Here is a 57420-nt window from a genome sequence, read left to right as displayed (position 1 = left end):
AAGCTGAATGCCGCGCCGGTGTTGTAGGCCAGGGTCCAGCTGAAATAATCGGGAATCACCACGATTTGCTGGTACATCTTCAACGAGCCTTCGAAGTAGAACTTGCTGGCCTGGTCGATGACCAGGACCAGCAAGCTCAACCAGAGCCAGCTCAGCCGTCCGAAACGGCCAGCAGCGTTAGGCATAATGACGAACCTCGCCCGCACCGCTGATGTTGTCGACGCAACGACCGCAGATTTCCGGATGCTCCGGGTTCACGCCGACGTCTTCACGGCAGTGCCAGCAACGGGCGCACTTGGCGAAGGCCGACTTGACGATTTTCAGCTTCAGGCCGCTGACTTCGGTGACTACCGCGTCCGCAGGTGCCTGAACAAAAGGCGCCACGCTGGCGGTCGAGGTGATCAGCACGAAGCGCAGTTCGTTGCTCAGCTTGGCCAGGTCGGCGCTCAGCGCCTCTTCGGCGAACAGCGTCACTTCGGCTTGCAGGTTGCCACCGACGGCCTTGGCCGCGCGCTGGATTTCCATTTCCTTGTTGACCGCGACCTTCACCGCCATGATCCGCTCCCAGTAGGCGCGGCCCAGTTCGACGTTGTCCGGCAGTTCGGTCAGGCCTTCGTACCAGGTGTTGAGCATCACCGATTCGTTGCGCTCGCCCGGCAGGTATTCCCACAGCTCGTCGGCGGTGAAGGCGAGGATCGGCGCGATCCAGCGCACCAGCGCTTCGGAGATGTGGTACAGCGCGGTTTGCGCCGAACGGCGCGCCTTGCTGTTGGCGCCAGTGGTGTACTGACGGTCCTTGATGATGTCGAGGTAGAAACCACCCAGCTCTTGCACGCAGAAGTTGTGGATCTTGGAGTAGACGTTCCAGAAGCGGTATTCGCCGTAGTGCTCTTGCAACTCGCGTTGCAGCAGCAGGGTGCGGTCCACGGCCCAACGGTCCAGGGCGAGCATTTCCTCGGCCGGCAGGATGTCGGTGGCCGGGTTGAAACCGGTCAGGTTGGAGAGCAGGAAGCGCGCGGTGTTACGGATGCGCCGGTAGGCGTCCGCACTGCGTTGCAGAATCTGCTCGGAAACCGCCATTTCACCCGAGTAATCGGTGGAAGCCACCCACAGCCGCATGATGTCGGCGCCCAGGGTGTCGTTGACCTTTTGCGGCGCGATCACGTTGCCCAGCGACTTGGACATCTTGCGACCGGACTCATCGACGGTGAAACCGTGGGTCAGCAGCTCGCGGTACGGCGCATGGTTGTCGATGGCGCAACCAGTCAGCAAGGACGAGTGGAACCAGCCACGGTGTTGGTCCGAACCTTCCAGGTACAAGTCGGCGCGCGGGCCGGTCTCGTGGCCCATCGGGTGCGAACCGCGCAGGACGTGCCAGTGCGTGGTGCCCGAATCGAACCAGACGTCCAAGGTGTCGCTGATCTTGTCGTACAGCGGCGCCTCGTCACCCAGCAGTTCGGCAGCGTCCATCTTGAACCACGCTTCGATGCCTTCGACTTCAACACGCTTGGCGACTTCTTCCATCAGCTCGGCAGTGCGCGGGTGCAGCTCGCCGCTTTCCTTGTTCAGGAAGAACGGGATCGGCACGCCCCAGTTGCGCTGACGGGAGATGCACCAGTCTGGACGGTTGGCGATCATCGAGTGCAGACGTGCCTGGCCCCAGGCCGGGACGAACTGAGTCTCTTCGATGGCTTTCAGTGCGCGCTTGCGCAGGGTGTCGCCGCTGACAGGCTCTTTATCCATGCCGATGAACCACTGCGCGGTGGCGCGGTAGATCAGCGGGGTCTTGTGACGCCAGCAGTGCATGTAGCTGTGTTCGATGATGGTGGTGTGCAGCAGCGCACCGACTTCGGTCAGTTTGTCGACGATGGCCGGGTTGGCTTTCCAGATGAACTGGCCGCCGAAGAACTCCAGCGATGTCACGTAGACGCCGTTGCTCTGTACCGGGTTGAGGATGTCGTCGTTGACCATGCCGTACTTCTTGCAGGTCACGAAGTCGTCCACGCCATAGGCCGGGGCGGAGTGAACCACGCCGGTGCCAGCGCCCAGCTCAACGTAATCGGCCAGGTAAACCGGCGACAGGCGATCGTAGAACGGGTGACGGAAGTTGATCAGTTCCAGTTCTTTACCGGTGGTGGTCGCGATGACCGAGCCTTCCAGGCTGTAGCGGGCCAGGCACGACTCGACCAGCTCTTCAGCCAGCACCAGCAGTTTGTCGCCGACGTCGACCAGGGCGTAGTTGAATTCCGGGTGAACGTTCAGCGCCTGGTTGGCCGGGATGGTCCACGGGGTGGTGGTCCAGATCACGATCGAGGCAGGTTTGGCCAGGGACGCCAGACCGAAAGCGGCAGCCAGCTTGGCTTCGTCGGCAATCGGGAAGGCCACGTCGATAGTCGAGGACTTTTTGTTTTCGTACTCGACTTCCGCTTCAGCCAGGGCTGAACCGCAGTCGAAGCACCAGTTCACGGGTTTCAGGCCCTTGAACACGAAACCGCCCTTGACGATTTCGGCGAGCGCGCGGATTTCACCGGCCTCGTTCTTGAAGTCCATGGTCTTGTACGGGTTGGCGAAGTCGCCCAACACGCCCAGACGGATGAATTCGGATTTTTGCCCTTCGATCTGCTCGGTGGCGTAGGCGCGGCACAGTTCGCGGGTCTTGTCCGCGCCCAGGTTTTTGCCGTGGGTCACTTCGACTTTGTGTTCGATCGGCAGACCGTGGCAATCCCAGCCCGGAACATAAGGCGCGTCGAAACCCGACAGGGTTTTCGAGCGGATGATCATGTCCTTGAGAATCTTGTTCAGCGCATGACCGATGTGAATCGTGCCGTTGGCGTAAGGAGGACCATCATGAAGTACGAACTTCGGACGATCCTTGCCAATTTCGCGCAACTTACCGTACAGGCCAATGCTGTCCCAGCGCTGCAGAATCTGCGGTTCGCGCTGAGGCAGGCCGGCCTTCATTGGGAAGGCGGTGTCCGGAAGGTTTAGCGTGGCTTTATAGTCGGTCATTTAAGGCTCTTCATTAGCGATTGGCGCTAGGTGCGACAGGGCACGGGCGGCGGCAACATCCGCATTGATCGCCGTCTTAAGCGCCTCCAGAGAGGCGAAACGCTGCTCTTCACGCAGCTTGTGGTGGAAAACCACCGTCAAACGCCGGTCATACAGATCGCCGGCAAAATCTAAAAGGTGCACTTCGAGGTGGGCTTTGCCATCACCTTGTACCGTGGGCCGCACGCCAATGTTGGCGACGCCGGGCCAGGTCTTGCCGTCGATATCGACGTTGACCAGGTACACTCCGGTCAAGGGCACGCGACGACGCTTGAGTTGAATGTTGGCGGTGGGCGTACCCAGTTGGCGCGCCAGCTTCTGGCCATGCAGGACCCGCCCGGTGATCTGGAACGGACGCCCGAGCAGCCGCTCGGCCAAGGCAAAATCGGCAGCGGCCAGGGCATTGCGGACCTGCGTGCTGCTGACGCGAATGCCGTCCAGCTCGACGGTTTGCGCCGCTTCAACGGTAAAGCCCTGAACGATGCCAGCCTGCTGCAGGAAATCGAAATCCCCTACCCGGTCACAGCCGAACCGGAAGTCGTCACCGACCTCCAGGTGCTGGACGCCGAGACCGTCGACCAGAATGGCATCGACGAATTCACTGGCACTGAGCTTGCTCAGCCGGTGGTTGAAGGCCAGGCACAGGACCCGGTCGACACCTTCGTCGGCCAGCAGCTGCAGTTTGTCCCGCAGCCGGGCCAGACGGGCCGGGGCCGTGTCCGGGGCGAAGAACTCTCGCGGCTGTGGTTCGAAAATCACCACGCAGCTGGGCACGCCCAACTCGATAGCGCGCTCACGCAGCCTCGCCAGGATAGCCTGGTGGCCACGGTGAACACCGTCAAAGTTGCCAATAGTGGCGACACAGCCCCGATGCTGGGGGCGCAGGTTGTGGAGGCCTCGAACCAGCTGCATAACGCGCTTCTTGCTCATAAAGTGGTCGATTATAACCACACCCGGCGGCCGACGACAGGCAACACCGTAACCCAAAGTAATCGAGCCGACAAAACTGCCGGTTCGCCCATGTTTATCGAGGCCCAAGCCTCAGCTCAGCGCCTTGCGATTGAAGTCGCGCAAACGAAAGCCCATCAACAGCAGCATGCCGAAATAACTGATCACCCCGGCAGCGACCAACGCGCCCAGGCGCAGGAACCGCTCCAGCATATGCCCCTGATCCCAGGCCGGCATGAAGTGCATCCCGGCCAGCAGCACAGCAGACATCACCAACACCGCAATCACAAGCTTCAGACCGAATTTGGCCCAACCCGGTTGCGGTTGATACATCTGCTGCTTGCGCAGCTGATAGAACAATAGCCCGGCGTTGATGCAGGCACCGATGCTGATGGCCAGGGCCAGACCGGCGTGAGCCAGCGGGCCGATGAGCACGAGGTTGAATAGCTGAGTAACAATCAGGGTGAAAATCGCGATTTTTACCGGAGTGCGGATGTTTTGTTGCGCATAAAAGCCCGGCGCCAGCACTTTGATCACGATAATTCCGAGTAAACCGACTGAATAAGCGATCAACGCCCGCTGTGTCATGGAGGCATCAAACGCGCTGAATTGGCCGTACTGGAACAGCGAAACGGTCAGCGGCTCGGCCAGAATCCCCAGTGCCAGAGAACACGGCAACACCAGCACGAAGCACAGACGCAGGCCCCAATCGAGGATTCGCGAATATTCGTGGCGATCTTTGCTGGCGTAGGTCTTGGCCAGGGTCGGCAGCAGAATGGTGCCCAACGCTACGCCCAGTACGCCGGACGGCAACTCCATCAAACGGTCGGCGTAATACATCCACGACACGGAGCCGGCGACCAGGAACGAGGCGAAGATGGTGTTGATGATCAGGGAAATCTGGCTCACTGACACGCCGAGAATCGCCGGTAACATCTGCTTCATCACCCGCCAGACACCGCTGTCACGCAGATTCAGGCGTGGCAGCACGAGCATGCCGATCTTTTTCAGGTGGGGCAGCTGATAGAGCAACTGCGCCAGGCCACCCACCAGTACCGCCCAACCCAAGGCCATGACGGGAGGGTCGAAGTATGGCGTGAGGAATACCGAAAAGACGATCATGCTGACGTTGAGCAACGTCGGCACGAAAGCCGGCACCGAGAATCGGTTGTACGTATTGAGGACCGCACCGGCCAATGAAGACAGGGAGATCAGCAATATATAAGGAAAAGTCACGCGCAACAGATCGGTCGTCAGCTCGAATTTTTCCGGGGTATCGGTAAAACCCGGCGCAGTTGCCCAGATGACCCACGGCGCGGCGAGTATGCCCAGCGCGGTGACCAGGGCCAGTACCAGCGTCAGCAGGCCAGACACGTAAGCGATGAACGTTCGCGTCGCCTCCTCGCCCTTCTGGCTCTTGTATTCAGCAAGAATCGGCACGAATGCCTGGGAAAAGGCACCCTCGGCGAAGATTCTTCGCAGCAGATTGGGCAGTTTGAAGGCGATAAAGAAGGCGTCCGTCGCCATCCCGGCGCCAAATGTGCGTGCGATGAGGGTGTCACGAACGAACCCCAGAATCCGGGAAAGCATCGTGATAGAGCTGACGGCGGCCAACGATTTGAGCAGATTCATTGAAAGAGTTTGTGCCTGTCGATAAACAGCAGGCGAACAAAGCGCCTACTTATGCGATACTCCGCGCCGCAGCAGCACAGAGCCAAAGCTCGCGAGTTTACAGGTCAAGCGCCGGAAATAAATATCCCGCCTCTTTATACCTACCACTTAGCGGAACGTCTCAACCGCCCTTGACAAGACATCAACTCATCGGCATGATTCGCGGCCTATTTTGTTTGCTATTTCCTAAAAAGTCTTTCGAGGAGCTCGACGGTGGCCAACACACCTTCCGCCAAAAAACGTGCAAAACAGGCTGAGAAGCGTCGCAGCCACAACGCCAGCCTGCGTTCCATGGTTCGTACCTACATCAAGAATGTAGTTAAGGCCATCGACGCAAAAGACGCTGAAAAAGCTCAAGCAGCTTACGTTCTGGCTGTGCCAGTTATCGACCGTATGGCCGATAAAGGCATCATCCACAAGAACAAGGCAGCTCGTCATAAGAGCCGCCTGAACGGTCACGTCAAGGCTCTGAACCTTGCTGTAGCCGCATAAGCGATAAGCTTGTTGAAAAACCGACCTCAGGGTCGGTTTTTTATTGCCTGCGACTTGGTAAACGCCGCGCAAAAAAAATGTGGGAGTGGGTCTGCTCGCGATAGCGGTGCAACACTCAACATTGATGCCGACTGTTACACCGCTATCGCGAGCAGGCTCACTCCCACATTTCGATTTGCGCCAGCTTATTGGGCGTGCGTCCACGGCAGGATCGGGATCGCCGTCACCGCATTCTGCGGGCTGCCTTCGATCAAGCGATCGCTGTAGACCAGATACACCAGCGTATTGCGCTTCTTGTCGAGGAAGCGCACCACCTGCATGGTCTTGAACACCAGCGACGTGCGCTCCTTGAACACCTCATCGCCATCCTTCAGCTCACCCTTGAAGCTGATCGGACCTACCTGACGGCACGCGATAGACGCTTCAGCGCGATCTTCCGCCAAACCCAGCCCACCTTTCACACCGCCCGTCTTGGCCCGCGAGAGATAGCAAGTCACACCCTCGACCTTCGGATCATCAAACGCCTCGACGACGATACGGTCGTTCGGGCCGACGAACTTGAACACCGTCGACACTTGGCCAATCTCCTCAGCCGAAGCCAGCAGCGGCATTGCCAACAGCAGACCCAACAATCCTTTTGCCACACGCATTCAAATATTCCTTCAGACCAGAATCAGGTTATCGCGGTGAACCAGTTCCGGCTCCGCCATGTAACCCAACAGACCGACAATCGCCTCAGACGACTGACCGATGATTTTTTGTGCTTCCAGCGCGCTGTAGTTGGCCAGGCCACGGGCAATTTCACGACCGTCCGGCGCCACGCACACCACCATTTCACCGCGCCGGAAACTGCCTTGAACCAGTTTGACGCCAACCGGCAGCAAACTTTTGTTGCCTTGGGACAGCGCGGTCACTGCACCCGCATCCAGCACCAGGGTGCCACGGGTTTGCAGGTGACCGGCCAGCCATTGCTTGCGCGCCGCCAGCATGCCGCGCTCAGGCGACAACAAGGTGCCGATGCGCTCGCCCGCCTTCAGGCGATCCAGCACACGTTCAATGCGCCCACCGACGATGATGGTGTGCGCACCGGAACGCGCCGCCAGGCGTGCAGCACGTAATTTGGTCTGCATACCGCCACGACCCAACGCACCACCGGTACCGCCAGCGACGGCGTCCAGCGCCGGATCATCGGCGCGCGCCTCGTAAATCAGGTTGGCGTCGGGGTTGTTGCGCGGATCGGCGTCGAACATGCCGTCGCGATCGGTAAGGATCACCAGCAAGTCCGCCTCGACCAGATTGGCCACCAGCGCCGCCAGGGTGTCGTTGTCGCCGAAGCGGATCTCGTCGGTGACCACGGTGTCGTTTTCGTTGATCACCGGGATCACTTTCAGCTCGACCAACGCACGCAGGGTGCTGCGGGCATTCAGGTAACGCTTGCGGTCAGACAAGTCATCGTGCGTCAGGAGAATCTGCGCGGTATGCCGGCCATGCTCGGCAAAGCTCGACTCCCAGGCTTGCACCAGGCCCATCTGACCGATGGCGGCAGCGGCCTGCAGCTCGTGCATTGCACTGGGTCGCACGGTCCAGCCCAGGCGACTCATACCCGCCGCTACTGCCCCAGAGGACACCAGCACCAGTTCGACGCCCGCCTCATGCAAAGCCACCATCTGCTCGACCCAGACACTCATTGCCGCGCGATCCAGGCCCTTGCCGTCAGCCGTCAGCAAAGCGCTGCCGATCTTCACGACCCAACGCTGCGCACCTGTCACCTTGCTCCGCATCATCTTCAACCTTAGCTTGAGGGCAGCGCGACCCAGCGCCGCCCGTAACGTTATTCGTGACTACCGATTTCCAGATACTAAAACGCCGCTCGATTGAGCGGCGCTTAAGTTTACTGCAACGAATCAGTCACGCACGTAAATGATTTCCGGACCGTCTTCGTCATCCACATCTTCTTCGTCCCAGTCATCGTCGCCGATGTCATGGACCGACTTCACGCCGCTGCGACGCAGGGCACGCTGGTCATCCAGCGCTTGCAACTGGGCACGGGCTTCGTCTTCGATGCGCTGATCGAGCTCGGCCAGCTCTTCCTTGTAAACCGGGTCGTTAGCCAGACGGTCAGCACGATCTTCCATGTAACGCATGATGTCGTGGCACAGACGCTCGGTGCCCAGCTTGGAGATGGCGGAGATCACATAGACCGGACCGGTCCACTCCAGGCGATCAACGATTTCCTTGACGCGAGCGTCATGCTCTTCTTCAAGGATCTGGTCGCACTTGTTCAGCACCAACCAGCGATCACGCTCAGCCAGGGACGGACTGAACTTGGTCAGCTCGCTGACGATCACTTCAGCAGCATCCGGAGCGCTGGCGTCATCCAGCGGCGCCATATCCACGAGGTGCAACAGCAAACGGGTACGCGACAAGTGCTTGAGGAAGCGAATCCCCAGGCCAGCGCCATCGGAAGCACCTTCGATCAGGCCCGGAATGTCCGCGACCACGAAGCTCTTCCAGCGATCGACGCTGACCACACCCAGGTTCGGCACCAGCGTGGTGAACGGGTAGTCGGCGACTTTCGGCTTGGCGGCCGATACGGAGCGAATGAAGGTACTTTTACCGGCGTTCGGCAAACCCAGCAGACCGACGTCAGCCAATACTTTCATTTCCAGCTTGAGATCACGCGCCTCGCCCGGTTTACCCGGAGTGGTCTGGCGCGGAGCACGGTTGGTACTGGATTTGAAACGGGTGTTACCCAGACCGTGCCAGCCGCCATGAGCCACCAGCAGTTTCTGGCCAGCCTTGGTCAGGTCGCCGATCACTTCCTGAGTGGCGGAGTCGATGACGGTGGTGCCAACCGGAACACGCAGCACCAGCTCTTCACCTTTCTTGCCGGTGCAGTCGGTGCTGCCGCCGTTGGAACCGCGCTCGGCATCGAAGTGCCGGGTGTAACGGTAGTCCACCAGGGTATTGAGGTTTTCGTCGGCGATCATGTAGACCGAGCCGCCATCACCACCATCACCGCCGTTCGGGCCGCCGTTTTCAATGAATTTCTCGCGACGGAAGCTCATGCAACCGTTGCCGCCGTCACCGGCCTTTACTCGAATCGATACTTCGTCAACAAACTTCATAACAAAACGCCTCTCGTCATACGGACGAGCCGAAAAAATCTAGACATAAGACTCTTGCAAAAATGAGCGCAGCGACCTCAATCAACGACCGCAAATCCAGCGCTGGAGCCCATCACAAACAGCTTTGCAAGAGACTCACCCCACAAACGAAAAAGCCCCGTCGCGAGACAGGGCTTTTCCAGCAACTACGCAATTATGCCGCGACGACTTCAGTCTTCGGGACAATGCTCACGTAACGGCGGTTGAAAGCGCCTTTTACTTCGAACTTGATCACGCCGTCGATTTTAGCGAACAGAGTGTGATCTTTACCCATGCCAACACCGTAACCGGCGTGGAATTGGGTGCCGCGCTGACGCACGATGATGTTGCCCGGAATGATAACCTGGCCGCCATACATCTTCACGCCAAGGCGTTTGGCTTCTGAGTCGCGACCGTTACGGGTACTACCACCAGCTTTTTTGTGTGCCATGAGTCAATTCTCCTAGTGAGGAATTAGGCTGAAATTAAGCCTGAATACCGGTGATTTTGATCTCGGTGTACCACTGGCGGTGGCCCATACGCTTCATGTGGTGCTTACGACGACGGAACTTGATGATGCGGACTTTATCGTGACGACCTTGGGAGATCACTTCAGCCACAACGGTAGCGCCAGCAACAACTGGAGCGCCGATGTTCACGTCATCGCCATTGGCGACCAACAGAACGCGATCAAAAGTAACGGATTCGCCGGTAGCGATTTCCAGTTTTTCGATCTTCAGGTATTCACCTGGGGCGACCTTGTATTGCTTGCCACCAGTAACAATTACTGCGTACGACATGGTATTTCTCCGATAATCCTGCTCACCCAGCTCTTTATAAGAAGAGGTATTGGCTGGCATGGCTGCATAAGGCTGGAAGGCCTGTTTGCAATTGCGTAAGGCAGGTGCTGCCCAGGAAGTTCAGGGTGCGCGATTGTACGCAAGCTGCCGGGGCGATGCAAGAGGCCGTCCATCGTACCTTGACACCCGCCGACGTGGGTCCTAGCATGCCGCGCAACCCTTCTGGAGCAACTGTCGCTGATGCAACCCCAAGCTTTCTACCGCGCGGTGGCGGACGATTTTAGCGCCGTCGACGGCATCATCAAGAAGCAGCTGACTTCCCGAGTGCCGCTGGTATCGAAAATCGGCGATTACATTACCTCGGCTGGCGGTAAACGCCTGCGTCCCCTATTAGTGTTGCTGTGTGGCAAGGCTCTGGGTCGCGAAGGCGATGACCTGCGCCTGCTGGCCGCGACCATCGAGTTCCTGCACACCGCCACGCTGCTGCACGACGACGTGGTCGACATGTCCGGCATGCGCCGTGGCCGCTCGACCGCCAACGCCATGTGGGGCAACGCGCCAAGCGTGCTGGTGGGCGACTTCCTGTATTCGCGTTCCTTCGAAATGATGGTCGAACTGGGCTCCATGCCGGTGATGAAGATCCTTTCGCAAGCCACGCGCATCATCGCCGAAGGCGAAGTGTTGCAGCTGTCCAAAGTGCGCGATGCCAGCACCACCGAAGAAACCTACATGGAAGTCATCCGCGGCAAAACCGCGATGCTCTTCGAAGCCTCGACCCACAGTGCGGCAGCCCTCGCTGGTGCCACACCGGAACAGAGCGAAGCGCTACGCACCTTCGGCGATCATCTGGGCGTGGCCTTCCAACTCGTCGACGACCTGCTGGACTACCGTGGCGACGCGGAAACCCTGGGCAAGAACGTCGGTGACGACCTGGCCGAAGGCAAGCCGACCCTGCCGCTGATCTACACCATGCGCGAAGGCACGCCGGAGCAGGCTGCACTGGTGCGCAAGGCGATCCAGAAAGGCGGTATCGAAGACCTGGAAAGCATCCGCGAAGCCGTGGAAGCGTCCGGTTCGCTGGATTACACCGCGCAACTGGCCCGCGATTACGTAGCCCGTGCAATCAAATGCCTCGACGCGCTGCCCGCCAGCCAATACCGCGATGCATTGGTTGAGCTCAGTGAGTTTGCGGTCGCACGCACGCACTAACTGCACCGTAATACCCTGTGGGAGCGAGCCTGCTCGCGAAAGCAATCTGTCAGTCGAATGCTGACTGGCACACCGCTTTCGCGAGCTGGCTCGCTCCCACAGTTTTTGGCGTCGCCCCCTCCCAGCTAAAACCCTATATAATGTGCGCTTTTTAGCGATCCTGAATCCAAGGAGCTTTAGTGAGCACGTTGCCACCCTGCCCAAAATGCAATTCCGAATACACCTACGAAGACGGCGCTCAGCTGATCTGCCCCGAGTGCGCCCACGAGTGGTCCGCCAGCGGCGAAGCCGAAGCGGCGTCCGATGACACCGTGAAAAAAGATTCGGTCGGCAACGTCCTGCAGGACGGCGACACCATCACCGTGATCAAGGACCTGAAGGTCAAAGGCACGTCGCTGGTGGTCAAGGTCGGCACCAAGGTCAAGAACATCCGCCTGTGCGATGGCGATCACGACATCGACTGCAAGATCGACGGCATCGGCCCGATGAAGCTCAAGTCCGAGTTCGTCAGAAAAGTCTGATTCTGTTGTCTTCCATCCCGCGCCCTGCGTGGGATGGTGCTTCACCCGCCCCGCCTCTCCCCACATATCCTCGCAATAGCCAAACGCCAGCCGTTTTGACCTTACGCAATCTTTACCCGGAAAAAATCACAAACCGCCAATAGGTCCTTGCTATTTGATGAATAAGAATTATTCTCATTGAAACCCATCAATGGAGATGAGACCCATGACTTATTTGATCGATGCCTGGCTGGACCGCCCACACCCCTACCTCAGGATCCTGCATCGGGAAACCGGGGAAGTCTGTGCAGTGCTTGAAGAAGAAGCCTTGAACGAGCTGCAGGATCAGGGTGATCTGGACGTCAACGGCTTGAGTTCCTGCGAGCCGGTGGTGCTCAAGGAACTGGTGCGCAATCTGTTTCTGTTCTGCTACGCCCGGGCGTTGCGCCCGACGAGCGATCTGAACCACAAGATCGAAGTATGAGTAGCACTACAAACCCCGTAGAAGCGAGGCTTGCCTGCGAACCTGACAACTCGGTTCTGACTTGAAACCGAGGTGATGCATTCGCGAGCAAGCTTCACTCCTACAGAATCAAGAGCTTACAGAACGTCGAGCAGTTCGACGTCGAATACCAGAACGCTGTGCGGCGGAATGCTGCCAACGCCTTGAGCGCCGTAAGCCAGTTCGCTCGGCACGTACAGGCGCCATTTGCTACCGGCATTCATCAGTTGCAGGGCTTCGGTCCAGCCAGCGATCACGCCGCCAACCGGGAATTCTGCAGGCTGGCCACGATCGTAGGAGCTGTCGAACACAGTGCCGTCGATCAGGGTGCCGTGGTAGTGAGTGCGCACTTGATCTTCACGGGTTGGCTTGGCGCCTTCACCTTGAGTCAGCACTTCGAATTGCAGGCCCGAGGCCAGGGTGGTGATGCCGTCACGCTTGGCGTTTTCAGCCAGGAAAGCCAGGCCTTCGCCAGCGGCCGCTTCGGCTTTTGCAGCTGCTTCGGCCTGCATGATTTCGCGGATCACCTTGAAGCTGGCGGACATTTCTTCCTGACCTACACGGCTAGGCTTACCGGCGAACGCGTCGGTCAGGCCAGCCAGGATCGCGTCCAGGTTAACGCCCGGTGGCGGGTTGTCGCGCAGTTGGTCGCCCAGCTGACGGCCAATGCCGTAGCTGACGCGGGTTTCGTCGGTGGACAGATTTACTTCGGACATGACACTGCTCCGCTGTGCGGACGGCCCGGGAACTTGCCGTGCGTGCACAGCGCGTCCCGGAGCGCCCGGAACCAAAAGGGCCAGCAGACTAGCACAGATGCCGTTGCGCTGATCAGGGGGTCATTGCTACCAGCGAGAACTGAAGGCGATCGGCACCTTCAGGCCCTCTTCTGCATTGGCACCGAGTCCGCACATTTCATCATGGACCGACGTGTGCACAAGGTTGAAAGGCAAGGTGGGGAGTCGGTGCAGCACTTGACGCGCATGCTCCACCGAACGCAGGTGGAGCATATGGTCATGGGCATCACTTAACGGATACGCCGCCCCATGCATGCGCGCCTCCAGCAGGTAGATCCCGCCTTCCATAGAAATCAGGTTCAGCTCATCGACTTTCCCTGCGATGGCATATGCACGTAATTCAACAAGGTTCATGAATGCACCTCATACGGTGTCAAGCCAATATCAATACATGCATAGGCTTCGGCACCTCAAAGTACAAGCCACAAACGACACCGCCCGTCTGTTTGCACCTGACTGTAGGAGCGAGGCTTGCCCGCGAAGGCGGTGTGACGGGCAACAACTGTATCGACTGACACAGCCCCTTCGCGGGCAAGCCTCGCTCCTACAGGGCTTTGTGAGCGTCAGTGCTTGGTCAGCTTATCCAGATAACCCATGGCAAACGCCGACACGACGAACGTCATGTGAATAATCACGTACCACTTCAAATGCTCGGGATCGACGTTCTTGGCGTCCATGAAGATCCGCAGCAGGTGGATCGACGAAATCGCCACGATGGAGGCCGCCACTTTCATCTTCAGCGAAGACGAATCCATGGTGCCCAGCCAGTTGAGCTTTTCCTTGCTGTCGTCGATGTCCAGCTGGGAAACGAAGTTCTCGTAACCGGAGATCATCACCATCACCAGCAAGCCACCCACCAGTGCCATGTCGATCAGCGACAGCAGCACCAGGATCAGGTCCGACTCGGCCATCGAGAATACGTTGGGAATGACGTGGAAAACTTCCTGGAAGAATTTCAGCGCCAGCGCCAGTAGCCCAAGGGACAGACCGAAGTAGATCGGTGCCAGCAGCCAGCGGGAGGCATACATTGCATTTTCGATAAAGCGTTCCATTGAATCTCACACGTGATGTTGAAAATGGCCGCAAGTATACCAGCCCCCTGTCTATACCCTGAAGCAGCCAGAAACCTTCGGCAAATCCGCGACCTGCGCGTGTGCCACAAAGTTTTTCTGCTAGTGTCCAGACTATTGACAGCTCAGCGACATCGGACAGGAAGACTGGAAATGGATGTGCGATTACCAATAACGAGTGCCGGCATTTGCCTGGCTCTGCTGCTGGGCGGCTGCTCACCCAGCGATGAGAAGCGCCAGACTAGCCTCGAGGAAAAGACCGCGCAGTTCGAGAAGTCTCTGGATGCGATTGAGGATCCAAAGCTCAGGGATGCCGTTGCCGAACTCGGCGGTTCACTGCTGTTGCTCGAGCGTGCGCAACTCAAGCTCGACAGCAAACCCGTGGAAACCGAATACGGCGAAGACGTTCTCGCCGTGCTCAAGCACTACCCCACGCCTCAGGCTTTGGTCGACACCTACATCAACGGCCTGTTCGTGCTGCACAAGGATTCCAGTTCCGACTACCTGACCGACCTGCAACCGGTGTTCCCTTTCAACTTCAACATTCCGGCAGCGTTTCTCTTTCCCCATGGCCTGGAATGGCAGTCGGTGACCTTGAGCAACAAGCGCGTCATCGCGTTCCAGCCGGAATGGTCGGAAACCGATCCCGGCATTCAACTGAGCCCCTCCAGTTCCAACCTGACCAATCCGGATGATCTGACGGTGACCTATCCGTTCATCGACGGTCTGGACATGGACAACAAGAACCAGCCCCAACCGGTGAGCCTGCAAGGCAAGGTCGAGGTCATCGCCCCGCGCCGGCTCTACACCTTCGACCTGACGAAAAAAGACGTTGGCCAGACCCGCACCAACGACAACCTCAGCGTCACCTTGCTGAAACTGGGCAACAACTACGCCGAAATCGAATTCAACAACAGCGCACCACTGGCTCCTGAAGTCAGCGAAACACCGTTGAATCCGCTGATCGTCCAGGCCAGGGACATCACCGGGCAATTCCTCTCGCGATCGGGTTCGATCAACGAAACCGCTGCGCAAATTGCCTTCTATCAAAAACAACTGGCGAAAATTCAGCAGCAGAAAGCCTGGAGCGAGACTTTCGAAAAGCAGATCGACGAAGAACAGCGCACCTTCGAGGCGCAGCAGAAGAATCATTACACCAAAGTGTATTTCAACGGTCCGGTCGAAACCGTTGAAGTGAGCGTTCTGGATTTCTCGGCCGTCACGGTGACCCACAAGGACCTGAACCTGCCGGTGCGCCGCTTTGACTCACACACCACGGCAAAAACCATCCAGCCACTGACCCTACCGGTGGTGGCGTATGACGATCAGGCCCCGACCTGGCTCAAGGGCGCGACATTGAGTGAGGAACAGCTGAAGAAGGGCATCATCGTCAGTCAGTCGGTGGATGACCCCAGCGCCGCACGCATTGAATTCGACCACCCCAGAAGCTTCAATGACGAGATGCTCGGTACATCGTTCAGCGCTGGCGATAGCCCGGTCACGTTCTTTACGGAGGATGGCAGTGGCAAGCGCGATGGGCCGATCGAGCTGCCGCTTGAGGCTTACGAGGTCGATCCGCTACGTGGCGCCATCACCTATGACTTGAACCTGTTTCCGGAAACACCGGCCTATGCAGTGGGCTCCATGCCGCTGTTTCTGGCGACGGTGGCCAAACAAACGCTCGACGCCCATACGTTGCCCAAAGGCCTGGAACTCAAAGGCAATGCCTTGGTGGTTGATTTGAAGCTGTTTCCTGCCCAGGAGTGGCGTTTTTTCGCCAAGGACGACTCTGGAAACTATCTGAAAGAAATCCTTTCGGTCACTCACGACGCGAGCGCAGAAGGCCCGGCGCTATTTGCCGTGCATTACTTCTATGGCCAGCCAACTCGTCTGGAAACCTATCAGCGAACCGACCTCACCACGGTGCAATATGGTTTCGAGGTCAAACTGGCCAAGGCGGATTTGAGCCACCTTGATCAATAACCGGTTTCAGTGGCCGCGCCGAACTCAGCCATTGAGGTTGCGGCAACGGCCCCCGTTGATTTCCCGCAGCTGGGCTTGCAGGTGCAGGCACCAGATTTGTGGGTCATCGGCCAGTTCGTAGCCATGCAGCGTCAGGCTTTCAACAATCGTGTCGAGGATGGACTCCGCCACGAAAGGCCCATGAAACGGTCCCTGCGCCTTGATGGCGGAAGGTTGTTCGCCGGCCATTCCGGCGGCGAAGAGCAAGGTCCACATGCCCGTATCCCCCGCCAACGGACGGATGGCACACTCGATACGGGTCACAAGGCCCAGGCATTGACGGGTGAGGCAGAGGTTGCGCGACATGGCGGCGACCCTCGGTAGATCCGGTGTTCAGCCCCCACGGGAAGGCTGTCTCGATCCAGTGATTACTGTCGATATCCTTGAGCTGAGAATAGAAGAAAAGTCTGACTAGCACGTCAAGTCAGACCAGAAGGCGCCGAATGGTCATTGTGTGAATATTGACGTCAGAGTGATGGCACTTTCTTGAAGTGGACACATCCCAAATGTGGGACTGATCCTGCCCGCGATAGCGAACTTTCAGCCAACACATGTGTTGGATGAAAGTGCCACATCGCGAGCAGGCTCACTCCCACTGTGGATCGGGGTGATCCTCAGATCGGTCAGGCCGGTTTGGCCTCCACCAGGGCTTCCAGCGCCGCTTCTTTCTCGGCTTCCTTGAGGTCTTCTTCGCTAATCATTTCCGCGATCACGCGCAAGCGTTCCACCACCCGTGCGTTAACGCTGCCTTCGGGGAACTGGCCATCGGCATCCGGTGCACCGGCAGGCTCTCCGACCAACAGGCTCAACGCCTCGTCAGCCTGGCGCACGGCGTAGACATGGAACTGCCCCGCACGCACCGCCGAGAGCACCTTCTCGTCGAGCATCAGCGTGGCGACGTTGGCGTGAGGAATGATCGCCCCCTGCTCACCGGTCAGCCCACGGGCTTCGCAGAGTCGGAAGAAGCCTTCGATCTTCTCGTTGACCCCGCCTACCGCCTGCACTTCACCGAACTGGTTGATCGAGCCGGTGATCGCAAAGCATTGCTTGAGCGGCGTTTTCGACAGGGCCGAAATCAGCGTGCACGCCTCGCCCAGCGACGCACTGTCGCCATCGACGTAACCGTAGGACTGCTCCAGCGCGATACTCGCGGAAATCGCCAGCGGGAATTCCTGGGCGTAACGACTGCCCAGATACCCGGTGAGGATCATCACGCCCTTGGAGTGGATCGGCTGGCCGAGGTTGACCTCGCGCTCGATGTCGACGATGCCGCTGCCGCCCGGGTAGACCGTGGCGGAAATCCGCGCCGGCACACCGAACGCCGAGTCGCCGACTTCCAGCACGGTCAGCCCGTTGCACTTGCCGACGGCGGCGCCGTCCGTGTCGATCAGGATGATCCCGGCGAGCATGTCATCGAGAATCCGCGCAGAGACCCGCCCGGTACGGGTGGCCTTGGCCTTTAGCGCCCGTTCGATATGCCCGGCATCGGTCATCTCGTCCCCCGCCAGGTGACGAATGAAGTCCGCCTCGCTGACCAGCTGGAACAGATCACCGATGCGCGCCGACAAACGCCCCTGGTGTTCGGCCAGGCGCGCGCTGTAAGTCGCCAGGCGCGCCACGGCATCGGCCGTCAGCGGCGCCATGCCTTCTTCCGAGGTGCGGGTTTTGAGCAACTGGGCGAACTGCTCCAGGCTCTCGTCGACCATCGGGATGTCTTCGTCGAAATCCACCAGGACGCGGAACATCTCCTGGAAGTCCGGATCGAGGTCTTGCAGCGTGTAATACAGCTGACGCGCACCGATGATGACGACTTTGACCTGCAACGGAATGTGTTGCGGCGTCAGGGTCACGGTGGCCAGGCGGCCCAGCTCACCAAGCGGCGATTCCATCTTCAGCTTGCGCGATTGCAGGGCGCGCTTGAGCGCATCCCACACGAACGGCTCGCTGAGCATTTTTTCCGCTTCAAGGATCAGAAAACCGCCGTTGGCCCGGTGCAATGCGCCCGGCCGCAGTTGCCGATAGGTCGTGTACATCGCGCCCTGATCGGTGCTGTATTCAATGCGGCCAAACAGGTTTTCGTAAGTCGGGTGCGGCTCGAAGACCACCGGCGCACCGCCGCTGGACGAATGACCGACCACCAGGCTCGGGGCGTATTGCTCTTCCAGCAATTTGCGGGCGACGGCGTCGGTCTTGCTGTCGTCCACCAGTTGCTCGACCACGGTCTTGAGCAGGTAGACCTGCATGGCTTGCAGGTAACCGCAAACGGCGGCGTTCTCGGCGTATTTCTCCGACAACGGCGACAGCAACGGCTGCAAGGCCAACGTGATGGTTTCTTCGTTGAGGTGGCGCAGCTGATTGCTCGACTCGCGCTTCCATTGCGGCAGGCTGGCGAGCTCTTCGTTCAGTCGCTCCTCCAGACCGGAAATATCGTCGTGGAAACGCTCGCGATCGGCTTCCGGCAACTGGGCGAATTCCGCTTCGTCCAGGGCCTTGCCTTCGCTCATGGGCGTGAACGCGATGTTGCTGGCGTCGCGGTAAAGCGCGACCTCCTTCTCCAGCGCCAGGCGCTCGATCACGTCCAGTGCCTTGTCGTAGCGCTGGTTGAAGGCGCGGTCGATGGCGCTTTTTTTCTGCTGGTAGGACGGGTGCTCGAACACTGCCGGAAAAGTCGCCAGCAGGTTGTCGATCAAGCCGTTGATGTCACCGATGAAGGCGCCAGCAGTGCCCGATGGCAATTCCAGTGCACGAGGCTCGCGAGGCTCATCGAAATTATTGACGTAGACCCAGTCGGCCGGGGTCTGCAGGCGCTTGCCTTCGGCTTTCAGGTAGCGTTTGACGAACGAAAACCGGCCGGTGCCGGGCTCACCCATGACAAATACGTTGTAACCGGGGCGTGGCATGGCCACGCCGAACTGCAAGGCTTCGACCGCACGTTCCTGGCCAAGCACACCGCGAAAGGGCTCCAAATCATTGGTGGTAGAGAAGCTGAACTGTTCAGCGGAAAACGGACGGGTCAGCGCTTCAGGCGCTAGACGCAAGCTGGCAGCAACAGGATCAGGCATCGGGCTTCCTTACATCAGGCGGGGCAGATAGCGGCATTCTGGCGCTGCCCATACCTCACTTGCAAGGCGCGCCTCCAGCCAAAGCATAGACAAACCGTCATCTCCAGGCCGGCCGGGGACAAATCAATGATTTCAACGAATGTTTTGCAAAAAATCACGGAACCCCAGGAACGTGCCTAAACTCCAAACTGCGCGGCTGGATTAATAACTGGCCCACTGGCGCCGGATTGGGCCAGACCCCTTGTCCATTGGTATGCACATAAAGAGAACAAAGCTATGAAACGGATTCTTCTCGGTACTCTCTTCACCGCTGTATCCATCAACGCCATGGCCCAAGCGCCAGGCGGCCCGGATTGCGGTTGGGGCAACATGCTGTTCGAAGGTCAGCGTGGCACCCCGGCTCACTTCCTGGCATCCACCACCAACGGCACTTCCGGTAACGCAACGTTCGGTATGACTTCTGGTACCAACGGTTGCTCGACTAATGCGTCGCTGACTTATGGCGGCAAATCCTGGTTTGCCATGAATGGCATGATGAACGAGCTGTCCGAAGACATGGCCAAAGGTAACGGCGAAGCGCTGACGACCTATGCCGTGGTACTGGGCGTGGCGCCGGAAGACCGTGCGCACTTCGCCGCTGTGACTCACCAGCACTTCCAGCAGATCTTCAGCAAGGCTGACGTGACCGCTGACGACGTGCATACCAACACCCTGGCCGTTCTGAAGAACGATCCACGTCTGGCCAAGTACGCTACTCAAGCTTAAGCTCGACCCACCCGCTCCTTTCGGGGGGCGGGTTTTATTTTTTGGACCTGTCCCCCTTGGGTCTTTATTTTTTTTCGACTTAAGTTGCTCACTATGCTCAAACGCCTTGCCTGGCTGGCGCTCTGTGTCTGCGCCCCGCTGTCCGCCGCGCCACATGTCGACAATCAACGTTTGCAGCAACTGGCCAACGACCCTTTCTGGATTTCCCTGGGCCATTACGAAACCGCCAAGCTGGGCGGCTGGCGCAGCTATGTCAGCGACAAAAAGTTCTTTCTCGCACCCGACGGTAACGAACACCCCGACCGCGAACTGGCGGCCACCGTGCAGGCGCTGTACGCCCCGGCCAGTGCGGGCGAACAACATGCCCAATGTGTGTACCCGGCGCGCACCCGCTGGTTGAAAGCGCAGCTCAACCTGACTGATTTGCCGGCGCTCGATTGCACTGAGTTCAAGCAATGGTTCAAGGATGTCTCGCCCCATAGCGCGGTGATGATTTTCCCGGCGGCTTACCTGAACAGTCCGTCATCGATGTTCGGCCATACCTTGCTGCGCATCGACCAGGCCGATGTGCAGAGTGATCACACCGCGCTGCTCAGTTACGCGATCAACTTCGGCGCCTACATCGAAGGTTCGGATAACAGCATCCTCTACGCCTGGAAAGGCTTGATGGGCGGCTATCCGGGGCTGTTCGCGCTGGTGCCGTATCAGGAAAAACTCTCGGAATACCGCAGCCTCGAAAACCGGGACCTGTGGGAGTACCGGCTGAACCTGACGCAGGCAGAAACCGAGCGCATGGTCGAGCACGTCTGGGAGTTGAAGCAGATCCAGTTCGACTATTTCTTTTTCGACGAAAACTGCTCCTATCGCCTGCTTGAGCTGCTGCAGGTGGCGCGGCCAAGCCTGCGCCTGACCGAACAGTTCCCACTGACGGCCATTCCGACCGATACCGTCAAAGCGGTGAAAGAAGCCGGGCTGGTGGAATCCATTCAGTATCGTCCGTCCCGTGAACGGGAACTGCTGAGCCGCGCCGAGCCGTTGACTGACGAAGAACAGGAGTGGGTGCTGAAAGTCAGCGCCGACCAAAAGCAATTGCAGACACCGGCGTTCAAGGCTCAACCGCGCGACCGCCAGGCGCTGATCATCGATGCGTCTTACCGCCTCGAACGCTATCGCGCCAACGGTCAGGAGCGCGACCCTGAGAGGGCGCAACGCAGTTTCGAACTGCTGCGGGCGATCAACCAGAACCCCGCCCCTGAGCTGGACATCCCGAGGCCCGGCCTGCCCGAGGACGGTCATGAATCCCGCACCTGGCAGGCCGGCATCGGCACCCGGGGCGACAAGGCCTTTGGCGAATATGGCCTGCGCATGGCGTATCACGACCTCAACGATAACGCCGAGAGCTTCCCGCTCGGTGCGCAAATCGAAATCCTGCAGATGAAACTGCGCCAGTACGAAGGCAATGACTGGCAGTTCCAGCAACTGGACCTGGCGACCATTCGCTCCCTGACGCCGCGCAATGAGTTGTTGAAGCCATTATCGTGGCAAGTCACGGGCGGCCTGGAACGCGTGCCAGGCAAGCATGACGATGAAACGCTGGTCAGCCACGTCAACGGTGGTGGTGGCGGCACCTGGCAGTTGGGTGAAGACATGCTCGGCTTTGCACTGGGCACCGTGCGTGTCGAACACAACAACGACTTCGCGGGCTTTATCGCACCGGCGGCAGGTTTCAATAGCGGTCTGCTGTGGAAAAACCCACTGGGCAACTTCAGCCTGGAAACCAAGGGCGATTTCTTCACCAACGGCGAGGTGCGCCGCAGTGTGAGCCTCAACCAGCAGTGGGAACTGTCGCGCAACCTGGGCCTGCGCCTGAGTGCCCAGCGCGAATTCAGCCACCTCGCCTCGCCCGAGAACGAAGTGATGCTTGAGGTGAAGTGGTATCACTATTGACCTGACACCCCACCGTCCCTGTGGGGTGGCCAACAGATTAATCACACGCCTTTCACAACTGCCTCACGAATCCACTCCTAGACTTCACCCATAGGCCGTCCAACGGCACGGGAGTCGGAGATGTGGCGTTGCGCAGGTGTGCTGGGATTGTTGATGTTGATCGCGGGTTGCCAGACGACCCACGAGGATTTGATCGCCAAGGGTTATCCACCGGCGTTCGCCGATGGTTTCGATGACGGTTGCAGCAGTGGCCGACAAGCTGCCGGGGCAATCACCGGGGAATTTCGCAAGAACGTCCCGCGTTATCTCAAGGACAAGCAGTACGCCGAAGGCTGGAACGACGGTTTTCGCCAGTGCCAGGCCATGCGCGAAAGCGAGGATCGCGAGGACTATCGCAGCCACCACTGGGACGACCGCGACAAAGCCTGGCAGCAACAAAAGGACCAGGACGCCGCCCGTGCCTATCGCTCGCAATGAGTCGCGGACAGACATCCATCGAAACTAAAAGCCTGCAACCATGGCCCAAACCCTATAACGGGAGAAAACCATGAGTCGCGCTTTCGTCAATGAAGATAACGCCGCCGCGCAAGCCGATCAGCCGGTCGAACGGCAAGTCAGCACACAGCCCAATTACGTCACGCCCGCCGGGCTGGCGCAGCTTCAGGCGAAAGTCGCCGAAGTGCAAAACCTGCTCAATGGACAGAGTGCGAGAGGCGAACTCGCAGACAAACAGCGCCAGGCCGATCTGGAACGTGACTGGCGATATTTCAATCAACGCCTGCAAAGCGCTCAGTTAGTCGTACCGGCCTCCTCGACCGATAAAGTCCAGATTGGCGCGTGGGTAACGTTTGCCGATGAACAGGGCCACGAACAGCGCGTGCAGTTGGTGGGTGAGGATCAGGCGGATGCGGCGAGTGGGCTGATCAACTGGGGCTCGCCGCTGGGGCGGGCGTTGTTGGGCGCGCAGGTCGGGGATGAAGTGGTGTGGAAGCGGCCGGTGGGGGATTTGATGATTGAGGTGTTGAGCATAGAGATCGAGTGATCGTCAGGCCGTCATCGCTAGCAGGCTAGCTGCCACAGTGGATTTGTGCCGCTCACATATCCCCTGTGGGAGCCAGCCTGCTGGCGATGGCCGCGCCGCGGTGTCACTGAAACCCATAAAAAAACGGAGCCCCGAAGGCTCCGTTTTTTCATGCGACCCGCCCGATATCAGGCCAGTTTCTTGTGCCGTACACGATGCGGCTGGGAAGCCGCTTCGCCGAGGCGTTTCTTGCGATCGGCTTCGTACTCGGTGTAGTTACCTTCGAAGAACACCGCTTGCGAGTCGTCTTCGTAAGCCAGGATGTGCGTCGCGACGCGGTCAAGGAACCACCGATCGTGAGAGATCACAATGGCGGCGCCCGGGAAGTCCAGCAGGGCTTCTTCCAGGGAACGCAGGGTTTCAACGTCGAGGTCGTTGGACGGTTCGTCGAGCAGCAGGACGTTGCCGCCCTCTTTCAAGGTCAGGGCCAGGTGCAAGCGACCGCGCTCACCACCGGACAGGTCCTTGACGAACTTCTGCTGGTCGCCACCCTTGAAGTTGAAGCGACCGACGTAGGTGCGCGACGGGATCTCGTAGTTGCCGATGCGGATCTGATCGGAACCGTCGGAGATTTGCTGGAACACCGTCTTGCTGCCGTCCAGGTCTTCGCGGCTCTGATCGACGCACGCCAGTTGCACGGTTTCGCCGACTTCGATGCTGCCCGAATCCGGCGTTTCCTTGCCCATCAGCATGCGGAACAGGGTCGACTTACCGGCACCGTTACCGCCGATCACGCCAACGATGGCGCCTTTTGGCATGGAGAACGACAGGTTGTCGATCAACACGCGATCGCCGTAACCCTTGGAAACGTTCTTGAACTCGATGACCTTGTCACCCAGGCGTGGACCGGCCGGGATGTAGATCTCGTTGGTTTCGCTGCGCTTCTGGAATTCCTGCGACTGCATTTCTTCGAAGCGTTGCAGACGAGCCTTGGATTTGGACTGGCGGGCCTTGGCGCCTTTGCGCACCCACTCCAGTTCTTCCTTCATGGCTTTTTCGTGAGCCGACTGCTGCTTGGATTCGGCAGCCAGACGGTCGGACTTGGCTTCCAGCCAACCCGAATAGTTGCCCTCGTAAGGGATACCGGCGCCGCGGTCGAGCTCGAGGATCCAGCCGGCGACGTTGTCCAGGAAGTACCGGTCGTGCGTGATCGCGACTACGGTGCCCGGGAAGTCGTGCAGGAAGTGCTCCAGCCAGGCGACGGAATCGGCGTCCAGGTGGTTGGTCGGTTCGTCGAGCAGCAGCATGTCCGGAGCAGACAGCAGCAGGCGGCACAGGGCCACGCGACGCTTCTCACCACCGGAGAGGAATTCGATCTTGGCATCCCAGGCCGGCAGACGCAGCGCATCGGCGGCGACTTCCAGCTGGCGATCCAGGTTGTGACCGTCGCTGGCTTGCAGGATGGCTTCGAGCTTGGCCTGTTCGGCGGCCAGTTTGTCGAAGTCGGCATCTTCATCAGCGTAAGCGGCGTAGACCTCGTCCAGGCGAGCCTGGGCGTTCTTGATCACGCTGACCGCTTCCTCGACTACTTCACGCACGGTCTTGGTCGGGTCCAGGATCGGCTCTTGTGGCAGGTAGCCGATGTTCAGGTCCGGCATCGGACGCGCTTCGCCCTCGAACTCGGTGTCGACGCCCGCCATGATTTTCAACAGCGTGGACTTACCCGAACCGTTGAGGCCGAGCACGCCGATCTTGGCGCCGGGGAAGAAGGACAGCGAAATATTTTTCAGGATTTCCCGCTTCGGCGGAACAACTTTGCCCAGCCGATGCATGGTGAAGACGTATTGAGCCATGGAGAACCTTGGGTCAGTGACAGATGAATGATTGGAGCGCAGGCGATGCCTGGCCAGACTGTGCGCGTCGTCAGATTGATAATGTATCAATGCATGAGCGCTGAAAAAGTCTGAGTCTAGGAGCTGGAACGCTCCCGCGTAACCGGCAAAGCTACCTGAATGACAGATGGCAGTCCAGCCGGCAGGGGCTGGCACTTCGCCACAACACAAGGCATGCTAGCCGCCCTCCGGGCGTCCGGCTTATAGTGCACGTCGCGCCAGTCCAGCCAAACCGCAGGATTACAGTTTGTCCAATGTCTCTCCGCCTTCGTCCGTGAGCGCACCTCATCCTGCGCCCGGCGCGCCCCTGCGCGGATCCTTGAAGGGTGCGCTGGCGACACTCGTGCTGTTGTTGCTCGCCTTGCTGTTCTGGCAGCTGCTGGATCAGCTGCGCGAAACACAGAAGCACCAGCGGCAATACACCATCGACTACACCGCCGATCTGGCCGCGCAAGTCAGCCTGAACATGGCGCTCAACGCCCAGATTGCACTGAACCTGCTACCGATCGTCGAACAACCGCAAAGTGCCGACGAACAGCAGGCGCTACTGCGCAAACTGCAACAATCGCTGCCTGACCTGCGCAGCCTGGCGCTACTCAGTCCTTCCGGCAAAGTCCTCAGTGACAGCGCCGCCGACGCCCAGGATGCCGATTACCTGGGTGAACTGGTCCGGCGCAGCCGCGCCCAGGCCCACTATTTCAGCAATGCCGACGACGGTTCAGTGGTGCATCTGCTGCTGCATCAAGCCAGCGGCAGCAGTCGTGGCTACTGGGCCCTGCGCCTGACACCGACGTTTTTCTCGTCACTGACCAAACAAAACGAAGCCGGCATCCGTCCGCTGTGGCTGGTGGAAAACCGGGTCAATCACCAGATCATCAGCCGCGATGAAGCGTCGCCTTCGGTCAAACCGAGCGCGTTATCCCCCGACGATCTGGCCAAAAGTGTGCTGACAGTGCCCCTGAGCAGCAGCGACTGGCAACTGCGCGGACTGTTCGATCGCCAGCAAGTGCTCGAACAACTGTTGCCGGCATTCATCGGCAAATGCCTGCTGGGCCTGGCCTTCTCCCTGCTGCCGTTCATCGTGTTGCTGAACATTCGCCGCCGTCAGCGCCAGTTGCATGAAGGCCGTCGCCGCTATCACGATATTTTCGAAGGCACGGGTGTTGCCCTGTGCGTACTGGACGTCTCCGGGCTCAAGACCTTCTTCGACAAAGCCCAACTGCACAGCAGCGAGCAACTCAAGGCGTGGCTCGACATACCGGAGCAACGCCAGCAACTGCTCCAGGAACTGCGCATCACCGAGGTCAACCAGGTCGCCCTGCAATTGCTCAACGTCAACTCCTGCGCTCAGGCCTGGAAACTGTTGATTGACGGTTGCCCGCTGGACGGCACCGCCATCGGCCACCAAGTGATCGAAACGGTGTTCAACCAGCAGAGACAGCTCGAGCTGGAAATCAAACTCCAGGACCTCAATGGCCGCGACCAGCACCTGTGGCTGGTGCTGCGCCTGCCGGAAGATTACGCCGACTATAAAGCGGTGATCCTGAGCATCACCGACATTACCAGCCGTAAACTCATCGAGCTGTCGCTGCTGGAACGCGAAGGGTTCTGGTCCGATGTGGTGCGCACTGTGCCGGACCACCTGTACGTGCAGGACGTGATCAGCCAGCGGATGATTTTCAGTAACCACCACCTGGGCCAGACCCTCGGTTACAACCGTACCGAGTTGCACCAGATGGGCGAGTACTTCTGGGAAATCCTCCTGCACCCCGAAGATGCCGATGACTACCACCGCTCCCGCCAAGCCCAGCGCCACGGGGGTTACACCCAGTTGCTGCAATGCCAGTTGCGGTTCCGTCATCGCGACGGCAAGTGGCGGCGTTTCGACATTCGCGAACAGGCACTGGCGCGGGACAAACACGATCAAGTCACGCGGATCATCGGCGTGGCCAAGGACATCACCGAACAGATCGAAGCCAGTGAATCCCTGCGTGATAGCGAGCAGCGCTACCGGATGCTCGCCGAAAGCATCAGCGACGTGATTTTCTCCACCGACAGCAAAATGGCACTCAATTACGTCAGCCCGTCGGTGCATGCCGTGCTGGGCTACGACGCCGAGTGGATCTTCCAGAACGGCTGGCAATCGACCATCGCCAACCCGCAGCAACTGACCGGTATTTACGGCCTGATGGATCGGGTCAGCAAAGCGCTGGATAAACCCGAGCAACTGGCGCTGCTGCGCACTCAGGTGCAGACCCAACTGTTCCTGTTCGATTGCCTGCGGGCCGACGGGCGCAAGATCCCGATCGAGCTACGGCTGGTGCTGGTCTGGGACGAACACGGGGCCTTCGAAGGCGTACTCGGCGTCGGACGCGACATCAGCCAGCAACGCCGGGCCGAAAAAGACCTGCGCATGGCGGCCACGGTTTTCGAACATTCGACGTCGGCGATCCTGATCACCGACCCGGCCGGCTACATCGTCCAGGCCAACGAAGCGTTCAGTCGCGTCAGCGGTTATGCCGTGGAGCAGGTGCTGGACCAGCTGCCAAACATGCTGACCGTCGACGAGCAGCAGGAAGCCCATCTGCGTTATGTGCTCAAACAACTGCATCAGAACAGCACCTGGGAAGGCGAAGTCTGGCTCAAGCGGCGCAACGGCGAGCATTACCCGGCCTGGGTCGGCATCACGGCGGTGCTCGACGATGAAGGTGACCTGGCCAGTTACGTGTGCTTCTTCAGCGACATCAGCGAGCGCAAGGCCAGTGAGCAGCGGATTCACCGTCTCGCCTACTACGACGCCCTGACTCACCTGCCCAACCGCACGCTGTTCCAGGACCGCCTGCACACCGCGCTGCAATCGGCCGAGCGGCAGAAGTCCTGGGTCGTGCTGATGTTCCTCGACCTCGACCGTTTCAAGCCGATCAACGACTCTCTCGGCCACGCCGCCGGCGACCGCATGCTCAAGGAAATGGCCACGCGACTGCTCGGTTGCGTCGATGATGACGACACCGTGGCGCGCATGGGCGGCGATGAATTCACCTTGTTGCTGCAACCGCGGGCCAACCGTGAAGTCGCCTTGAACCGGGCGATCCATGTCGCCGAGCAGATCCTCGCCAGCCTGGTGAAACCGTTCGTGCTGGAAGGCCGCGAGTTCTTCGTCACCGCCAGTATCGGCATCGCGCTGAGCCCGCAGGATGGCAACGAACTCAGTCAGCTGATGAAAAACGCCGACACCGCGATGTACCACGCCAAGGAGCGCGGCAAGAACAACTTCCAGTTCTATCAGGCGGACATGAACGCCAGCGCCCTGGAGCGCCTGGAGCTGGAAAGCGACTTGCGCCATGCCCTGGAACAAGACGAATTCGTTCTGTACTACCAGCCGCAGTTCAGCGGCGACGGCAAACGCCTGACCGGCGCCGAAGCGCTGCTGCGCTGGCGTCATCCACGTCGCGGCCTGGTGCCGCCGGGGGATTTCATTCCGGTGCTCGAAGAGCTCGGGCTAGTGGTGGATGTCGGTGACTGGGTGATCAGCGAAGCCTGCCGTCAGCTCAAGACCTGGCATCAGGCCAAGGTGCGGGTGCCGAAGGTATCGGTGAACATTTCGGCCCGGCAATTCTCCGACGGCCAACTCGGGACGCGGATTGCCACCATCCTCAAGGAGACCGGCCTGCCGCCGGCGTGCCTGGAGCTGGAGCTGACCGAGAGTATCCTGATGCGCGAAGTCAGCGAAGCGATGCAGATCCTCGCCGGATTGAAAAACCTCGGCCTGAGTATTGCGGTCGATGACTTCGGCACCGGGTATTCCTCGCTCAACTACCTCAAGCAATTCCCGATCGACGTGCTGAAAATCGACCGCACCTTCGTAGATGGCCTGCCGTCGGGTGAACAGGATGCGCAGATTGCCCGGGCGATCATTGCGATGGCCCACAGCCTGAATCTGGCGGTGATCGCCGAAGGTGTGGAAACCCACGAGCAGCTCGATTTCCTGCGTGAGCATGGTTGCGATGAGGTTCAGGGGTATCTGTTCGGCCGGCCGATGCCGGCGAGCCGGTTTGAGGCGCAGTTCAGCAATGATGCGCTCTTCATGTTTGATTGATTGGAGCCAACAGCTCCAATCAATCAAACATGAAGAAAGCTGGAAGCTTCAAGTGGCAAGCTTCAAGCAGTGACCGGTCCGCTTTTGACTTGCCGCTTGAGGCTTATAGCCAGAAGCTGAATTCCTTTCGTCTGCGACATGATGTCCTTTCATATGCCATCTAAAAGCGGTTGAGTTAGAATGCCCCCCTTTTCTGCCCCGATCCTTGAGGACCGCCATGTTCAGCCGTGATTTGACTATTGCCAAGTACGACGCCGATCTTTTTGCCGCCATGGAGCAAGAAGCTCAGCGCCAGGAAGAACACATCGAGCTGATCGCTTCGGAAAACTACACCAGCCCAGCGGTGATGGAAGCTCAAGGCTCGGTACTGACCAACAAGTACGCCGAAGGCTACCCGGGCAAGCGCTACTACGGTGGTTGCGAGTTCGTCGACGTGGTTGAGCAACTGGCCATCGACCGCGCCAAAGAACTGTTCGGCGCCGATTACGCCAACGTTCAGCCACACGCCGGTTCCCAAGCCAACAGCGCCGTGTACCTGGCACTGCTGCAAGCGGGCGACACCATCCTGGGCATGAGCCTGGCCCACGGCGGTCACCTGACCCACGGCGCCAGCGTTTCCTCCTCCGGCAAGCTGTACAACGCCGTTCAATACGGCATCGACGCCAACGGCCTGATCGACTACGACGAAGTCGAGCGTCTGGCGGTTGAGCACAAGCCAAAAATGATCGTGGCCGGTTTCTCTGCCTACTCGCAGATCCTCGACTTCCCGCGTTTCCGCGAAATCGCTGACAAAGTCGGTGCCTACCTGTTCGTCGACATGGCCCACGTGGCCGGTCTGGTCGCCGCTGGCGTCTACCCGAACCCGGTTCCGTTCGCTGACGTCGTGACCACCACAACGCACAAGACCCTGCGCGGTCCACGTGGCGGCCTGATCCTGGCTCGCGCCAACGCCGACATCGAGAAGAAGCTGAACTCCGCGGTATTCCCGGGCGCCCAGGGTGGCCCGCTGGAGCACGTGATCGCCGCCAAAGCGATCTGCTTCAAGGAAGCGCTGCAGCCTGAGTTCAAGACCTACCAGCAACAAGTGGTGAAAAACGCCCAGGCCATGGCCGAAGTGTTTATCGAACGTGGTTTCGATGTGGTTTCCGGCGGGACCAAGAACCACCTGTTCCTGCTGTCGCTGATCAAGCAGGAAATCTCCGGTAAAGACGCCGACGCCGCTCTGGGCAAAGCGTTCATCACCGTGAACAAGAACTCCGTGCCAAACGACCCACGCTCCCCGTTCGTCACCTCCGGCCTGCGCTTCGGTACTCCGGCTGTGACCACTCGCGGCTTCAAGGAAGCAGAGTGCAAAGAACTGGCCGGCTGGATCTGCGACATCCTGGCTGACCTGAACAACGAAGCGGTGATCGACGCCGTTCGTGAGAAGGTCAAGGCCATCTGCAAGAAGCTGCCGGTGTACGGCGCTTAATTGCGGCGCTAAACCGCAGCCATAAAAACCGGCCACGTGATGGCCGGTTTTTTTTCGCCCTGGATTTGTAGGAGCCGGCACCACTGGTCAGACCGGTCATGCCAATTATGCAATTTCCGCTTGCGATCACCCAAAAACAGCGCCTAGACTGCGCCTGCACTGGACATACCGGTAAGACCACAATAATTAAGTCCTGAATCTGATGCGCTCACTCAAGCGCACGGCAGCCAGGACACCGACCAGGATTCCTCCCATGCTCAGATGGTGCTCGCGTTCAATCTTCCTCCAAGTGGTTCTCGGACTGGTGCTCGGCATCGTCTGCGGGCTGACCCTTCCTGAATACTCCGCCCAGCTCAAACCGCTCGGCGATGGCTTCATCAAACTGATCAAGATGCTCATCGGCCTGATTGTGTTCTGCGTAGTGGTCAGCGGCATCAGCGGTGCCGGCGACTTGAAGAAGGTCGGACGCATCGGCCTGAAATCGGTGATCTACTTCGAAATCCTGACCACCATCGCCCTGGTGATTGGTCTGGTGTTCGCATTCACCACCGGCATCGGCAGCGGCGCGAACATTCATCTGGATCAGCTTTCCGCTGCCGACATGGGCGACATCGCCCAGCGCGGCCAGCACATGCAAACCACCTCCCAGTTCTTGATGAACCTGATCCCCACCTCGGTCATCGGCGCCTTCGCGGAGAACAACATCCTGCAAGTCCTGCTGTTTTCAGTGCTGTTCGGCAGTGCGCTGAACCTGGTGGGCGAAGCAGCGTCGGGTATTTCCCGGCTGATCAATGAGCTGAGCCACGTAATCTTCCGCATCATGGGCATGATCGTGCGCCTGGCGCCGATCGGCGTGTTCGGCGCCATCGCCTTCACCACCAGCAAATATGGCCTGGATTCCCTGCAACACCTGGGCAGCCTGGTCGGCCTGTTTTACCTGACCTGCGTGGCGTTTGTGACATTGATTCTCGGCCTGGTGATGCGCCTTTCGGGCCTGAAGATGTGGCCGTTGCTCAAGTACCTGCGCGAAGAACTGCTGATCGTCATGGGCACCGCTTCGTCCGACGCCGTGCTGCCACAAATCATGCGCAAGCTTGAGCACCTGGGCATCGGCAGTTCGACGGTGGGGTTGGTGATTCCGACGGGGTACTCGTTCAACCTCGACGGGTTCTCGATCTACCTGACCCTCGCCATCGTCTTCATCGCCAACGCCACCGGCACGCCGCTGGCCATGACCGACTTGCTGACGATTCTGCTGGTCTCGCTGATTACCTCAAAAGGGGCCCACGGGATTCCCGGTTCGGCGCTGGTGATTCTGGCAGCGACACTCACGGCGATCCCGGCGATTCCGGTGGTCGGCCTGGTATTGGTGCTCGCGGTGGACTGGTTCATGGGCATCGGCCGGGCGCTGACCAACCTGATCGGCAACTGCGTCGCCACCGTGGCCATCGCCCGCTGGGAGAAGGACATCGATATTCAACGGGCGAACAAAGTGCTTTCCGGTCAGGTGGGGTATACCTTCCAGCCGAGAAAACCCGTCGCCCCGGCACATCAGCAGGAATTCTGAATAAACGCCGTGCCTGTCTTCGGGCAGGCACGGTCAACAACCGTTTTGGATGCTCATGGAGCGAACAGTGATTACCTCGTCGACCGTTGTGAACTCAGTCGTAGAAAAACTCCGGGCCGCTTTGGCCCGTGGTCAGTGGCGCTCCGGCGAAATGCTGCCTGGGCAGCGTGAGCTGGCCGAACAACTGGGCATCAGCCGCCCGAGCCTGCGTGAAGCGGTGATCGTGCTGGAAACCCTTGGCCTGGTGCGCTCGATGCCCGGCAAAGGCGTGGTGGTGCTGGACGCCCATCTCAGCGACAGCCAAAGCCACGACAGCGCGGTCGCCGGCGCCAGCCTGGAAGATGTCTTGCAACTGCGCTACACCCTCGAGCCGTTCATCGTCGGCCTGGTCGCGCAGTCGATCAGCAGCAAGGAGGTCGGGCAACTGCGCCTGACCTTGATGGACATGCGCGAAGCGCTGGAGGCCAACGACAGCGAGGCCGGGGTGAACGCCTACATCGCGTTCCACGAAGAACTGTTCACGCTGACCTCGAACCCGATTTTCCAGAGCGTGGTGCAGCAGACCAGCAATGCCCTCAAGCAAAGCGCCGAGGTGCTGCGCAACTCCCCCGAGCATCTGGCTGAGCGCCTTGAGGAGAACGAAGCCGTGGTGCGCGCGATTCGCAGCAAAAACAGCGCCCAGGCCAGTGCCGAGATGCGTCGGCACATCCTTCGGGAAGGCCAGCGGATGGGCATTGAACTGAATATTCCAGACGACAACTTCGGCAGTTAAAACTTCTTCGAACCGGAGACAGGCCATGAACAGCTTCGCTTCACCGCAAACACTCACTGCCCTGCCCCTTCCACCGCGGGCGGAAGATCTCTATTCGCGGATCTTCGACGCCATTCTCGAACAGCGCCTCAATGCGTCCAGCCGCTTTACCGAAGAAAGCCTGGCGCGGATGTTCAGCGTTCGACGCAGTGACATTCGTGGCGTGCTGACGCGTCTGTCTCATCAGCAAATCATCGTCCTTCGGGCGAACCATCGGCCCCGCGTTGCCACGCTCGATGCAGAACAGACTCGGCAGACGCTGCATGCCCGACGACTGACCGAGACCACCTTGGTGCGGCTGGTCTGCCGACAACCTCGTGCGCAACCCTTGAACCGCCTGCATGCCCTGCTTGAACGCGAACGCCACTGTACAGAGCGCGGCCCGGCGATCCGGTTGTCTGGGGAGTTTCATTTGCTGTTGGCGGAAATGGCGGGAAATGCACCATTGGCGCATTTTCTTGGCAGCCTGGTGCCGCTGACTTCATTGGCGATTGCGCAGTTTGATACGCAGATGGAGGCCCCTTGCGCGTGGCATAAGGACATCATCAATGCGCTGGAGCGTGGGGATGCGGTGACTGCCGAGGCTTTGCTAAACCGCCACCTCGATATTCTTGAACAGATGTTGCTAGATCCGGTACCCATCCCTGGCAAAAATCGTGTTGCCGGTTAGATCGCCTTCACGGGCAAGCCTCGCGCCTACAAGGGCTACGCAGAACCTGTAGGAACGAGGCTTGCCCGCGAAGGCGTCATCACCGATGAACACACTCTTTCAATCCGCCGCCACCCGCGCAAACCCCTCACGGATTTTCTCTTCCGGCAAATCATCGGCAATGAACACGATCACGCTTTCGCGCGCCTCGTCCTCTGCCCAATCCGTGTCCCAGTCGAATCCGTAAAGCTTCAACACGCCCTGAAACACCATGCGACGCGGCTCGCCAACGATGTTCAGTACACCCTTGTAGCGCAGCAATTGCTTGCCATGGTCTTCCAGCAGCTCGTTCATGAACTCGCTGAGCTTGTCGATATCCAGCGGCTTGTCGGTGCGCAGCACCAGGCTGGAGATCCGGTCGATGGAGGGCGCCTTGGTCACCGGACGCAGGCTGACGCCGCCGAGGTCGGCATTCAGGTTGAAACCGCGCACGTCGAGCAATTCGGCCAGGTCGATCTTGCCGTGTTCGACCACTCGAATCGGCGCGCGACGGTTGATGCGGGTCAGACGCTCACTCAACGCGGTAAACGTCGACTCGTCCACCAGATCGCGCTTGCTCACCAGCAAGCGGTCGGCAAAACCGATTTGCGCCTGGGCGATGGTTTGCGTCAGGTGAGTGTCGGCGTGCGCCGCGTCTACCAGGGTGATGATGCCGTCGAGGATGTAACGCTCGCGCAGCTCTTCATCGATGAAAAAGGTTTGCGCCACTGGCGCCGGGTCGGCCAGTCCGGTGCATTCGATCACCAGACGGTCAAAGGCGATTTCGCCGCTGTCCAGGCGTTCGAGCAGCAGGTACAAGGCCTTGGTCAGGTCGGTGTGGATGGTGCAGCAGACGCAGCCGTTGGACAGCGTCATCACTTGCACCGGTTCATCGCCCAACAACTGGGTGTCGATACCGGCGTCACTGAATTCGTTCTCGATCACCGCGATTTTCAAGCCGTGCTCGGCTTTGAGCAGGTGGCGCAGCAGCGTGGTTTTACCGGCGCCGAGGAAGCCGCTGAGGATGGTTACCGGGATGGGAGAGGACAACTGGAATCTCCTGTTTCACAAAATTAAAAAGCAACACAAAACAAATGTGGGAGCTAGCCTGCCAGCGATGGCGGACTGTCAATCAACAGTGATGTTGAATGTTCAGCCGCCATCGCTAGCAGGCTAGCTCCCACAAGGATTGCTGTTAACCCGACAACCGGGTCAACAGCACTTCGGCCCACCCTTGCCACCGTAACGAGCCTCTTGGCGTTCCCGGAAGAACATCTCGTAGCTCATCATCGGTTTGTCCGGGTGTTTGGTTTGCATATGCTCGACGTAGTTGTCGTAGTCGGGCATGCCGACCATCAGGCGCGCGGCCTGACCGAGGTATTTACCGAGGCGACTCAGGTCATTGAACATGGTGCAATCCTCGATTACGCATCCGGCACCGCCTGGAACGGTGCTTCTTTATCCGTGCGTCCTTTGCTGCCCCAGGCGGAGATACCGACCTTGAGCGCATAGAACAGGATGCTGAAGACCACGAACAGGAACAGCGCCGTCAGCGTTGCGTTGGTGTAAGCGTTGAAGATCACGTGCTGCATCTGAGTGATGTCCTTGGCCGGGGCGAGGATCTGACCGTTGGCCAGCGCATCGCTGTATTTTTTCGCCAGCGACAGGAAGCCGATCGCCGGGTTGGCGTCGAACAGCTTGATGAAACCGGCGGTGGTGGTGCAGATCAGCAGCCACACCGCTGGCAGCATGGTCACCCAGACGTAACGCTGGCGTTTCATTTTGATCAGCACAACGGTGCCGAGCATCAGCGCGATACCGGCCAGCATCTGGTTGGAGATACCGAACAACGGCCACAAGGTGTTGATGCCGCCCAGTGGATCTATGACGCCCTGGTACAACAACCAGCCCCACATCGCCACACAACCAGCGGTCGCGATCAGGTTGGCGGTCCAGGACTCGGTGCGTTTCAGCGCCGGCACGAAGGAACCGAGCAAGTCCTGCAGCATGAAACGCCCGGCACGGGTGCCGGCATCAACGGCCGTCAGGATGAACAGCGCTTCAAACAGAATTGCGAAGTGGTACCAGAACGCCATGGTGTTTTCACCCGGCAGGACACTGTGCAGGATCTGTGCGATACCGACCGCCAGGGTCGGCGCACCGCCGGCACGGGCCAGGATCGTGGTTTCACCGATGTCCTTGGCCACCGCTTGCAGCGCTTCCGGGGTGATTGCAAAGCCCCAGCTGCTGACGGTTTGGGCCACGGTCACCACATCGCTGCCGACGACTGCCGCCGGGCTGTTCATGGCGAAATACACACCTGGCTCGATCACCGAAGCCGCCACCATCGCCATGATGGCGACGAAGGATTCCATCAGCATGCCGCCGTAACCGATGTAACGGGCGTTGACTTCGTTATCCAGCAATTTCGGCGTGGTGCCGGAGGAGATCAGCGCGTGAAAACCCGAGACCGCGCCACAGGCGATGGTAATAAACAGGAACGGAAACAGACCGCCCTTCCACACAGGGCCAGTACCGTCGATGAACTGGGTCAGCGCCGGCATCTTCAGCTCAGGCATGGTGATCAGGATGCCGATCGCCAAGGCCACGATGGTGCCGATTTTCAGGAAGGTCGAGAGGTAGTCGCGCGGCGCCAGAATCAGCCAGACCGGCAGCGAGGCGGCTACAAAACCATAACCGACCAGCATCCACGTAATCTGTACGCCAGTGAAGGTAAAGGCTTTGGCCCAGACCGGATCGGCGGCAATCTGCCCACCGAGCCAGATCGAGCCCAGCAGCAACAGCACCCCGACCACGGAGATTTCGCCGATGCGGCCCGGGCGGATGTAGCGCATGTAAATGCCCATGAACATCGCGATCGGGATGGTCGCCATCACCGTGAATATGCCCCAAGGACTTTCGGCCAGAGCTTTCACGACAATCAATGCCAGCACCGCGAGGATGATGATCATGATCAGGAAGCAGCCAAACAGCGCAATGGTCCCGGGGATGCGGCCCATTTCTTCACGGACCATGTCGCCCAGGGAACGGCCGTTGCGGCGAGTGGACATGAACAGGACCATGAAGTCCTGAACCGCACCGGCCAGCACCACGCCGGCAATCAGCCACAGCGTACCGGGCAGATAGCCCATCTGTGCAGCCAATACCGGACCGACCAGCGGCCCCGCGCCAGCGATGGCGGCGAAGTGGTGACCAAAAAGAATGTGTTTGTTGGTGGGGACGTAGTCCAGACCATCATTGTTGAGCACGGCGGGGGTGGCCCGTCGCGGGTCGAGTTGCATCACATTGTTGGCGATGAACAGACTGTAGTAACGGTAGGCAACCAGATAAATGGCCACGGCTGCAACCACAATCCACAAGGCGTTGATCGCCTCGCCTCGACGCAATGCCACGACACCAAGGGCGCACGCTCCCACGATTGCCAGCAGCAGCCAGGGTAGATGGCGTAGCAGGCTATTATTATTTTTCATTTTATGATTCCAGCCAGGGTGGACAAGAAAGACAGCCACCCCGAGTTTAGCTCGCCTGACGGCAAAGGCCATACCCCGACATTGGTCTAGAGGACTGTCCTCACTGGCAGGCTTTGACCGTGGCAGTCTATAGTCAGCGAACATCAAGAGGATTGCGCCATGAGTGAGCTCCCCGCCGATCGCCGCCGCTTCAAACGTATTGCGTTCGATGCCAGAACAGAGCTGCGCCAGGGAGAGTTCATCTGGCCGGTAAAGCTGATCGACCTGTCACTCAAAGGGCTGCTGATCGAGAAGCCCGAGCCGTGGCTAGGTAATCCGGACAAGCATTTCCTGGTCGATATTCATCTTAACGAAGACGTCGAGATCAAGATGGATGTGATGTTGACCCACGATGATCATGGTCAACTCGGGTTCGTCTGCAAACACATCAGCCTGGAATCGATTGAACGCCTGCGGCGGTTGATCGAGTTCAACCTGGGGGATCCCAAGGAACTGGAGCGCGAATTGGGCGCGCTCATAGAAGTCTGAAGACTCGACACTGATCCAATGTGAAGCGAGCCTGCTCGCGATAGCGGAATGCCAGTCGACATAAATGTTGAATGTCAGATAGCTATCGCGAGCAGGCTCGCCCCACAGGATTGTGTGCTGCCTGCGACTACTCGAACAATGCGTCGAGGGCCTGCTCCAGACGGGTCACGGCAATAATCTGCAACCCCGGCGGCGCTTCCTTGGGCGCATTGCCCTTGGGCACGATGGCGCGTTTGAAGCCGTGCTTGGCGGCTTCCTTCAAGCGTTCCTGGCCACTCGGCACCGGGCGCACTTCGCCCGACAGCCCGACTTCACCGAACACCAGCAAATCATGGGGCAGCGGGCGGTTGCGCAAACTGGACATGACCGCCGCCATCAGCGCCAGGTCGGAGGCCGTTTCCAGCACCTTCACCCCACCGACCACGTTGAGGAAGACGTCCTGATCGTGGGTCGGAATCCCGCCGTGACGATGCAGTACCGCCAGCAACATCGCCAGACGATTCTGATCCAGCCCCAGCGTGACCCGGCGCGGGTTCGCCAAATGGCTGTCATCCACCAGCGCCTGGACTTCCACCAGCATCGGTCGCGTTCCTTCCCACGTCGCCATGACCACGCTGCCGGGAACTTCTTCTTGCGCACGAGTGAGAAAAATCGCTGACGGGTTGGAGACTTCTTTCAGGCCCTTGTCGGTCATGCCGAAAACGCCCAACTCGTTGACAGCGCCGAAACGGTTTTTCACCGCGCGCAACAGACGCAGCCGTCCATCGGATTCGCCTTCGAAATACAGCACCGTATCGACCATGTGCTCCAGCACGCGCGGCCCGGCCAAGGCACCTTCTTTTGTCACGTGGCCGACCAGGAAAATCGCCGTGCCGCTCTGCTTGGCATACCGCACCAGCAACGCGGCACTTTCCCTCACCTGCGACACGCCGCCCGGTGCCGATTGCAGTTGTTCGGTGAAGATGGTCTGAATGGAGTCGATCACCATGACCTTGGGCTTTTCGACCCGGGCGGTGGCAATGATGGTTTCGATGCAGGTTTCGGTCATCACCCGCAGCTGATCCTGCGGCAGGCCCAGACGTCGGGCGCGCATGGCCACCTGCTGCTGGGATTCTTCACCGGTGACGTACAGCGCCGGCATGACTTTGGCGAGGTTGCACAAGGTTTGCAGGAGAATGGTCGACTTGCCGATGCCCGGATCACCGCCGATCAGCACCACCGAACCATCCACCAGGCCACCGCCCAACACCCGATCGAGTTCACTGGACGCGGTGGAGAAGCGCGGAATCTCTTCGACGCTGACTTCGGCCAGGGTCTTGATCTGAGCCTGCTGGCCAGTCCAACCGGTGCGACCGCTGGGTGCTGCGGCGCCGCCGCTCTCGACCATGGTTTCGGTCAGCGTGTTCCAGGCCCCGCACTCGCCGCACTGGCCGGCCCACTTGGGGAAGGTTGAGCCGCACTCGGTGCAGCCGTACATGCGCTTGGCCTTGGCCATCTGAACTCCCGGCAAAAACCGTGATGATAGCTCAGCTGACGCGGATCAGCGCGGCACCGCTGTGCGGATTTCACCGTTGGCCAGACGCGCGGCGCTGTTGCCCAACGGATCTTCGGCATTCAGGTCGGCGCCCTTGGCCTTGAGCTCATCCAGCAATTCGACTCGCTTGAACAGTCCCGCGTACATCGCGGCCGTCTGGCCAGCGCCGTTACGTTGGTCGGGGCTGCAATGGGCGGCCAACAGGGTTTTGGCGATCTGGATTTCGCCCTTGAAAATGGCGCCCATCAGGGCGGTGTTGCCGCGCTGATCCTGCGCGCAGGCGTCGGCCCCGGCCGCGAGCAAACGGTCCACGGCGGCTGTCTGGCCATGATAGGCCGCAAGAATCAGCGCGGTGTAACCCTTGCTGTCGCGGGTATCGAGGGCGTAACCGGCCTCTATGAAGGTATCGAGCATCGGCACGTCGCCACGGCGGGCGGCGTCGAAGTAGTAATTTTTCAGTTGAACCTTCAGCGCTACGGGATCTTCGGCCGGCGCGCCGAATACGCTGAAACACACGCACGACAGAAACAGCGATAGGCAAAAACGCATGGCAATCTCCTTGGTCTGACGGGACCTCGTCAGAGGCCCCGCTTTTTCAGGCAAACGCGATCAGTCCGCCAGCTTGGCCGCCAGTGCCTTGACCCGGCCCAGATCACCCTTGGCCACCTTGGTCACGCCGCTCCCGTATTCCGGGTCAGCCTTATAAAGGAAGGACAGGATGATGTGCTTGCTCTCGTCATCGGTGGTGGCCAGTGAGCCGCCGAAGCTCTCGATCAGGTCCTTGCGTTCTTTCTTGCTGAACGAGCGATACAGATCGCCGGCCTGCTTGAAGTTCTGCTCACGCTGGATCTTCGCCTGCTGCGTGCTGCCCGACAGGGCCGACTGGCTGTAACGTGCGGTTTGCGACTCGTCACGAGGCAGCAAACGGCTCGGCTGATAATTCACGCCGCTGCTGCTATGGCCGATGTTCATCGCGCCATCCTGATTACCGTTGTTCACGGCGACCTTGGGTGCATTGATTGGCAATTGCAGTGCATTGGCGCCCAGGCGATACAGTTGAGTATCGGCATAAGAGAACACCCGACCTTGTAATAAGCGATCTTCGGAAGGTTCGATGCCTGGAACAAGATTGGCCGGTGCCATGGCAACTTGTTCTGTTTCCTGGAAGACATTTGCCGGATTTCGGTTCAACACCATTTGTCCAACTTTTCGTTCAGGAACTCCGGGCCAGATTTTGGTTGCGTCCAATGGATCGAAATCAAACTTGTACAAGTCTTTAGGATTTAACACCTGGACGTACAAGTCCCATTTTGGAAAGTTACCCTTGTTAATATGAGACACCAAATCATTAGTCATATGACTGTAGTCTCGACCTTGAACGTTGGTTACTGCTTTTGGATCGAGGTTATTAATGCCCTGCAGACTTTTCCAGTGAAACTTCACGTAGCGAACTTCACCCTTGGCATTAACTAACTTGTAAGCATGAACACCGTTACCGTCCATTTCCCGATAACTGGCGGGTGTACCGGAATTGGAATACAACTCCGTCAGCGTGCGAGTGGCCTCTGGAACATGGGAAAAGAAATCGAAGCGGCGGGCATCATCGTCCAGGTTGGTACGTGGGTCCGGCTTGAAGGCGTGGACCATGTCCGGGAATTTGATGGCATCACGAATGAAGAAGGTCGGAAAATTGTTGCCGACCAGGTCCCAGTTGCCGTCCGCCGTATAGAACTTGGTGGCAAAGCCACGGGGATCACGCAGGGTTTCTGGCGAATGGTTGCCGTGGACGACCGCCGAGAAACGCACAAACACCGGCGTGCTTTGACCGCCTGCGAATACCTTGGCCTTGGTCAAGTCACTCAGGTCGTCCGTCACGGTAAAGGTGCCGTGGGCACCGGTGCCGCGGGCATGCACGACGCGCTCGGGAATGCGCTCACGATCAAAGCGTTGGAGCTTCTGGATCAGTTGCACGTCCTGTAGCAGCACCGGGCCATTGGCACCGGCGGTTTGCGAGTTCTGGTTGTCGCCGACGGCAGCACCGTTATCGCGGGTCAGGGGGGCAGCGTGGACGGAGAAGGTCAGCAGGCTGGCGGTTAATACGCCAAGGGTACGCCGATGGGGGAAAGCCCCAAGGCCAAGGGTCGAAGTCATATCAGGTTCCTCTGTTTTCAAGGCGCACTCCAAGTGCGCTGCCCAGAGGCTAGTGGCCCGGAGCGCAGAACATAAATAGAAAGAACGTAATGCGATGATTCAGAGAATTGTGTGGCTAATCAGCCTGTTAGCGCGTAGTTCGCGCGCGATTGCTGGCACTTTGCAAACTAAATGCCTGCAAATGTGTCGATAAACACGGGCATTGTAAGAAGGCGTTTCGAGCAGGACAGGATTTGCTGATTTACACTGCGTTCACCAACCTCATCTGTAACAAGGAAATAACCTATGGGCGTGATAAGTGAGTTCAAGGCCTTCGCGGTCAAAGGTAATGTGGTCGACATGGCCGTCGGTATCATCATCGGCGCCGCGTTCGGCAAGATCGTTTCATCGTTTGTCGGTGACGTGGTGATGCCGCCAATCGGCCTGCTGATCGGTGGGGTGGACTTCAGTGACCTGGCGGTTACCCTCAAGGCAGCCAACGGCGATATCCCGGCGGTGGTGCTGGCCTACGGCAAGTTCATCCAGAGCCTGATCGACTTCATCATCGTCGCCTTCGCGATCTTCATGGGCGTCAAAGCCATCAACCGTCTGAAACGCGAGGAGGCCGTTGCGCCCACCCTGCCGCCGGTTCCAACCAAGGAAGAAGAGCTGTTGAGCGAGATCCGTGACCTGCTCAAGGCCCAGAACAATCAGCCCTGAAGGCTGGTTGCGTGCAAAAGAACGGCGCCTTCGGGGCGCCGTTTTTTTTACCAGAAGTTCTCCACCGCCACTTGGCCGGGTCGTCGACTGAGGCTCAAGTGCATGTCCCGCTGCTTGAGCAGCTTGCGTGTGTCATCGATCATCTGGGGGTTGCCGCAGAGCATGACCCGCGAGTGCTCGGGCGTCAGCGCCACCCCCGCCACCCGCTCCAGTTCTCCGTTGTCTATCAGCGTCGTGATTCGCCCGTTAAGGGCGCCGGGGTGCTCCTCGCGCGTGACGGTCGCGATGAACTGCAACTTGTGCGCGTATTCGGCCAGATAGTCGCGCTGCGCCAGCCCCGCGATCAGCGCCTGATAAGCCAGCTCGCGGGCTTCCCTTACGCTGTACACCAGGATGATCCGCTCGAATTTCTCCCACACCTCAAAGTCCTGCAGGATCGACAAAAATGGCGCCACGCCGGTGCCAGTGGATAGCAACCAGAGATCACGACCGTCGACGAAACGATCCAGCGTCAGGTAGCCGAAGGCCTGACGGTCCACCAACAGCGTATCGCCGACCTCCAGCCGACTCAGTTCGCTGGTGAACTCCCCGCCTGGCACCACGATGGAAAAGAACTCGAGAAATTCGTCATGGGGCGAGGAGACCATTGAATAGGCGCGCCATACCGTGCTGCCATCGGTCCGGGTAACGCCCAACCGGGCAAATTGCCCCGCCCGAAAACGAAAACCGGGGTCTCGGGTGGCCCGCAACGTGAACAGGTTGGGGGTCAACGGCTGAACGTCGGTCAGGGTCTGGCGAGTGAATTTTTCTGCGCTGGCGGTCATGGGGTGCTCCATTCAACAGATGCCCCAGTGTCCCGCAAAGCGAGTGATGTAAACACCGGTGATTTGTAGTGGCTTTAGACGAGGCACCCATGTCCTGGGGTTACTGATGCGATTGTAAGTGCCCCTCCTGTCACACTAACCAAAGGGTACAACACAAAATTCAATAGAAGCATTAGGTACCACATATAACGTTTGTTAATCCTGACTAAGAACCAGTTATTTACTTTTCAACCTTTTCAAGAGCAAAAAAATTGCAGCCTGTTCGTAGGAATACTCCTACACTCGTGACGTGCCGGATTTCGGATCCAATGTGCACCCCCCAGATACCCCGTATGGAGTTACGCCAATGGAAATGTGGAAGGAATCACGTTTAAGACAGATATCTGAAGCGAGAGACGTTGGAGATGCCTATGAGATATCACTGGATTTCGTCAAAAGCCTTGGCTTTAATTTTTGTGCATTTTCAATCACTTCTCACTTACGAGGCCCACACTTCGATAGAGTGAATTTCAACAACTACCCAAGTGGCTGGAACGCGGAATATGAACAAAATCACTTCAGAGAAATAGACCCAGTAGTAGCTCATTGCAATCATTCAACAATGCCCATTTTATGGGAAGAGAAGGTTTATTCGAATACACCAACGCTGTGGCAAGCACAGAAACAACTCGGTTTGCAGTATGGCTGGTCGCAATCGCTCCATGGCGACAACGGGCTGCGCAGCATGCTCAGCCTGGCAAGAAGCGACTGCCCCATCACCCCCTATGAATGGTATGAAAAACTGGGCTACACGATGTTCATCAGCAACCACCTGCATGGGCTCGTCGCTAAAAAATTGCCTGATCGCGTGAAGGATTACTGCAAACCGCATTTATCGGCACGCGAGATCGAGATATTGAAACTGTCAGCCGATGGCAAAACCGCCTACGAGATAGGCATCATCCTGTGCATCACTGAACGCACCACAAATTTTCATATTCACCGAGTGATAATGAAACTGGGCGTCAACAACAAGCTTGCGGCAGTGGTCGCAGCCACCAGGGCGTGCTTGATCTGAGCAGTACACCCCTAATAACCAGGAGGAAAAACCTGCGGGTAATCCAAAAGAAAAAAACGTACCATTTGCGGCTCCTCCAGAGTGTTGACGAATGCACCATTACGTCGCAGTCCACTCGGACGGCCCCGCCCGCTACAACGCTTCAGGCAGCGGGACACCACACCCGTTGACTACCCAGAGCCCCGCCTCATGCCCCTGCTCGAAACGCCCTTCGCCCAACTCGATCTGATCCGTCAGCCAGAACAGCAGAACGAACCACTGCAAGCTTTCGATGCCGCAGACGAGTACATGCTCAATTATCTGGCCGAGCAGCAACCGGCCGCGGACACCCGAGTGCTGGTGCTCAACGATAGCTTCGGCGCGTTGGCCGCGAGCCTGGCGGGGCACGTTGTGGTGACCAGCAGCGGCGACTCGTTTCTGGCCTTCCAGGGCCTGGAAAAGAATCTGATCCGCAACGGCCAGGCCTTCGATGCCGTGCCGAGCGTACCGGCCAACGAAGCCTTTGCGGGGCCGTTTGACCGCGTGTTGATCCGGGTGCCGAAAACCCTGGCCTTGCTGGAAGAGCAACTGATTCGCCTGCAAAGCCAACTGGCCCCGGGTGCTCAGGTGATTGCAGCAGCGATGGTCAAGCATCTGCCCCGTGCCGCCGGTGATCTGCTGGAGCGTTACATCGGCCCGGTGCAAGCCTCGTTGGCGGTGAAAAAAGCCCGGCTGCTGATCGCAACGCCTGAAGCCAAAAGCCCAGCCGTGTCCCCCTACCCTTCACGCTATCAACTCGACACACCGGCGATCGAACTGCTGAACCACGCCAATGTGTTCTGCCGCGAAGGGCTGGACATCGGCACTCGAGCATTTCTTCCACACTTGCCACAGAACCTCGGGACAGCGCGCGTTGCCGATCTCGGTTGTGGTAACGGCGTACTGGCAATCGCCAGCGCTCTGCAAAACCCTGAGGCCCATTACACGCTGGTGGACGAGTCATTCATGGCGGTGCAATCGGCCGCCGAAAACTGGCGCGCAGCACTGGGTGATCGTGACGTGATCGTCCGCGCCGACGATGGCCTGGCCGGACAAGAACCGCAATCGCTGGACGTGGTGCTGTGCAATCCACCGTTTCACCAGCAACAAGTCGTAGGCGACTTTCTCGCCTGGCGGATGTTCCAGCAAGCGCGCGAAGCTCTGGTAACCGGCGGTGCGCTGTACATCGTCGGCAACCGTCACCTGGGTTACCACAGCAAGCTCGCGCGGCTGTTCCGTGGCGTCGAGCAAGTGGCGGCCACGCCGAAATTCGTCATTCTCAAAGCCCGCAAATAATCGCAGGTAAAAAAACCCTCCGTGACAGGAGGGTTTGAATCCGTGCCGCAAGGCAACGGGGATGGGAATGTCGGGTGTTTCAGTGCGTGGACAGACCTGCGGCGTTCATGAACATGCGCATCAGGCTGGCCACGATAAACAGGGCCCCCACGCTACCGACCCAAATCAAGGCCAACCAACCGAGCCGCTGCCAAAGCGGTTTTTTCTCTGCCGCCTTGATTTCCTCCAGGGAATGTTTGCCAGCCATCATCTTGACCTCCTCTGAAACGGCGCAGGTTCAAGCCCTGCGCCATTGTCGTGTGCGCTAGTGATAACCGTCTTCGTGGGTCACCTTGCCGCGGAACACGTAGTAGCTCCAGAAGGTGTAACCCAGGATGAACGGGATGATGAACAGCGTACCGACCAGCATGAAGCCCTGGCTTTGCGGCGGTGCAGCAGCGTCCCAGATCGAGATCGAAGGCGGTACGATGTTGGGCCACAGGCTGATGCCCAGACCGCTGTAGCCGAGGAAGATCAGCACCAACGTCAGCAGGAATGGCGTGTAGTTCGCATTGCGGGCCACGGCGCGGATCAGACCGTACATGGTCACCAGCACCAGGATCGGTACCGGCAGGAACCAGAACAGGTTCGGCAGGGTAAACCAGCGAGCCGCGATCTCGGCATGGGCCAACGGGGTCCAGATACTGACGATACCGATCACCGCCAACACCACGAACGCCAACGGCCGCGCCAGATCATGCATCTGCTGCTGCAACTTGCCTTCGGTCTTCATGATCAGCCAGGTGCAACCCAGCAGCGCATAAGCCACCACCAGCGCGAGGCCGCAGAACAGGGTGAACGGTGTCAGCCAGTCCAGTGAACCACCGGCAAACTGGCGATTGACCACTGGCAACCCATCGATGAATGCCCCCAGGGCCACCCCCTGGAAGAAGGTTGCAGCAATCGAACCACCGATAAACGCCTTGTCCCACAGATGACGCTTGTGGTCCTTGGCCTTGAAGCGGAACTCAAACGCCACGCCCCGGAAAATCAGCCCGATCAGCATGAAAATCAGCGGCAGGTACAGCGCCGAGAGCACCACCGAATAGGCCAGCGGGAACGCGCCGAACAACGCCGCGCCACCCAGTACCAGCCAGGTTTCGTTGCCGTCCCAGACCGGGGCGACGGTGTTCATCATCACGTCACGGTCGGTCTTGCCCGGGATGAACGGGAAGAGAATCCCGATCCCCAGGTCGAAGCCGTCCATGACCACGTACATCATGATGCCGAAGATGATGATCACGGCCCAGATCAGCGGAAGATCAATACCCATGACTCAAATCTCCTTGGTCAGGCTGGGATCGTGGTCGTCGTCGGCGGAATCGTCGGCGGCGGACAGCGGACGAGCCGGCGTGCGCTTCTTGCCTGGACCACCTTCGGGCGTTTCCTTGCCTTCGTCGATCTTCGGCCCTTTGCGCACCAGGCGCATCATGTAGCCCAGACCGGCACCGAACAGCGCGAAATACACCACCACGAACAGGACCAGCGTGATGCTCATCTGCAGGAAGCTGTGATTGGAGGACGCGTCCGCCGTGCGCATCAGCCCATAGACCACCCACGGCTGACGGCCGATTTCAGTGGTGAACCAGCCCGCGAGGATTGCAATCAGGCCGGATGGGCCCATCCACAACGCCAGATATAGGAACGGACGCGAGGTGTACAACTTGTCACTCTTGCGCAGCCACAGGCTCCACAATCCTGTGAAGATCATCAGCATGCCCAGACCCACCATGATCCGGAACGACCAGAACACAATTGTGGAATTCGGCCGGTCTTCAGGCGGGAAGTCCTTGAGCGCCGGCACTTGCTTGTCCAGGGAATGGGTCAGGATCAGGCTGCCCAGGTAGGGAATTTCTACCGCGTATTTGGTCCGCTCTTCTTTCATGTCGGGCCAGCCGAACAGGATCAGCGGGGTCGGCTCATCGCCGTGATTTTCCCAGTGACCTTCGATCGCAGCGATTTTCGCCGGCTGGTGCTTGAGCGTGTTGAGCCCGTGAAAGTCACCGATGACCGCCTGAATCGGCGCCACGATCAATGCCATCCACATGGCCATCGAGAGCATGGTGCGGATCGCCGGGTTGTCCTTGCCGCGCAGCAAATGCCAGGCCGCGGAAGAGCCGACGAAGAAGGCAGTCGCGACGAACGCGGCCGTCGCCATGTGCATCAGACGGTAGGGGAATGAGGGGTTGAAGATCACGGCGAACCAGTCGGTGGGAATGACCTGGCCATTAATGATTTCGAATCCTTGCGGGGTCTGCATCCAACTGTTGGAGGCGAGAATCCAGAAGGTCGATATCAGCGTGCCGATGGCAACCATGACCGTGGCGAAGAAGTGCAGGTTGCGCCCGACCTTGTTCCAGCCGAACAGCATGACGCCGAGGAAACCGGCCTCAAGGAAGAACGCTGTGAGGACTTCGTACGTCAGCAACGGCCCGGTCACGGAACCGGCGAAATCCGAGAAGCGGCTCCAGTTGGTGCCGAACTGATACGCCATGACCAACCCGGACACCACACCCATGCCGAAGTTGACGGCAAAGATCTTCGACCAGAAATGGTACAGATCGCGGTAAGTGTCGTTGTTCGTCTTCAGCCACAAACCTTCGAGTACCGCCAGGTAACTCGCCAGGCCAATGGTGATAGCCGGGAACAGGATGTGGAACGAGATGGTGAACGCAAACTGAATTCGGGCGAGATCAAGCGCCTCCAAACCGAACATAAGTCTTCCTCTGTCAGGTAATACCGGCTGAAGGCTTGCGGCCTGCACCCACTGCCCCCACGGATATGGAGTGTGGCGAATTAGAATTCGTTCTTTTTTTACAAACGTCACAACGTAGGGAGTCTGGCCATCTGGCCACCGGATCATTTCCACAAGGGTCTTGATCTGGATCAAGCAATGGTTAAAAGAGTAGTCCCATTTTTGACGATGGACGGTGTGGTCTTTTGCCGCGTGACAGGTTGCCTCATAGCTCTACTCATGAACTGAAACACATTACCGGTGAGAGCGAGCCGGCTCGCGAAGCAGTGTGTCAGGCAGCAGAGGTGTCGACTGATACTCCATCATCACGAGCAGGCTCGCTCCCAAAGGGGAATGTCGGTGTTTTTGGAGATCGGTGTCTAGCTAACTAAATTTTCCCAGCCTGCAACTTCTGGTTACAGCTTGGTGATAATCTCGACCCTCACCTCGCTCAAGACCTGCCCTCAGATGCCCAGCCAAGCGCCCTTGCTGTTACGCCATCACCGCCCTTTTATCGCGTTCTGGCTGGCTCGGGTGTTTACCGCCAGCGGTTTTCAGATGCTCACCGTGGCCATCGGCTGGAATCTGTATCAACTGACCGGCAATGTGCTCGACCTGGGCTTGGTAGGGCTGGTGGAATTTGCTCCACGGGTTTTGTTCATGCTGCACACCGGGCACGTTGCGGACCGCTATGACCGGCGCAAGGTCGCGGCGATCTGCCAATCTCTGCAAGCGATGATTGCCCTCTCCCTGGCCATCGGCAGCGCAACCGACCATGTCACCCGCGAGATGATCTTCATCCTCGCCTTCCTGCTCGGCGCCGCACGCTCCTTCGAGATGCCGACCACCCAGGCCCTGCTGCCGAGCATCGTGCCCAGCGCGCTGTTCCCCCGCGCCGTCGCCGCCGCGCAGTCGGCTCAACAATCAGCCACCATCGTCGCCCCGGCCCTTGGCGGTTTGCTCTATGCCTTCGGCAGCGTCTGGGTATATGGCCCGACCGTGATCCTCTACCTCATTGCCTGCTTGTTGATGCTCAACCTGCCCGCCCGGCAAACACCGTTGAACAAGGGCAAGGCGACGCTGGACTCATTGCTCGCAGGCATCCGCTTCATTCGCAGTCGGCCGGACATTCTCGGGGCGATTTCCCTGGACCTGTTTGCGGTATTGCTCGGCGGGGCAACGGCACTGCTGCCGGTGTTCGCCAAGGACATCCTGTTGACTGGCCCCTGGGGCCTGGGTCTGTTGCGCTCAGCCCCGGCAGTCGGTGCGCTGCTGATGTCGCTGTACCTGGCGCGATTTGCCGTGGAGCGCAAAGTCGGGCGGGTGATGTTCACCGCCGTCGGTGTGTTCGGCGTCGCGACCATCGCGTTCGGCCTCTCGACTTCGTTCTGGTTTTCCCTAGCCGTGCTGGTGGTGTTGGGCGCAGCGGACATGATCAGCATGGTGATCCGCGCCTCCTTCGTGCAACTGGAAACCCCGGACGAAATGCGCGGCCGGGTCAGCGCCGTGAACGGTTTGTTCATCGGTGCTTCGAACCAGTTGGGCGAGTTCGAATCCGGCCTCACCGCCCATTGGTTCGGCACCGTGCCGGCGGTGGTCATGGGCGGTATCGGCACGCTGGTGGTGACCGGGGCGTGGATCAAATTGTTCCCGACCCTGGCCAACCGCGACCGTATGCATGTGCCAATCGAAGAAGCCAAGGCCTAGAGCAGTTTGTCCAGGGTGATGGGGAAATCCCTCACCCGTTTGCCAGTCGCGTGATAGATCGCATTGGCCACCGCTGCCGCCACGCCGACGATGCCGATCTCGCCCACGCCCTTGGAACCCAGGGCATTGACGATCTCGTCGTGTTCTTCGACAAACAGCACGTCAATGTCGCCGATATCAGCGTTTACCGGAATGTGGTATTCGGCCAGGCTGTGATTCATGTGACGACCCAGCGCATGGTCGGTCTGCGTCTCCTCGTGCAAGGCCATGCCGATGCCCCACACCACGCCACCGAGAATCTGGCTGCGGGCCATTTTCGGATTGACCACTCGACCCGCCGCAATCGCGCTGACCACCCGGTTCACCTTCACCGTGCCCAAGTCCTCATCCACCAGCACTTCGACGAACACCGCTGAATGGGTGGCGGTGGCGTAGGCTTCGCGCTTCTTGTCAGGCTCGGCATCAACCTGAACCTCGAGGGTGTCTTCTCCGCAGTCCCGGGCCAGGTCGGCCAGTTTTACCCGCGCATCGCCAAATGACAGATATCCGCCTTCAAAAGCCGCTTGTTCCGAGGTCACACCACTGAACGCGGGTGAGGTTTGCCGCGCAACGGCGAGCAGTTTTTCCTTTAAGGCTTCGCAAGCCTGCTGAACGGCCGTGCCGACCGACGACACCGTGAACGATCCGCCCTGCAATGGCGCAGTTGGCAATGAAGAGTCGCCAAGGATAAAAGTGACATCCTCTACCGAAACGCCTGAAGCCTGCGCGGCAATTTGTGTCATGACCGTGTAGGTGCCCGTGCCGATATCGGTGGTGGCGCTACTGACGGTCAGCTTGCCGTTGTGATCAAGCGAAGCCTTGGCGCTGGCCTTCTGCTGCATCGCTTCCCAGACACCGCCGGCCATGCCCCAGCCCACTAACTGTCGACCCTGACGCATGCTGCGCGGTTCGGGATCGCGCTGATCCCAGCCAAAACGTTTGGCACCTTGGGCGTAACATTCGCGCAAGGCTTTGCTGGAGTACGGTTTGTCTTCGTTCTGATTGCGCTCGGAATAATTGACCAACCGCAGCTGCACCGGATCGATGGCCAACGCACAGGCCAGTTCGTCCATCGCACATTCAAGGCCAATCAACCCCAGCGCCGCGCCTGGCGCTCGCATGTCGAGGGGCGTGAACACGTCCAGTGGCACAAGTTTGTAGGTCAACTGCACGTTGTCGCAGTGATAGAGCATGCCGCTCCACTCCACCACGTGCTCGGTGAAATCCTCGAAACGCGAGGTCTGGCCGATGGCGGTATGAGCCACCGCCAACAAGCGTCCATTGGCCGCAGCGCCCAATTGCAAACGTTGCAAAGTGCGCGGACGGTAGCCGAAGGTGAACATCTGCTGCCGAGTCAATGTCACTCGCACCGAACGCTTGAGGTGCAGCGCGGCCATCACGGCCAGCGCCAGTTGGTACTGCGGACGCAGGCCCGAGCCAAACGCACCGCCGACATACGCGGCGAAAATTCTGACCTGCTCTTTCTCAAGCCCGAACACCTTTTGCACGTATGACTGACAGTTCTGCGGCCCCTGAGTCTTGTCATGGATATGCAGACTGCCATCCGCCTGATAAAGCACTGTGCTGGCGTGCGGTTCCATCGGGTTGTGGTGTTCGATCGGCGTGCTGTAGTTCAGATCCAGACTCAGGGCGGCACCGGTAAATTCGGCCTGGAAGTTCCCACGAGGTTCAGGCAGTTCGGCGGGTGCCGGTTTGGCTTCGCCTTGCAGGCTCAACAGATCGGTCTGATGAGACTCGGTGTCGTATTCAATCCTTACCAGCGAACCGGCATAACGCGCCAACTCAAGGTTATCCGCAACGACGAGCGCCAGCGGCTGGCCGCTGTACAGGACCTTATCGTTGTACAACGGACGAAACGGCGATCCCTCAGCCGAGTCGGCGTCTTCGTAATCCTTGTCATAACTGGCGATTGTCGGACGCTGGAGGTGATCGATCACCGCGACAACACCGGGCAATGCCAGCGCCTCGGAGGCGTCAATTCTCAGCACGCGACCGCAGGCGATAGAACTTGAGACAACGCTGCCGTGGAGCAGGCCCTCCTCAGGAAACTCACCGGCGTAGCGGGCCTGGCCGGTAACTTTGAGAGGACCGTCGACCCGGTCCAGTGGTTGGCCCATGGGTAAGGTAAATGTGTTCATCAGGCTTGCCCTCCTCGCGCGGCATCGCTCAAGGCGCGAACAATTGCCTCTCGCGCCAGTTTGACCTTAAAGGCGTTATGTTCGAGCGGTTCGGCCTTTTGCAGGAGCATGTCGGCAGCGGCGCAGAAGGTTTCATGGTTGGCCGCCCTACCCTCCAGCCATTGCTCGACGGCATTGTCACGCCACGGTTTGTGCGCCACGCCACCGAGGACCAAACGCGCTTCGCGAATGGCCGGCCCGGACAGGTCCAGCGCTGCGGCGACCGACACCAGGGCGAAGGCGTAAGAGGCGCGATCGCGAATCTTCAAATAATGGCTGTACTCGGCAAAACCGGCGGCGGGCAACTCGACCGCGGTAATGAGTTCATCGTCGGCCAGTTGGTTATCGCGCTCAGGGGCATCGCCCGGCAATCGGTGGAAGTCGGCAAACGCAATGGTTCTGGCACCGTCGCGCCCCTGGACGTGGACGATTGCCTCCAACGCCGCCAACGCCACACACATGTCGGAAGGATGGGTGGCGACGCAATGCGTACTGGCGCCGAGGATCGCGTGAATCCGGTTGAGACCGTCCCGTGCAGGGCAACCACTGCCGGGCTCCCGCTTATTGCACGGCACGCTGGCGTCGTAGAAGTAATAGCAGCGAGTGCGTTGCAGAAGATTGCCGCCGGTGCTGGCCATGTTGCGCAATTGCGGCGAAGCACCTGCCAGGATCGCCTGGGATAACAGCGGGTAACGCTGTTCAATCAGCGGATGCCAGGCCAGATCGGCATTGCTGACTAAGGCGCCAATCATCACGCCGCCGCTGGCCGTTTCCTTGACCTCGCGTAGTGGCAAACCGGTGATATCGATCAAATGTTCGGGGCGAGTGAGGTTCTCTTTCATCAAATCCAGCAGATTCGTACCGCCGGCGATGAAGCGCGACGCCGGACTGGCGAGGTGCACGGCGTCCTGCACCGAATCGGGTTTGCTGTAGTGGAAAGGATTCATTGACCACCTCCTTGCCCAGGCTGGCGGCAGGAGGGAAGTACCTCTTCGATGGCATCGCGAATATTGTTGTAGGCACCGCAACGGCAGAGGTTTCCGCTCATCAGCTCCTGAATGTCCGCGCGGGAGTGCGCCCGCCCTTCATTCGCCAGACCGACCGCCGAACAGATCTGCCCCGGCGTGCAATAACCGCACTGAAAGGCATCGTGCTTGATGAAGGCTTGCTGCATGGGGTGCAACTCATCGCCGGTTGCCAGCCCTTCAATGGTGACCAGCTCTGCGCCGTCGCACATCACCGCCAGCGTCAGGCAGGCGTTCACCCGCTTGCCGTTGAGCAACACCGTGCAGGCGCCACACTGGCCGTGATCGCAACCTTTTTTGGTGCCGATCAGGTCCAATTGCTCGCGCAGCAGGTCCAAAAGCGTGGTCCAAGGTAAGACCTCCAGTTGACGCTCCTGACCGTTGAGGGTCAGGCGTAACGGGTGACGAACGAAGGACGGCTGCGCCGCCTCGGGGGTGGTCGCACTCATAAACACCTCACGGTTAGTCGTAATAAGCGGCGTTTTGGCAAACCGCCGTCATAAGGGGTACGACTTCGGGGTGGCGAGAGTGTTCAAGGAAACTGATGGGCGCGGAAAGACCAGTATTGGAGCGGGCGAAGTGTTCGCTTGGCTGTTACTAAAAGGTTCGCGCAACTTGAAACCACGGACAGTCAGACCACCAACTCAACCGCCACCGCAGCCCGAGCAGCTTTACCGCACAGTTGCTCCACCAGCGCCAGCGCAAACGGCAGCGCCGCCCCCGATCCCTGGGCAGTGATGCAGTTGCCGTCGACCACCACGGGCTGGTCGACAAAATTGCAGCCCGACAATTGATGGCTGGCCGATGGCAGGCAGGTCATGCGCCGCTGACGCAAGACGCCAAAGGCTTGCAACGCCAGCGCCGGGGATTCACCGATGCCGGCGAACAGGCGCCCGGCGGCGGCCTGGTCCTTGATCAACTGTTGCAGGGGTTGATGTGCGGCGAGGTGCTGGGAGCCCACCTCGCCTCCAGGCAATACGAGAAGGTCGAACGGCTGGGCCAGCAAGTCCACCAGCATTGCATCGGCGGTCAGGCGGGTACCGCGGGCACAAGTGATCATGCGTCGCCCCTCGATGCTCGCCGCCACCACTTCAACCTTGGCGCGGCGCAGTACATCGATCAGGGTGACGGTTTGCAGGTCGTCGATGCCCTCGGCGAGGGTAATCAAAGCTCTAAAGGTCATGGGCGCGGTCCACAGAATGATCTTTAAAGCGTAGTCAGCTTTCCTGACCCTTGTTCGAACGCAGCCGTTACTTGATGTAAAGCTGTGTCGACATCGTGTTGCGGGGCGCGTTGATGGACGTGTTGCTGAAGGTGAAGATGCCGTCCTGCTTGCCCTTCAGATCGAAGATGTACAGATAGCCGACGGTTGTTTCTCCGGATGCGCACTCCTTCAGGTTGCCGGTTTGATAGGCACACACCGCCGTCCGGGTGCCGTCTACGTTAAAACCATCCAGCGCGACGTGCGGACTAAGGCTGCCATATCCAATTTCCAGAACGTAGACCTTGATGTCCGGACCACTGTGGTCGCAGCTCGTCTGCTCCTGTTTCTCGACAATGTTTTCAAGACCACAGCCCGGCGATTGGACCTTGATCACTTTCACCTGGCTCAACGGAGCCGCCATCGCCGCCGAAGCAGTTTGCGCCCCCAGCCACAACGTCATCGCGACGCCCACCACCGCAATCCCACGCTTTTTAATGCACTTCATAACGCCCCCCCAAAACCAGCGCGCAGTATGGCTCACTTCGCTTTACGGCAAAACATCGACGACGATCGCAGCCATAAGCAGCCATAGCCCCACGCTGCTGGTATGATGCGCGGCTTTTTCCGGCCCACAGAAAATTACCAGGCGCTATCAGCGGTCTGTGCTTTGCTGTTGAGGTCGATACATTCACGGCGCCCGGCGCGCCACGGGGAGCAGACATGCTGGAAAGGCTGTTTCAACTCAAGGCACACAACACCAACGTGCGGACCGAGATTCTGGCGGGCGTCACGACCTTCTTGGCCATGGCCTACATTCTGTTCGTCAACCCGAGTATCCTCGGCGAGACCGGCATGGACAAGGGCGCGGTGTTTGTCGCGACCTGTCTGGCAGCAGCCATCGGCTCCACGGTGATGGGCCTGATCGCCAACTACCCGATCGCACTCGCGCCGGGCATGGGCCTGAACGCCTTCTTTACCTACACCGTGGTCCTGCACATGGGCCACACCTGGCAAGTGGCGCTGGGGGCGGTGTTCATCTCGGCGGTGCTGTTCTTCCTGTTGTCGATCTTCCGCATCCGCGAATGGATCATCAACAGCATCCCGCTGCCGCTACGCTCAGCGATTGCCGCCGGTATCGGCCTGTTCCTGGCGCTGATCGCCCTGCATAACGCCGGCATCGTAGTCAGCAACCCGGCGACCATGGTTGGCCTCGGTGATTTGAAGCAACCCGCTCCGATCCTCGCGACCCTCGGTTTTGCCCTGATCGTTGCCCTCGAAGCGCTCGCCGTGCGCGGTGCGGTGCTGATCGGCATTCTGGTCGTGACCATCGCGTCCATCGCATTGGGCTTCACGCCGTTCGGCGGCGTGATGTCGATGCCGCCGTCCCTGGCGCCGACCTTCCTGCAACTAGACATCAAAGGTGCGCTCGACATCGGCCTGGTCAGCGTGATTTTCGCTTTCCTGTTCGTCGACCTGTTCGATAACTCCGGCACCCTGATCGGCGTCGCCAAGCGCGCCGGCCTGATGGGCAAGGACGGCCATATGCCGAAAATGGGCCGCGCCCTGATCGCCGACAGCACCGCGGCCATGGCCGGTTCGCTGCTGGGCACCTCGACCACCACCAGCTACATCGAATCCGCCGCTGGCGTGAGTGCCGGTGGCCGTACCGGCCTCACGGCCGTCGTGGTGGCGATCCTGTTCCTGCTGGCGCTGTTCTTCTCGCCGTTGGCCGCCAGTGTTCCGGCGTTCGCCACCGCACCGGCGCTGCTGTTCGTCGCGGTGTTGATGACATCCGGCCTGGCCGAAATAGACTGGGATGACATCACCGTCGCCGCACCGGTCGTGGTCACTACGCTGGCCATGCCGTTTACGTACTCCATCGCCAACGGCATCGCCTTCGGTTTCATCTCCTGGACCGCGATCAAGTTGCTGTCCGGCCGCGGCCGTGAGCTGAACCCGGCGCTGGTGATTCTTTCGATTCTGTTTGTGATCAAGTTGGGTTGGTTCAACGCATGACTTTTGATTCCCAGGCCTACGCCGTTCAGCTCGAAGAAAAGGTCACGCGCCTGCGCGATCTGCTGGCCCCGTTCGATGCACCGGAACCTGCGGTGTTTGACTCGCCGTTGAAAAATTTCCGCCTGCGCGCCGAATTCCGCCTGTGGCGCGAAGGCGGCGATCGGCATTACGCGATGTTTTCCCAGGAAGACAAACGCACGCCGATCCTGATCGAAGCGTTCCCGATCGCCAGCCTGCGCATCAATGAACTGATGCCGCAGCTCAAGGCGGCCTGGAAGGCAAGTGCGGCGCTGAGCCACAAGCTGTTTCAGGTGGAGTTTCTGACCACCCTGGCCGGCGATGCGATGATCACCTTGTGCTATCACCGTCCACTGGATGAACACTGGCACGCGGCGGCATCGAAACTGGCCACCGACCTGAACGTCAGCGTTATCGGTCGTTCGAAAGGCAAACGCGAAGTGATTGGCCATGATTACGTGGTCGAGAAACTCGACGTCGGTGGCCGCACGTTCAGCTACCGCCAGCCCGAAGGTGCATTCACCCAGCCCAACGGCACCGTGAACCAGAAAATGCTCAACTGGGCTTACGACGCCCTCGGCGATCGCCCGGACGATTTGCTGGAGCTGTATTGCGGCAACGGCAACTTCACCCTGCCGCTGGCGACCCGTGTGCGCAAAGTGCTGGCCACGGAAATCAGCAAGACTTCGGTCAACGCCGCACTGAGCAACCTCAGCGAAAACGCTGTGGATAACGTCACCCTGGTGCGGTTGTCCGCAGAAGAGCTGACCGAAGCCCTGAATGAAGTTCGCCCGTTCCGTCGCCTGCAGGGGATCGACCTGAAGAGCTACGAATTCGGTAGCGTCTTCGTCGACCCGCCTCGCGCCGGCATGGACCCGGACACCTGCGAACTGACCCGGCGCTTCGACAACATCCTCTACATCTCCTGCAACCCGGAAACCCTGGCCGCCAACATCGCCCAGTTGCACGACACCCATCGCATCACCCAGTGCGCGATGTTCGACCAGTTTCCGTGGACACATCACATGGAATCCGGGGTGTTGCTGACCCGTCGTTGAAAGTCAGTCGCTTAGACAAATCAGCCGTCATCACGACGGCTTTTTTGTGGGTGCTCAATCGGTGACATCTGTCTTGCGCGGACGCCCGCCTTTTCGGCCATTGGCCCGCGCGGCCTCGGCTTTGGCGGCGCTGCTTTGGCGACCATTGCGCGAGGCGATGACCGAGGCAGCCATGTCCATCAACGGCTTGCTCGCCGAAATCATCCCAGCGATGGACACGTGCAGATCCTTGCCTTCATGGCACAGGGCGGTTCCGGAAAAG

The 57420-nt window shown here is 59.3% G+C and carries 52 protein-coding genes (2 of these 52 only partly in view); 21 read left to right on the top strand and 31 right to left on the bottom strand.

Annotation, left to right across the window (positions count from 1 at the left end):
* The 4 genes from lspA to murJ all read right to left on the bottom strand — a co-directional run.
* Positions 1–185, bottom strand: partial view of a signal peptidase II gene (lspA, locus tag AB4N91_RS01080; RefSeq protein ID WP_010467537.1) — the start only. The gene continues 328 nt to the left of window position 1, outside the view; 185 of the gene's 513 nt are visible here — the first part of the coding sequence; its start codon is at positions 183–185; its stop codon lies off the left edge, out of view.
* Positions 178–3009 (bottom strand): isoleucine--tRNA ligase, encoded by a 2832-nt coding sequence (gene ileS / locus AB4N91_RS01075; RefSeq protein ID WP_010467536.1) that lies wholly within the window; start codon positions 3007–3009, stop codon positions 178–180. Before ileS ends, lspA begins: the two co-directional genes overlap by 8 nt.
* Positions 3010–3960 carry a bifunctional riboflavin kinase/FAD synthetase gene (gene ribF / locus AB4N91_RS01070; protein WP_010467535.1) on the bottom strand — a complete coding sequence of 317 codons (951 nt, stop codon included), beginning with the start codon at positions 3958–3960 and terminating at the stop codon, positions 3010–3012.
* A gap of 129 nt (positions 3961–4089) precedes the next feature.
* Positions 4090–5628 (bottom strand): murein biosynthesis integral membrane protein MurJ, encoded by a 1539-nt coding sequence (murJ, locus tag AB4N91_RS01065; RefSeq protein ID WP_010467534.1) that lies wholly within the window; start codon positions 5626–5628, stop codon positions 4090–4092.
* A gap of 252 nt (positions 5629–5880) precedes the next feature.
* Between murJ and rpsT the strand changes: the two genes are divergently transcribed.
* Entirely contained in the window at positions 5881–6159 is a 279-nt protein-coding gene (gene rpsT, locus AB4N91_RS01060; protein ID WP_008154937.1) for a 30S ribosomal protein S20, read from the top strand.
* Positions 6160–6344: 185 nt separating this feature from the next.
* Here rpsT and AB4N91_RS01055 read toward each other — a convergent pair whose 3' ends face one another.
* The 5 genes from AB4N91_RS01055 to rplU form a co-directional block, all read right to left on the bottom strand.
* A complete protein-coding gene (locus AB4N91_RS01055) occupies positions 6345–6809 on the bottom strand; it encodes a CreA family protein (protein ID WP_010467533.1) in 465 nt (154 codons plus the stop codon).
* Between the two features lie 12 nt (positions 6810–6821).
* A complete protein-coding gene (proB, locus tag AB4N91_RS01050; protein WP_010467532.1) occupies positions 6822–7940 on the bottom strand; it encodes a glutamate 5-kinase in 1119 nt (372 codons plus the stop codon).
* A 123-nt stretch (positions 7941–8063) separates the two neighbouring features.
* Positions 8064–9287 carry an Obg family GTPase CgtA gene (gene cgtA / locus AB4N91_RS01045; protein WP_010467530.1) on the bottom strand — a complete coding sequence of 408 codons (1224 nt, stop codon included), beginning with the start codon at positions 9285–9287 and terminating at the stop codon, positions 8064–8066.
* Positions 9288–9480: 193 nt separating this feature from the next.
* Entirely contained in the window at positions 9481–9756 is a 276-nt protein-coding gene (gene rpmA, locus AB4N91_RS01040) for a 50S ribosomal protein L27 (protein ID WP_003215862.1), read from the bottom strand.
* A 34-nt stretch (positions 9757–9790) separates the two neighbouring features.
* The gene (gene rplU / locus AB4N91_RS01035; protein ID WP_003176051.1) at positions 9791–10105 is read right to left on the bottom strand and encodes a 50S ribosomal protein L21; all 315 of its coding nucleotides are present in this window, start codon (positions 10103–10105) and stop codon (positions 9791–9793) included.
* A 240-nt stretch (positions 10106–10345) separates the two neighbouring features.
* Here rplU and AB4N91_RS01030 point away from each other — a divergent pair, with 240 nt between their 5' ends.
* The 3 genes from AB4N91_RS01030 to AB4N91_RS01020 all read left to right on the top strand — a co-directional run bounded on the left by AB4N91_RS01030 (position 10346) and on the right by AB4N91_RS01020 (position 12298).
* On the top strand, positions 10346–11314 hold the full coding sequence (locus AB4N91_RS01030; RefSeq protein WP_460112034.1) for a polyprenyl synthetase family protein: 969 nt from the start codon (positions 10346–10348) through the stop codon (positions 11312–11314).
* A 179-nt stretch (positions 11315–11493) separates the two neighbouring features.
* Positions 11494–11835 carry a zinc ribbon domain-containing protein YjdM gene (locus AB4N91_RS01025; protein WP_010467527.1) on the top strand — a complete coding sequence of 114 codons (342 nt, stop codon included), beginning with the start codon at positions 11494–11496 and terminating at the stop codon, positions 11833–11835.
* Between the two features lie 205 nt (positions 11836–12040).
* On the top strand, positions 12041–12298 hold the full coding sequence (locus tag AB4N91_RS01020; RefSeq protein ID WP_010467526.1) for a PA4570 family protein: 258 nt from the start codon (positions 12041–12043) through the stop codon (positions 12296–12298).
* A gap of 116 nt (positions 12299–12414) precedes the next feature.
* On the opposite strand, the gene AB4N91_RS01015 is transcribed toward AB4N91_RS01020, so the two are convergent.
* From AB4N91_RS01015 to AB4N91_RS01005, 3 genes are all read right to left on the bottom strand, one after another.
* The gene (locus AB4N91_RS01015) at positions 12415–13032 is read right to left on the bottom strand and encodes an FKBP-type peptidyl-prolyl cis-trans isomerase (RefSeq protein WP_010467525.1); all 618 of its coding nucleotides are present in this window, start codon (positions 13030–13032) and stop codon (positions 12415–12417) included.
* A 126-nt stretch (positions 13033–13158) separates the two neighbouring features.
* A complete protein-coding gene (locus AB4N91_RS01010) occupies positions 13159–13464 on the bottom strand; it encodes a DUF6482 family protein (RefSeq protein WP_010467524.1) in 306 nt (101 codons plus the stop codon).
* Between the two features lie 209 nt (positions 13465–13673).
* Positions 13674–14162: a TIGR00645 family protein gene (locus AB4N91_RS01005; protein ID WP_007943976.1), complete on the bottom strand. Its 489-nt coding sequence runs from the start codon at positions 14160–14162 to the stop codon at positions 13674–13676.
* 171 nt (positions 14163–14333) lie between these two features.
* On the opposite strand from AB4N91_RS01005, the gene AB4N91_RS01000 reads away from it, so the two are divergent.
* The gene (locus AB4N91_RS01000) at positions 14334–16163 is read left to right on the top strand and encodes a hypothetical protein (protein WP_460112033.1); all 1830 of its coding nucleotides are present in this window, start codon (positions 14334–14336) and stop codon (positions 16161–16163) included.
* A gap of 24 nt (positions 16164–16187) precedes the next feature.
* Here AB4N91_RS01000 and AB4N91_RS00995 read toward each other — a convergent pair whose 3' ends face one another.
* A complete protein-coding gene (locus tag AB4N91_RS00995; RefSeq protein ID WP_010467520.1) occupies positions 16188–16508 on the bottom strand; it encodes a PA4575 family protein in 321 nt (106 codons plus the stop codon).
* A gap of 317 nt (positions 16509–16825) precedes the next feature.
* A complete protein-coding gene (locus AB4N91_RS00990; RefSeq protein ID WP_010467518.1) occupies positions 16826–19264 on the bottom strand; it encodes a Lon protease family protein in 2439 nt (812 codons plus the stop codon).
* A gap of 276 nt (positions 19265–19540) precedes the next feature.
* Between AB4N91_RS00990 and AB4N91_RS00985 the strand changes: the two genes are divergently transcribed.
* From AB4N91_RS00985 to AB4N91_RS00970, 4 genes are all read left to right on the top strand, one after another.
* Positions 19541–20029 carry a DUF3015 domain-containing protein gene (locus AB4N91_RS00985; protein WP_010467516.1) on the top strand — a complete coding sequence of 163 codons (489 nt, stop codon included), beginning with the start codon at positions 19541–19543 and terminating at the stop codon, positions 20027–20029.
* 93 nt (positions 20030–20122) lie between these two features.
* Positions 20123–21976, top strand: coding sequence for an Lnb N-terminal periplasmic domain-containing protein (locus tag AB4N91_RS00980; protein WP_010467514.1), 1854 nt, complete (start codon positions 20123–20125; stop codon positions 21974–21976).
* 120 nt (positions 21977–22096) lie between these two features.
* A complete protein-coding gene (locus AB4N91_RS00975; RefSeq protein WP_460112032.1) occupies positions 22097–22453 on the top strand; it encodes a hypothetical protein in 357 nt (118 codons plus the stop codon).
* Between the two features lie 70 nt (positions 22454–22523).
* Positions 22524–23018: a GreA/GreB family elongation factor gene (locus tag AB4N91_RS00970; RefSeq protein WP_458724867.1), complete on the top strand. Its 495-nt coding sequence runs from the start codon at positions 22524–22526 to the stop codon at positions 23016–23018.
* A 167-nt stretch (positions 23019–23185) separates the two neighbouring features.
* Here the strand turns inward: AB4N91_RS00970 and ettA are convergent, their stop codons facing one another.
* Positions 23186–24850, bottom strand: a complete 1665-nt coding sequence (ettA, locus tag AB4N91_RS00965) for an energy-dependent translational throttle protein EttA (protein ID WP_077749399.1) — start codon at positions 24848–24850, stop codon at positions 23186–23188.
* A gap of 286 nt (positions 24851–25136) precedes the next feature.
* Here ettA and AB4N91_RS00960 point away from each other — a divergent pair, with 286 nt between their 5' ends.
* From AB4N91_RS00960 to AB4N91_RS00940, 5 genes are all read left to right on the top strand, one after another.
* Complete coding sequence (locus AB4N91_RS00960; RefSeq protein WP_460112031.1) at positions 25137–28985, top strand: sensor domain-containing protein; 3849 nt, start codon at positions 25137–25139, stop codon at positions 28983–28985.
* Positions 28986–29202: 217 nt separating this feature from the next.
* Entirely contained in the window at positions 29203–30456 is a 1254-nt protein-coding gene (gene glyA / locus AB4N91_RS00955; RefSeq protein WP_102593912.1) for a serine hydroxymethyltransferase, read from the top strand.
* A 253-nt stretch (positions 30457–30709) separates the two neighbouring features.
* Positions 30710–32023, top strand: coding sequence for a C4-dicarboxylate transporter DctA (locus AB4N91_RS00950; RefSeq protein ID WP_010467502.1), 1314 nt, complete (start codon positions 30710–30712; stop codon positions 32021–32023).
* A 67-nt stretch (positions 32024–32090) separates the two neighbouring features.
* Positions 32091–32795 carry a FadR/GntR family transcriptional regulator gene (locus AB4N91_RS00945; protein WP_010467500.1) on the top strand — a complete coding sequence of 235 codons (705 nt, stop codon included), beginning with the start codon at positions 32091–32093 and terminating at the stop codon, positions 32793–32795.
* A 25-nt stretch (positions 32796–32820) separates the two neighbouring features.
* Positions 32821–33504: a GntR family transcriptional regulator gene (locus tag AB4N91_RS00940; RefSeq protein WP_154913051.1), complete on the top strand. Its 684-nt coding sequence runs from the start codon at positions 32821–32823 to the stop codon at positions 33502–33504.
* A 99-nt stretch (positions 33505–33603) separates the two neighbouring features.
* On the opposite strand, the gene yjiA is transcribed toward AB4N91_RS00940, so the two are convergent.
* From yjiA to AB4N91_RS00925, 3 genes are all read right to left on the bottom strand, one after another.
* Entirely contained in the window at positions 33604–34572 is a 969-nt protein-coding gene (gene yjiA, locus AB4N91_RS00935; RefSeq protein ID WP_010467496.1) for a GTPase, read from the bottom strand.
* Between the two features lie 162 nt (positions 34573–34734).
* Positions 34735–34932: a YbdD/YjiX family protein gene (locus AB4N91_RS00930; protein WP_010467494.1), complete on the bottom strand. Its 198-nt coding sequence runs from the start codon at positions 34930–34932 to the stop codon at positions 34735–34737.
* Between the two features lie 14 nt (positions 34933–34946).
* On the bottom strand, positions 34947–37013 hold the full coding sequence (locus AB4N91_RS00925; protein WP_077749404.1) for a carbon starvation CstA family protein: 2067 nt from the start codon (positions 37011–37013) through the stop codon (positions 34947–34949).
* A 159-nt stretch (positions 37014–37172) separates the two neighbouring features.
* On the opposite strand from AB4N91_RS00925, the gene AB4N91_RS00920 reads away from it, so the two are divergent.
* A complete protein-coding gene (locus tag AB4N91_RS00920; protein WP_200667053.1) occupies positions 37173–37541 on the top strand; it encodes a PilZ domain-containing protein in 369 nt (122 codons plus the stop codon).
* 127 nt (positions 37542–37668) lie between these two features.
* Here AB4N91_RS00920 and radA read toward each other — a convergent pair whose 3' ends face one another.
* From radA to katB, 3 genes are read right to left on the bottom strand one after another with little or no spacing between them, the layout of a single operon-like run.
* Positions 37669–39036: a DNA repair protein RadA gene (radA, locus tag AB4N91_RS00915; protein WP_010467488.1), complete on the bottom strand. Its 1368-nt coding sequence runs from the start codon at positions 39034–39036 to the stop codon at positions 37669–37671.
* Between the two features lie 45 nt (positions 39037–39081).
* Positions 39082–39624, bottom strand: coding sequence for an ankyrin repeat domain-containing protein (locus AB4N91_RS00910; RefSeq protein WP_154913053.1), 543 nt, complete (start codon positions 39622–39624; stop codon positions 39082–39084).
* A 60-nt stretch (positions 39625–39684) separates the two neighbouring features.
* Positions 39685–41226: a catalase KatB gene (gene katB / locus AB4N91_RS00905; protein WP_010467484.1), complete on the bottom strand. Its 1542-nt coding sequence runs from the start codon at positions 41224–41226 to the stop codon at positions 39685–39687.
* 285 nt (positions 41227–41511) lie between these two features.
* Between katB and mscL the strand changes: the two genes are divergently transcribed.
* Positions 41512–41925 carry a large-conductance mechanosensitive channel protein MscL gene (gene mscL, locus AB4N91_RS00900; RefSeq protein WP_010467482.1) on the top strand — a complete coding sequence of 138 codons (414 nt, stop codon included), beginning with the start codon at positions 41512–41514 and terminating at the stop codon, positions 41923–41925.
* A gap of 47 nt (positions 41926–41972) precedes the next feature.
* Here mscL and AB4N91_RS00895 read toward each other — a convergent pair whose 3' ends face one another.
* Positions 41973–42749, bottom strand: coding sequence for a ferredoxin--NADP reductase (locus tag AB4N91_RS00895; protein ID WP_010467481.1), 777 nt, complete (start codon positions 42747–42749; stop codon positions 41973–41975).
* A 346-nt stretch (positions 42750–43095) separates the two neighbouring features.
* Here AB4N91_RS00895 and AB4N91_RS00890 point away from each other — a divergent pair, with 346 nt between their 5' ends.
* Complete coding sequence (locus AB4N91_RS00890; protein WP_460112030.1) at positions 43096–43806, top strand: autoinducer binding domain-containing protein; 711 nt, start codon at positions 43096–43098, stop codon at positions 43804–43806.
* 189 nt (positions 43807–43995) lie between these two features.
* The gene (locus AB4N91_RS00885) at positions 43996–45120 is read left to right on the top strand and encodes a methyltransferase (protein ID WP_169858202.1); all 1125 of its coding nucleotides are present in this window, start codon (positions 43996–43998) and stop codon (positions 45118–45120) included.
* Positions 45121–45199: 79 nt separating this feature from the next.
* Here the strand turns inward: AB4N91_RS00885 and AB4N91_RS00880 are convergent, their stop codons facing one another.
* Genes AB4N91_RS00880 through AB4N91_RS00870 form a run of 3 tightly spaced genes read right to left on the bottom strand, consistent with a single transcriptional unit; the run spans position 45200 to position 47875 of the window.
* A complete protein-coding gene (locus AB4N91_RS00880; protein ID WP_010467474.1) occupies positions 45200–45367 on the bottom strand; it encodes a DUF2474 domain-containing protein in 168 nt (55 codons plus the stop codon).
* A 57-nt stretch (positions 45368–45424) separates the two neighbouring features.
* Positions 45425–46432: a cytochrome d ubiquinol oxidase subunit II gene (cydB, locus tag AB4N91_RS00875; protein ID WP_010467472.1), complete on the bottom strand. Its 1008-nt coding sequence runs from the start codon at positions 46430–46432 to the stop codon at positions 45425–45427.
* 3 nt (positions 46433–46435) lie between these two features.
* Positions 46436–47875 (bottom strand): cytochrome ubiquinol oxidase subunit I, encoded by a 1440-nt coding sequence (locus AB4N91_RS00870; RefSeq protein WP_102599721.1) that lies wholly within the window; start codon positions 47873–47875, stop codon positions 46436–46438.
* A gap of 486 nt (positions 47876–48361) precedes the next feature.
* On the opposite strand from AB4N91_RS00870, the gene AB4N91_RS00865 reads away from it, so the two are divergent.
* Positions 48362–49600: an MFS transporter gene (locus AB4N91_RS00865; RefSeq protein WP_077749411.1), complete on the top strand. Its 1239-nt coding sequence runs from the start codon at positions 48362–48364 to the stop codon at positions 49598–49600.
* Here the strand turns inward: AB4N91_RS00865 and AB4N91_RS00860 are convergent.
* The 5 genes from AB4N91_RS00860 to AB4N91_RS00840 form a co-directional block, all read right to left on the bottom strand.
* Positions 49597–51798 carry a xanthine dehydrogenase family protein molybdopterin-binding subunit gene (locus AB4N91_RS00860; RefSeq protein ID WP_460112029.1) on the bottom strand — a complete coding sequence of 734 codons (2202 nt, stop codon included), beginning with the start codon at positions 51796–51798 and terminating at the stop codon, positions 49597–49599. The genes AB4N91_RS00865 and AB4N91_RS00860 overlap by 4 nt on opposite strands.
* Entirely contained in the window at positions 51798–52784 is a 987-nt protein-coding gene (locus AB4N91_RS00855) for an FAD binding domain-containing protein (RefSeq protein ID WP_460112027.1), read from the bottom strand. The genes AB4N91_RS00860 and AB4N91_RS00855 overlap by 1 nt, the downstream gene beginning before the upstream one ends.
* Positions 52781–53311: a (2Fe-2S)-binding protein gene (locus tag AB4N91_RS00850; RefSeq protein ID WP_077749414.1), complete on the bottom strand. Its 531-nt coding sequence runs from the start codon at positions 53309–53311 to the stop codon at positions 52781–52783. Before AB4N91_RS00850 ends, AB4N91_RS00855 begins: the two co-directional genes overlap by 4 nt.
* A 182-nt stretch (positions 53312–53493) precedes the next feature.
* Entirely contained in the window at positions 53494–54045 is a 552-nt protein-coding gene (locus tag AB4N91_RS00845) for a DJ-1 family glyoxalase III (RefSeq protein ID WP_145308811.1), read from the bottom strand.
* A 67-nt stretch (positions 54046–54112) separates the two neighbouring features.
* Positions 54113–54571, bottom strand: coding sequence for a DUF4879 domain-containing protein (locus AB4N91_RS00840; protein WP_460112026.1), 459 nt, complete (start codon positions 54569–54571; stop codon positions 54113–54115).
* A gap of 215 nt (positions 54572–54786) precedes the next feature.
* Between AB4N91_RS00840 and AB4N91_RS00835 the strand changes: the two genes are divergently transcribed.
* The gene (locus AB4N91_RS00835; RefSeq protein ID WP_010467459.1) at positions 54787–56082 is read left to right on the top strand and encodes an NCS2 family permease; all 1296 of its coding nucleotides are present in this window, start codon (positions 54787–54789) and stop codon (positions 56080–56082) included.
* On the top strand, positions 56079–57158 hold the full coding sequence (gene trmA / locus AB4N91_RS00830; RefSeq protein ID WP_010467457.1) for a tRNA (uridine(54)-C5)-methyltransferase TrmA: 1080 nt from the start codon (positions 56079–56081) through the stop codon (positions 57156–57158). The genes AB4N91_RS00835 and trmA overlap by 4 nt, the downstream gene beginning before the upstream one ends.
* A 54-nt stretch (positions 57159–57212) precedes the next feature.
* Here trmA and AB4N91_RS00825 read toward each other — a convergent pair whose 3' ends face one another.
* Positions 57213–57420: the final stretch of a DUF2442 domain-containing protein gene (locus AB4N91_RS00825; RefSeq protein WP_010467455.1), read on the bottom strand. The gene runs 239 nt beyond the window's last position; 208 of the gene's 447 nt are visible here — the last part of the coding sequence; its start codon lies beyond the right edge, outside the window; the stop codon is at positions 57213–57215.

It is taken from the genome of Pseudomonas sp. H3_D04 (genome assembly GCF_054669175.1).
The sequence above is the reverse complement of the archived record's forward strand: the minus strand, read 5'-3'. Positions and strand labels throughout refer to the sequence as shown.

Excerpts from the sequence above, each read along its gene's own strand:
- ileS (WP_010467536.1), bottom strand. The coding sequence starts at position 3,009 with ATGACCGACTATAAAGCCACGCTAAACCTTCCGGACACCGCCTTCCCA.
- ribF (WP_010467535.1), bottom strand. The coding sequence starts at position 3,960 with ATGCAGCTGGTTCGAGGCCTCCACAACCTGCGCCCCCAGCATCGGGGC.
- murJ (WP_010467534.1), bottom strand. The coding sequence starts at position 5,628 with ATGAATCTGCTCAAATCGTTGGCCGCCGTCAGCTCTATCACGATGCTT.
- AB4N91_RS01055 (WP_010467533.1), bottom strand. The coding sequence starts at position 6,809 with ATGCGTGTGGCAAAAGGATTGTTGGGTCTGCTGTTGGCAATGCCGCTG.
- proB (WP_010467532.1), bottom strand. The coding sequence starts at position 7,940 with ATGCGGAGCAAGGTGACAGGTGCGCAGCGTTGGGTCGTGAAGATCGGC.
- cgtA (WP_010467530.1), bottom strand. The coding sequence starts at position 9,287 with ATGAAGTTTGTTGACGAAGTATCGATTCGAGTAAAGGCCGGTGACGGC.
- rpmA (WP_003215862.1), bottom strand. The coding sequence starts at position 9,756 with ATGGCACACAAAAAAGCTGGTGGTAGTACCCGTAACGGTCGCGACTCA.
- rplU (WP_003176051.1), bottom strand. The coding sequence starts at position 10,105 with ATGTCGTACGCAGTAATTGTTACTGGTGGCAAGCAATACAAGGTCGCC.
- AB4N91_RS01030 (WP_460112034.1), top strand. The coding sequence starts at position 10,346 with ATGCAACCCCAAGCTTTCTACCGCGCGGTGGCGGACGATTTTAGCGCC.
- AB4N91_RS01020 (WP_010467526.1), top strand. The coding sequence starts at position 12,041 with ATGACTTATTTGATCGATGCCTGGCTGGACCGCCCACACCCCTACCTC.
- AB4N91_RS01015 (WP_010467525.1), bottom strand. The coding sequence starts at position 13,032 with ATGTCCGAAGTAAATCTGTCCACCGACGAAACCCGCGTCAGCTACGGC.
- AB4N91_RS01010 (WP_010467524.1), bottom strand. The coding sequence starts at position 13,464 with ATGAACCTTGTTGAATTACGTGCATATGCCATCGCAGGGAAAGTCGAT.
- AB4N91_RS01005 (WP_007943976.1), bottom strand. The coding sequence starts at position 14,162 with ATGGAACGCTTTATCGAAAATGCAATGTATGCCTCCCGCTGGCTGCTG.
- AB4N91_RS01000 (WP_460112033.1), top strand. The coding sequence starts at position 14,334 with ATGGATGTGCGATTACCAATAACGAGTGCCGGCATTTGCCTGGCTCTG.
- AB4N91_RS00995 (WP_010467520.1), bottom strand. The coding sequence starts at position 16,508 with ATGTCGCGCAACCTCTGCCTCACCCGTCAATGCCTGGGCCTTGTGACC.
- AB4N91_RS00990 (WP_010467518.1), bottom strand. The coding sequence starts at position 19,264 with ATGCCTGATCCTGTTGCTGCCAGCTTGCGTCTAGCGCCTGAAGCGCTG.
- AB4N91_RS00985 (WP_010467516.1), top strand. The coding sequence starts at position 19,541 with ATGAAACGGATTCTTCTCGGTACTCTCTTCACCGCTGTATCCATCAAC.
- AB4N91_RS00980 (WP_010467514.1), top strand. The coding sequence starts at position 20,123 with ATGCTCAAACGCCTTGCCTGGCTGGCGCTCTGTGTCTGCGCCCCGCTG.
- AB4N91_RS00975 (WP_460112032.1), top strand. The coding sequence starts at position 22,097 with ATGTGGCGTTGCGCAGGTGTGCTGGGATTGTTGATGTTGATCGCGGGT.
- AB4N91_RS00970 (WP_458724867.1), top strand. The coding sequence starts at position 22,524 with ATGAGTCGCGCTTTCGTCAATGAAGATAACGCCGCCGCGCAAGCCGAT.
- ettA (WP_077749399.1), bottom strand. The coding sequence starts at position 24,850 with ATGGCTCAATACGTCTTCACCATGCATCGGCTGGGCAAAGTTGTTCCG.
- glyA (WP_102593912.1), top strand. The coding sequence starts at position 29,203 with ATGTTCAGCCGTGATTTGACTATTGCCAAGTACGACGCCGATCTTTTT.
- AB4N91_RS00950 (WP_010467502.1), top strand. The coding sequence starts at position 30,710 with ATGCTCAGATGGTGCTCGCGTTCAATCTTCCTCCAAGTGGTTCTCGGA.
- AB4N91_RS00940 (WP_154913051.1), top strand. The coding sequence starts at position 32,821 with ATGAACAGCTTCGCTTCACCGCAAACACTCACTGCCCTGCCCCTTCCA.
- AB4N91_RS00930 (WP_010467494.1), bottom strand. The coding sequence starts at position 34,932 with ATGTTCAATGACCTGAGTCGCCTCGGTAAATACCTCGGTCAGGCCGCG.
- AB4N91_RS00925 (WP_077749404.1), bottom strand. The coding sequence starts at position 37,013 with ATGAAAAATAATAATAGCCTGCTACGCCATCTACCCTGGCTGCTGCTG.
- AB4N91_RS00920 (WP_200667053.1), top strand. The coding sequence starts at position 37,173 with ATGAGTGAGCTCCCCGCCGATCGCCGCCGCTTCAAACGTATTGCGTTC.
- radA (WP_010467488.1), bottom strand. The coding sequence starts at position 39,036 with ATGGCCAAGGCCAAGCGCATGTACGGCTGCACCGAGTGCGGCTCAACC.
- AB4N91_RS00910 (WP_154913053.1), bottom strand. The coding sequence starts at position 39,624 with ATGCGTTTTTGCCTATCGCTGTTTCTGTCGTGCGTGTGTTTCAGCGTA.
- katB (WP_010467484.1), bottom strand. The coding sequence starts at position 41,226 with ATGACTTCGACCCTTGGCCTTGGGGCTTTCCCCCATCGGCGTACCCTT.
- mscL (WP_010467482.1), top strand. The coding sequence starts at position 41,512 with ATGGGCGTGATAAGTGAGTTCAAGGCCTTCGCGGTCAAAGGTAATGTG.
- AB4N91_RS00895 (WP_010467481.1), bottom strand. The coding sequence starts at position 42,749 with ATGACCGCCAGCGCAGAAAAATTCACTCGCCAGACCCTGACCGACGTT.
- AB4N91_RS00890 (WP_460112030.1), top strand. The coding sequence starts at position 43,096 with ATGGAAATGTGGAAGGAATCACGTTTAAGACAGATATCTGAAGCGAGA.
- AB4N91_RS00885 (WP_169858202.1), top strand. The coding sequence starts at position 43,996 with ATGCCCCTGCTCGAAACGCCCTTCGCCCAACTCGATCTGATCCGTCAG.
- AB4N91_RS00880 (WP_010467474.1), bottom strand. The coding sequence starts at position 45,367 with ATGGCTGGCAAACATTCCCTGGAGGAAATCAAGGCGGCAGAGAAAAAA.
- cydB (WP_010467472.1), bottom strand. The coding sequence starts at position 46,432 with ATGGGTATTGATCTTCCGCTGATCTGGGCCGTGATCATCATCTTCGGC.
- AB4N91_RS00870 (WP_102599721.1), bottom strand. The coding sequence starts at position 47,875 with ATGTTCGGTTTGGAGGCGCTTGATCTCGCCCGAATTCAGTTTGCGTTC.
- AB4N91_RS00865 (WP_077749411.1), top strand. The coding sequence starts at position 48,362 with ATGCCCAGCCAAGCGCCCTTGCTGTTACGCCATCACCGCCCTTTTATC.
- AB4N91_RS00860 (WP_460112029.1), bottom strand. The coding sequence starts at position 51,798 with ATGAACACATTTACCTTACCCATGGGCCAACCACTGGACCGGGTCGAC.
- AB4N91_RS00855 (WP_460112027.1), bottom strand. The coding sequence starts at position 52,784 with ATGAATCCTTTCCACTACAGCAAACCCGATTCGGTGCAGGACGCCGTG.
- AB4N91_RS00850 (WP_077749414.1), bottom strand. The coding sequence starts at position 53,311 with ATGAGTGCGACCACCCCCGAGGCGGCGCAGCCGTCCTTCGTTCGTCAC.
- AB4N91_RS00845 (WP_145308811.1), bottom strand. The coding sequence starts at position 54,045 with ATGACCTTTAGAGCTTTGATTACCCTCGCCGAGGGCATCGACGACCTG.
- AB4N91_RS00840 (WP_460112026.1), bottom strand. The coding sequence starts at position 54,571 with ATGAAGTGCATTAAAAAGCGTGGGATTGCGGTGGTGGGCGTCGCGATG.
- AB4N91_RS00835 (WP_010467459.1), top strand. The coding sequence starts at position 54,787 with ATGCTGGAAAGGCTGTTTCAACTCAAGGCACACAACACCAACGTGCGG.
- trmA (WP_010467457.1), top strand. The coding sequence starts at position 56,079 with ATGACTTTTGATTCCCAGGCCTACGCCGTTCAGCTCGAAGAAAAGGTC.